Origin of the sequence: Rhizobium sp. R634 (assembly GCF_002211305.1) — a bacterium.
Lineage (GTDB): Bacteria > Pseudomonadota > Alphaproteobacteria > Rhizobiales > Rhizobiaceae > Rhizobium.
Genome location: NZ_LOKW01000027.1, coordinates 343,859 through 394,860, shown reverse-complemented (window position 1 = coordinate 394,860; position 51,002 = coordinate 343,859). Strand labels below are relative to the sequence as shown.

Genomic DNA, 51,002 nt, shown 5'->3' with positions numbered 1-51,002 from the left:
CGTCGCCGGCGTCGAGTTCCAGCATAATGGCGTGGCCAAACGCGCCTATGCTGCCCGGGAAACCGTCCTGTCCGCCGGTGCGATCGGTTCGCCGCACATCCTTGAGCTCTCAGGCATCGGCAAAGGCGAGGTGCTGCGGCAGGCGGGTGTCGATGTCGTCACGGAGGTGAAGGGCGTCGGCGAGAACCTGCAGGATCACCTACAGCTGCGTCTGGCCTACAAGGTGACGGGCGTTCCGACGCTGAACGAGAAGGCGACGAAGCTGATCGGCAAGGCGGCGATCGGGCTCGAATATCTCGTTCGCCGCTCCGGGCCGATGGCGATGGCGCCGAGCCAGCTCGGCATTTTCACCCGCTCCGGTCCGGACCGGGAAACACCTGATCTGCAATATCACGTGCAGCCCGTGTCGCTGGAGAAGTTCGGCGATCCCGTCCATCCTTTCCCGGCGATCACCGCGAGCGTGTGCAATCTGAGGCCGGAGAGCCGGGGTTCGGTGCACTTGTCGAGCCCGGATTTTGCCGCGCAGCCGACGATCAGCCCGAAATACCTCTCGACGCAGCGCGATCGTGACATAGCTGTCCGTTCCATAAGGTTGACGCGCAAGATCGTCGCGCAGCCTTCCTTCGCAAGGTTCCGGCCGGAGGAATTCAAGCCCGGCCCCGACTATCAGACCGAGGCCGATCTGGCGCGGGCGGCGGGCGATATCGGCACGACGATCTTCCATCCCGTCGGTACCTGCCGCATGGGCGCCGATCGGGAGAGCGTCGTCGATCCCCGGCTGAGACTCAGGGCGCTCGGCAAGCTCAGGATCGCCGATGCCTCGGTGATGCCGTCGATCACCTCGGGCAACACCAATTCGCCGACGATCATGATCGCCGAAAAGGCGGCGGCGATGATCCTCGAAGACAACCGATAGGAGAAGACCATGGCAAGGATCGCATTCATCGGGCTTGGCAACATGGGTGGGCCGATGGCGGCCAACCTCGTCAAGGCGGGTCACGAGGTGCTCGGCTTCGATCTCGCGGCCTCGGTGCTGAAGGCGGCCGAAGAGAGCGGCGTCAAGCCGGCAAGCCATGTCAGCCAGGCGGTCAAGGATGCGGAGATCGTCATATCGATGCTGCCGCAGGGCAAACACGTGCTGACGGCATGGACCGATATCCTGCAGACTGCGGCGCAGGGCACGCTTGTGATCGATTGCTCGACCATCGATGTCGAGAGCAGCCGCAAGGCGCATGAGATGGCCAGGGCCGCAGGCTGCCTGTCGCTCGACGCGCCCGTCTCCGGCGGCACGGGCGGGGCTGCCGCCGGCACGCTCACTTTCATGGCGGGCGGCTCGGACGAAGCTTTCGCCAGGGCAAAACCGATCCTCGAAGGCATGGGCAAGAAGATCGTCCATTGCGGCGAGGCGGGCGCCGGCCAGGCGGCGAAGATCTGCAACAACATGATATTAGGCATATCGATGGTTGGCGTCTGCGAAGCTTTCGTGCTCGCCGAAAAACTCGGCCTCTCGCATCAGGCGCTGTTCGACGTCGCCTCCACCTCGTCAGGCCAGTGCTGGTCGATCAACACCTATTGCCCGGTGCCCGGGCCGGTACCGACCTCGCCCGCGAATAATGACTACAAACCGGGTTTTGCCGCCGCACTGATGCTGAAGGATCTCAGGCTTTCGCAGGAGGCGGCGCTGGCGAGCGGCGCCTCAACGCCGATGGGCGCGGAAGCGGCCCAGCTTTTTGGGCTCTTCGAAAAGCAGGGCAATGGCGGACGGGATTTCTCCGCCATCATCGAGATGTTCCGCGAAAGGAAGTAGACGATGCTCGCTACTCTCGCCCGCTCGAACGCGACAGCAGCCAGATGAGATAGGGGCCGCCGATCAGCGCGGCGAAGAGGCCGACCGGCACCTGGTAGGGATAGATGACGACCCGCGCCAGCCAGTCCGCCGCCGTCAGCACGCCGGCGCCGAAGATGAGGCTGGCCGCAAGCTGGTGGCCCGGGCTGCGGAAACCGGCGAGACGCGCAAGATGCGGTGCGATAAGGCCGGTGAGACTGAGCGGTCCGACGAGGAACGAGGCGATCGCCGTCATCAGCGCAGCGAGGATGGCGAGGACAAGACGGCTTGAACCGACGCGAAGACCGAGGGCGCGGCTGGAGACAGCGCCAAGCGGCAGCATCGTCAGCCAGCGGCTGAGGAAAGGCAGAGGCGCGGTCAGCACGACGAGCGAGATCACCGCCGTCCAGGCTTCGAAGGCGCCGGCGCGGTTGGTCGAACCGGACAGCCAGGTGAGCAGGATATAGCCGCGCATATCGCCCTGGGCGAGCACCATGGTGACGATCGCCATGGCGAAGGCGCCGATGCCGACGCCGGCCAGCAGCATGCGCTCCGGCGAAAATTGCGCACGGGCGGAAACGGCGATCATCGCGAGGAAAGCCGCCAACGCGCCGATCGCCATGGCCAGCAGCATGATGACGGGCGAGGGGAAACCGAAGAGGAAGAGCGCAATCGTGAGGCCCGCTCCCGCGCCGCCGCTGACGCCAAGCACCTCGGGGCTGGCGATGGGATTGCCGGTCATGCGCTGCATGATGAAGCCAGCGGCCGCCAGCATGGCGCCGGCGCCGGCTGCTACGATCGTCCGCGGCAGGCGGAAGGGCAGAAGGTCGGTCAAGAGCGCGCCGGTCGCGACATGCCAGCCGTCATCGGCCAGGCCGAGGGTCAGAACCACGGCGAAAAGCAGGGCGAGTGCCACGAAAAGCACTGCAAGGGCTTGGAGCGGCTTCGTGAGCCTTTTCAAGGCCACGGTAGACTGGGCGGCAATGGTCGAAACGGAATGCACGCGCGGCAGCAGCAAGAGCAGCAGCGGCCCGCCGAAGAGGGCGGTGGCGGCTCCGGTCGGGGCGAGATCGGTAAAGCCCGGGCCGAGCATCTGGGTCAGGCAATCGGTCAGGAAGAGCAGGCCGGCGCCGGTCAGCGGCGCCATGATCATCAGCCTTTCCGTGCTGCGCGCGCCGGCAAATCTTGCGATCGCGGGGGCGGCGAGGCCGAGAAAGCCGATGATGCCGACCTCCGATGTCACCGAGGCGGCAAGCCAGACGGCAAGGGCGACGATCGCCAAGCGGGTCGAATGCAGGGCAAGGCCGAGGCTTCTCGCGCCGCTATCGTCGAGCGCGAGGATCCGCAACGGCCGCACCAGCAGCAAAGCGGCTGCAAAGCCGAGGACAAGCCGCGGGCCAAGCGAGAGCACGCTGTTCCAATCCTGCTGGCTGAGCGAGCCTGCGCCCCAGATATAGATCGACATGGCATATTCGCCGCGTGCCAGGATGAGCGTGACGCTGAGCGCCGAGGCGATCAGGCTGACGATCATGCCGGAAAGCGCGACGGTCACCGGATCGAGCCCGCGCCGCCAGCTCAAAGCCAGCACGAGGGCGACAGCCGCAAGACCTCCGCCAAAAGCGGTCATCTCGCGCGACAATCCCATGAGCAGGGGCGAGAAGCTCATGGCCGTCGTCATCGCCAGTTCGGCGCCGGAGGCAATGCCGAGCGTGGAGGCATCGGCAATCGGGTTGCGCAGCACGCGTTGCAGCAATGCGCCGGAAAGGCCGAGCGCGGCCCCGGCGATGAGGGCGAGCGCGGCGCGAGGCATGATGCCGCTCCAGAGCAGCGCGCCGTTCAGCACGGCTGCGTCGGCATCCGCGTGTGGCAGTTGCGGGCGCGTCACGATCAGGAGCACAAAGGCAGCGGTGCAGAGCATGACGAGTATCATGCCCGGCATGTTGACGCTTGGTGCCGGCCGGACGCGGCTAACCATTCCATGCATGGGCAAGCCCCTCCGCCAGGAGATCGGCAAAGCGGCCGGCGGCCGGCAGCGCGCCATAGGGATTGACCGCGCCAAGCGTCAGCACCCGTTTTTCGCGCACGGCCGGCAAGGCATTCCAGAAGCTGCTCGCCGAAAGGGTGACGACCGCATCAGCCGGATGCGGGGCGATCATGACGATCCAGGCATCGGGCATCGACGCCAATGCCTCGATGCCGACGGGCGCTGCTGCCGAATAGCTGGTCGCACCCTGCCAGGCATTGGTGAGGCCGACGCGCCTCAGCACCTCGCCGAACATGCTGTCGGAGCCGAAGACACGGAAGTGCCTGGCATCGCCGAGGTTGATCGGGATCACCGGACGGCCGTCACCGGCGGCAAAAATAGACCGGTAACGGTCGAGCCGGGCTGAAAGCTGCTCGGTCAGCCGTTTGGCAGCGGGAAGCTGCAGGCGCTCGCCGATCGCCAGCGTGACCTGTTCGGCCAGCGCGAAGGGACTCTCGCCTGACTTGTAGATCGCGTGGCTTTCGACCGGCGCGATCGGACGCATGCGATCGTCCGCCCAGGCATAAAAGTTCGAATTGAAGATCAGGTCCGGCCGCGCAAGCCGCAGCACCTCGAAATTCGGCGTGCCGCGAAGGCCGAGATCGGCAGTTGTCGCCGGCACTGCAGGCGTAACGGCCACTTCGCGGAATTGCCGCAGCTCGGTTGCCGCCACGACGTTGGCGCCGATTGCCAGCAGGGTTTCCAGCAGCGCCCAGTCCAGCGTTGCGACGCGCAGGCTCTCCGCCGCCCGCAATGGCGCAGGGGCGGAGAGCAAGCCCGCCGCACCGGCCAGAAACTGCCTGCGGGAGAGAAAAGCCATGACCTACAACAGATAGCTGACCGGCTCGTTTCGAACCGGATGCGGGAAGACGCCCATCCCGACGCCGAAAATCGATCGCAGCTTGTCGGCCTGCATGATCTCGGTGGGCGTGCCCTCGGCAGTGATCCGGCCGCGGTTGAGCGCGACGATCGCGTCGCAGTAGCGCGCGGCGAGGTTGATGTCGTGCAGCACGATGACGACGGTCAGCCCGCGTTCGTGGCTGAGTTCCTGCACCAGCGAGAGGACGCTTGCCTGGTGGGCGAGGTCGAGCGCCGATGTCGGCTCGTCGAGCAGCAGGCAGCGGGCGTCCTGGGCAAGCATCATGGCGATCCAGGCACGCTGGCGCTCGCCGCCGGACATGTTGGCCGCGAGACGATCGGCGAAATCCTCGAGTTCGGTGCGGGTGATCGCCTCCTCGACCATCTTGCGATCCGTCGCCGTGAAGCGGCCGAGCGTGCCATGCCAAGGGAAACGTCCGAGGGCGATAAGCTCCCGTACCGTCATCCCGTCCGTCGCCGGCGTGAATTGCGGCATATAGGCGACGTGCCGGGCGAATTCCCGGGCGCCCCAGTCGGCCGCCGGCTTGCCGCCGAAGGCGATGGCCCCGGATTTGGGGGCGATCTGCCGGGCGATGATCTTCAGCAGCGTGCTCTTGCCGGAACCGTTCGGACCGACCAGCCCGTAGATGCGGCCGCGCTCGAGCGTCAGGTCGATGCCGGACAGAATGGTTTTCGGCCCGATGGCATAGTCGATTCCCGACAGGGCAAGGAAAGGCGAAGGCATGGTCTGCTCCAGATTCGGCGCTGCAAATGGGTTCGGGAGGGCAAGCCCTCCCTTTCTCCGCAGGTTCCTGCAAAACTAAACTCAGATTGTCAACTTACCACTTTCTGCTGAGCTTGAAGGTGACGGTGCGGGCATCGCCGTAACCGCAGACGGTCAAGCCGCCGCAACCCTTGACATATTCCTTGTCGAAGAGGTTGGTGACATTGAGCGAGGCGCCCCAGTCCTCCCTGTCATAGCGGATCGCGGCATCGACGAGGGTCGCGGCCGGCACTTTCTCGGTATTGGCCTCATCGGCCCAAGACCAGCCCTGATGGCGCACGCCGGCGCCGAAGCTCATGCCTTCGAAGGCGCCCGTCGTCAGCGTGTAGTCGACCCAGAGGGAGGCGGTCACCTTCGGCACGATATAGGGTGAATTGCCGACGAGGGCCGGGTTGGCCTCGTTCTCGGTCACTTCCATGTCCGTGTAGGCAAGCGAAGCGAGAACCTTCCAGTTCTCGTTGATGTTGACCTTGCCTTCCAGTTCGGCGCCGCGCGAGACGACTTCGCCGAGCTGGCTCTGGGCGAAGGTCGCTGGATTGGTGACCGTGTTGTTGCGCTTGGTGATGTGGAAAACCGACGCGGTCAGCGAGCCGTCGATGGAGCTCGGCTCATATTTGATGCCGCCTTCGAACTGTTCGCCTTCCTCGGGCTTCAGAGCGCCGGATACACCGGTGCCGATCAGCGGATTGAAGAAAGTCGCGGCGCTGACATAGGGCGTCAGGCCGTTGTCGAATTCATAGGCAAGGCCGATGCGTCCGCTGACGGCGCTGTCGTTGGTGCTGTAGGTCGTGCCGATCACAGCATCCTGATTGATGTCGACATAATCGTAGCGGCCGTTCAGCGTCAGCAGCCAGCCGTCACCGAAATGGATGCGGTCCTGGGCATAGACGCCGATCTGGTTCTTGGTGATGACATTGTCGGCATAGACGAAATTGGCGCCCTGCGTCGTGCCGTAGACGGGATCGGTGGCGCTGATCGGATTGGAGCCGCAGCAGGCCTGCCAATTGTCGAGACGGTAATAGGTGTAATCGAGGCCGACGAGAAGATTGTGTGTGGCGCCGCCGATGTCGGTTTCGCCTTCGAGCCGGTTGTCGATCGAAAAAGTGTCGACGCCCGAGCGGCTCTCGAAACCGATGCGCGCCAGCTGATAGTCCGGGCCTGTGGGAACGCCGCCGACCCAGCCGTTCAGGTAGGGACCGATTTCATGCTTGTCGAGCCGGCCGTAGCGGAGATTCTGGGAAAACTTGATGCCGTTGTCGAATTCATGCTCGAATTCGTAACCGATCATCTTCTGCACATAGCTGCCATCGTCGAGGTCGGGTTCGCCATAAAAGGCGTCGCGGTCGATCTTGCCGAACGGGGCATCCTCGACGGTGCCGACATAGGGGAAGAAGCCGTTGCCGGTATGCACCTGATCGAGGCCGGCGAGGCTGCCCCAGACCGTGAGACTTGTGGCGTCATCCGGTGAAATCGTCAGCTGCGGCATGATGAAGCCGCGGAAATCCTTAGAAAAATCAGAGTAGTTGTCGCCGCCCGCAACCTTGCCGGTGATGCGGTAGCTCATCGCTCCGCTGGAGCCGATCTTGTCGGAGACGTCGAAGCCGGTGAAGGCGTTGCCGTTGCTGTTGATGCCGATCTCCGTGTAGAAGAGCGGCTCGTCGAGCGGGCGTTTGCGGACGAGATTGACGATGCCGCCTGGATTGGCGCCGCCATAAAGCACGGAAGCGGGACCCTTCAGCACCTCGACGCGTTCCAGCATGAAAGGATCGAGCTGGAAGCCGCCGAAGCCGTAACTGAAAAGCGTCAGATTGTCGAAGAAGACGCCGGTCTGGCCGGCGTCGAAGCCGCGGATATAGAACCAGTCGGTGTCGGCGTCATTGCCAAAGGGCTGCGAGGTGACACCTGGCGTATAGAGCAGCGCCTCGTCGATCTTGTTGGTGATGCCGCGATCGTCCATTTCCTCGGTGCCGACCACCGAGACGGATTGCGGGATTTCGTTGAGCGGCGTGTCGCTCTTTGAGCCGGTGGAGGAATTCTTTGCAACATAACCTTTGACAGGGCTGGTCGCGGTATCGCCGTTGCCCTGAATGACGATCGGTTCGAGTTCGGTCGATGTCGCGTCCTGTGCCGAGGCGGAACCCGCCATCAGGCCGGCGATAGCAACGCCTGCCAACAACCTTGCCTTGAAAACGGGACCCCTGGTCTGCCCACACATGTCTTATATACCCCACTCGTGCCGCGACGCTGACGCGCGGCGAAACTTTGAATAAGATGAGTGCTTAACTCAGTTTTATCGGGTGGGCTTGTCGCAATCGGGGAAAATTGAACGTTTTTGGGCAATTCTCCGCGTCGGAAATAATTGCCCAGGAGGCGTTGCAATCAGGCAACTTGTGCCTTTTTCCAGCTCGCTGGTGTGGTGCCGACATGCTTGCGGAAAACGCGGGTGAAATGGGCCTGATCGGCAAAGCCGGTTTCGGCGGCGATCGCGGTCAAGGCATATTCGCTCTCGACGAGCAGCCGCTTGGCCCTGCTCAGCCGGGCATTGGTCTGCCATTGATGAGGAGCGACCCCAGTTGAGGCCTTGAAGGCATGGCTGAAATGCGATTGCGACAGGCCGGTCAGGGCGGCAAGTTCTTCGAGGCGGATATTGCGCAGGCAATTCTCCTCGATGAAATCGGTCGCGCGGCGAAGCTGCCAGGAGGCCAGCTTGCTGCGTTTGCGCGGCATGGCCTTGGAAAGCTTGAGAACGTCGATGATCAGCGCCAGCGCGAGGCCGTCGCCATAGAGATCGTGCAGCGGCTCCGGATTGAGGCATTCGCGGGCGACCAGCTGCGCCAGCGCCAGCACCCGGTCATCGGAAAAGAGAAGCTGCGGGCTTTCCAGGCGGCGCGGATCGATATCCTCCATCAGCCTGCGGCTGATGGTGTCGGCATCGAAATGGAGGTCGAGATGGCGCACCGAATGCACGTCGGTCAGATCGGCCCAGACTTCCATGCCGGCCGGTACATAGGAGATCGGCCGCTTTTCCGTGTCCTGAACGGTGCCTTGTGCCTTCGGCGAGAGCTTGATGCGCGAATTGCCCGGTCCCCGCTTGTCGAGCATGATGAAGAGCCGGGGATCGCGCGAGACATAGTAGCCGCCGGCATAAGAGGCGCATTCCACGTCCCAGACATCGGCGACGATGCCGTTCCACACGCGGCGATGCACGCCGCCTATGACCGAAAAGCCCTGGATCTTGTTCTGCATCCGCGGTTGAAACGTCATTTGCATTTCCGCCCCCGGCCATGCGCCGGAAGTAAACTTTCAATTAATACTCAAGTTTATTACAATAGGCGGAAGCGGATGACAATCACCAAATCCGGCGGTGAACCGCCGGTGGATCAGGTCTTCGACACCGAGAAACGCAGTCCGATGTCGCCGAGCAGAATGTCGATTTCGCCGGGCTCGGCCAGCTCGATGGCGCCGCTCAGAGTACCGGTCGTGATCAATGCGCCCATACTGAGCGATGTCTGCGGGCGCAGCCCGTCATTGGCGTAATCGACGAGCCAGGTCAGCACGTCGCCCTTCGGATGCTGTGCCGGGCCATCATAGATGGTGCGGCCGGCATGGGTGATCTTGAGCGGCGTGCCGGCGGCGGTATCGACAAGGCTTTTGTCGACCTGCGGGCCGAGCACATAGCCGCTATTGCCGAGCCGGTCGGCGAGAAACAGCAGGAAGGAAACGCCGCCGCTCTCCTTGACGGCGCTAACCAGCAGTTCGGCGCCGAGATAGACCGCGGAAATCGCCTCCACCACTTCGGCACGGCTGTAGGGGACGCCTTGCCGGATCGGCAGGTCCTTGCCGAGGCGAACGGCGATCTCCGTCTCGAATTTCAGGCCCGGATACCAGGCAATGCTAGCGCCCGAGGCGGCTTCGACACAGGGATGCAAAGGGGCGGTGACGGCTTGGCCCTGCGGGGAGACCGTCACCTTCCAGGCATTGCTGGAAATACCGTCCGCCGCTGCCAGAAAGTTCTGCGCTTCCATCGCCTGGTGCAGATCGGCCGGCAGCGCGAAGGTGCCCGTTTCCTCCTGCCGGCCGGCCTGGTGCAGGCTGTGAAGCCTGGATGCGAGGCCGCGCGGATCGAATGTCTCTGTCATGATAGCTCCTCGAATGATTTTCGAGGTGCACACTAACCGCAAGGCCGGGACGGACAAGCCCGATCTTGGCCCGATCTTGGAAAGACTCCTATTCCATCGCCGCGTACCAGCGATCGCGATAGGCGGAGAGACCCGGGATATCGGCCGGCGGAAAATGCGTCTCGGCGCCCGCCACCGGCCGGATGCCGGTAAGTAGGGCGGCACCCTGGCTGGTGCCGGTGGTCCCGGGAAGGGCGATGATCTCGCGGCCGGCAAGCGCGGCCAGCAGCGTGAGGTAGGTTTCGTTCAGAGCGAAGGGACCTTCGACGATGACAGCACCTTTAGCCCCGATCAGTCCGAGGCAGGCATCGGTCATCAGCGCAAGGTAGAGGCAGGCGGCAGCATGACGCTCTTCGCGGCTGGCCGCTTCAGCACCGATCCAGCGGCTTGTCTTACCCGGAAAGGGGCCGGAGCCGGGAGCGATGTTCGGCAGCAGCATGATGCCCTTATCGATCACCGGACCGATCGCCGCCTGAGCCGATTTTTCGTCGACAGGGCCGATTTCCGCCGAAAGGATTTCGAATTCCCGCCCGCCCATGAAGCGCGAGGAGGGAACGGCACGTCCATAGGCATCGACATTGGCGAGCGCATCGCGTTTCGGATCGAGATGATCGAGATTGCCGCCGACACCGAAATTGATGACCCATGTGCCGGTGGAGACGACGGCGAATGGAGCTTCCCGATGGATGAGGTGCGGCAGCAGCGAAGCGTTGGAATCGTGAATGCCGCAATAGACCGGCACCGGTGCGGCAAGGCCGAGTTCAGCGGCGATTTCGGGAAGAACCGGGCCGATCGCATCGAAGGCGGAACGGATCGGCGCCATCAGATCGCGGATGCCAAGTGTGTCGACCAGCGAAGAATAGCTGCCGGTCCTTGGGTTCCAGAGGTCGGTGTGGCAGCCGAGCGAGGTCAGCTCGTTGGCGGCAACGCCGGTCAGTCGCGCCGTCCAGTATTGCGCATAGGTGAGGATATCAGTGACCTTGGCGAATTCCTCGGGGAAGGCGCTCTTCTGATAGTGCAACTGCGCCCCGACATTGAGGCCCATTGCGAGGCGCGGCGAGAAGGTTTCGCCGAAGGAGGGGCGGAGCGCCGTATAGGCGTCGCGGATCGCCTCGGGATATTCATGCTCATAATCGATCACAGGCATGGCGAGCGCCCCATCGCGGCCGAGCAGAGCGGCGGCGGCGCCATGGGTGGTGATCGAGATGGCATCGAAGCCGGGATCCCGGGCCAGGCTCTTCAGCGCATCGAGCGCGAAGGACCAGAGAGCCTCTATGTCGTAATGCGGGTAGGGGCCGGTTTTGATCGTAACGTTCGGCCGCTTCAGCACGGCGATCTCGGCGCCCGTCTCGCTGTCGAGCACGACGACCTTGGCGTTGGTCTTGCCGATGTCGAGAACGGCGATGCGGCGATAGGAGCTGGCGGTCATGGCATATGGAAGAGGGTGACGAGGTCGCTCTGGACGGGCGAATTATCCGGATTGGTCGCCATGATATCGGCCATGTGCGCCCACCATTTCTTCATGACGGGATGTTCCGGCAGGCTCGCCATCGTGTGGTCCTTCGGCCGCGTCAGCACGCCGAACAGCGTATTGGTCTCGCGGTCGAGATGGATGGAATAGTCGCTGGCGCCGGACTGGTGCAGGAGATCGACCAGTTCCGGCCAGATCTCGTCATGGCGCTTGCGGTATTCTGCTTCCATGCCGGGATTGAGCTGCATCTTGAAGGCGTGTTTTTCTGATGTCATCGGGAGCTCATGATCTTGATGCGGCGGGCGATGATCGGGATGGCGATGGTAATGATGAGGAGAAGGCCGATGAAGATCGACATGACGATGCCGGGCACGTTCAACAGGCCGAGGCCGAAGGTGACGAGGCCCATGACGAAGGCGGCGATGACGACGCCGCCGATCCTGCCCGAGCCGCCGAGGATCGAAATGCCGCCGAGCACGACCATGGTGACGACCTCGAGTTCCCAGCCCTGGGCGATCGACGGCCGGGTCGAGCCGAGGCGCGAGGTCAGGCAGACGGCGGCGACACCGCTCATGATGCCGGTCAGCAGGAAGAGGATGAATTTGACGCGCTCGACCGGGATGCCGGAGAAGCGGGCGGCAAAGTCGTTATTGCCGATCGCATAGACTTGCCGGCCGAAATTCGTCGCATGCAGCAGGATGGCGAAGAGGATCGCCACGACGATGAAGAGCACGAACTCGAAGGAAAAGACCCAGAAGACGTAACCCTGGCCGAAATAGGCGAAATCGGCCGGGTATTTGCCATAGGCCTGGTCGCCGAGCACGATATAGGAAATGCCGCGAAAAAGGCTCATCGTGCCGATGGTGACGACGATCGACGGCAGTTTCAGCACCGAGACGAGCACGCCGTTGAAGATGCCGCAGGCAAGGCCGGTGCCGATGCCGATCAGCACAAGGCCGGGCGTGCCGATGCCGAGCTGCGCTGCCGCCCCCATCGCCGTCGAGGCGAGCGCGATGATCGCGGCGACCGAGAGGTCGATCTCGCCCGAGATGACGAGCAGCGCCATCGCAAAGGCGATCATCGCCTTTTCGGTGAAGTTGAAGGTGGCGTCCGAGAGGTTCCAGGCATCGAGGAAATAGGGCGAAGCCAGGGAATTGAAAATGAAGATCAGGACGGCGACGGCAAAGAGCAACACTTCCCAGCTTGCGATGATGCGTCGGAAAGGCGTGCCGAGGCGGTCGGGAATGGTGCGCTTTTCGGGCTGTGCTGAAACGGCGCTCATGCTGCGGCCTCCGTTCTGGTGTCGGCTGCGGCGCGGTCGCGCAGGATGATGCGGCCGCGGTTGCGCTCGCGCCGGGCGTTGAAGGCGACGGCGAGAATGATGACGGTGCCTGATATCGCCATCTGCGTGAAGGGTGAGATGCCGATGACCGGCAGCGCATTCTTGATGACGCCGAGGAAGAGCGCGCCGAGCACCGTGCCGGCGACGGAGCCGACGCCGCCGGCAATCGAAATGCCGCCGATGACGCAGGCCGCGACGCTGTCGAGTTCGAAGCCGTTGGCGATATCGACATAGGCGACGGCGTAACGCGACACCCAGAGATAGCTCGCGAGACCCGCCAAGGCGCCCGACAAGACGAAGGCCAGGAATTTCGTCCGGCCCGTATCGATGCCGGCATAGACGGCTGCGGTCGGATTGCCGCCGGTCGCATAGGCCGAGCGGCCGAACTGGCTGTAGCGCAGCAGCATGTACATCAGCGCTACGATGATGATCGCGACCCAGCTCAGCACCGGCAGACCGAGGATCGGCGTGCGGGGAACGGCGAGGAAGGTCGAGGTCATCTGGTGCGCGTTGACCCAGGCGCCGCCCGAGAGCACGAAGGCCATGCCGCGATAGATGGTGAGCGTGCCGAGCGTGACGACGATCGGCGGGATTTCGAGGCGCCAGACGAGGAGGCCGTTGATCGTGCCGAGCGCGGCGCCGATGACGATCGCCGTAAGGATGAGCACGACGAGCGGCAGGCCGGGATAGGCGGCATTCATCATCGCGATCGCCATGCCGGTGAAGGCGAGATTGGCGGCGACGGAAAGGTCGATCGATTTCGTCAGGATGACCGTCATCTGGGCGAGCGCCAGGATGATCAGGATGGAGGTATCGTTGAAGATGCCGGCGAGATTGCCGGGCGTGGCGAAATCCGCAGCGCGGGTCGAAAAGACCGCGATCATCACGACGATGATGAGGAACAGCAGGGTTTCGCGTTTTCTGATCAGTCTTGCCATGCTCTTAACCTCATGCGTTGCCGGTGGCGGCGCGCACCAGCGCTTCCGGCGACAGTTCGGCGCGTTCGAAAATCCCGGCCGACAGGCCTTCCTTCATGACGAGGACGCGGTCCGACATGCCGATGATCTCCGGCAACTCCGAGGAGACCATGATGATCGACAGGCCCTCGGCCGCGAGTTCGCTGATGAAGCCGTGCACGGCGGCCTTCGAGCCGATGTCGATGCCCTTTGTGGGTTCGTCGAGAATGATCACCTTCGGCGCCGTCGCCAGCCATTTGCCGATAACGACCTTCTGCTGATTGCCGCCCGACAGCGTGCCGACCGGTACGGACAGGGCGGCAGCGCGCAGATCCAGCCGTTCGGCATATTTGCGCGCCAGCGCGAATTCGTTCGCGGCCCGGAGGAAGCCTCGGCGCGAGGTGCGGGCGAGCGAAGGCAGCGTCATATTTTGGAAGATCGGCATCGGCAGCGCCAGGCCATGGCGGCCGCGCTCTTCCGGCACGTAGACGATGCCGGCGCGGATCGCATCCTGCGGCGAATGGATGGTGACATCCTGGCCTTCGAGCACCATCCTGCCGGAGAGCGGTTTGGTGATGCCGAAGAGCGATTGCGAGAGTTCCGAGCGGCCGGCGCCGATCAGGCCGTAAATGCCGAGAATCTCGCCCTTGCGCAGCGTGAAGGAAATGTCGCGGAATTCGGTGCGGTGGCTGTAGTTGCGGATCTCCAGAACGGGGCCGCCGATGGCGACATCGATCTTCGGAAAGACGTTCTCGACGTCGCGGCCGACCATCATGCGGACGATCTCGTCCTGCGGCGTTTCCTTGAGCCGGCCCTGGCCGACAGCGCGGCCGTCGCGGAAGACGACGAAATCGTCGGCGATCTCGTAAAGCTCGTCGAACTTGTGGCTGATGAAGAGAATCGCCTTGCCCTGTTCCTTCAGGCCCCGGACGATGCGGAAGAGGTCGTCGATTTCCTTGCGGGAGAGGGCGGCCGTCGGCTCGTCCATGATGACGATGCGGGCTTCGATCGACAAAGCGCGCGCGATTGCCACCAGATGGCGCTGCGCGATGGAGAGGTCCTTCAGGCGGATCGTCGGGTCGATATTGCTTTCGAGCGCGGTCAGCAGCGCCTTCGAGCGGCTGTTCATCGCCGCCCAGTCGATGGTGCGGAAGCGTGTGCGCGGCGCATGGCCGAGGAAGATGTTTTCGGCGACCGTCAGTTCGTCGAAAAGCACGGTCTCCTGATGAATGGCGGTGACGCCGGCATCGATGGCGGCCTGGGCGCTGGCGAAGGTCACCGGCTGGCCATCGACCAGAATCTCACCTTCGTTCGGCCTGTAAATGCCGGTGAGGATCTTGACGAGCGTCGATTTTCCGGCACCGTTTTCGCCGATCAGCGCCGTCACCGTGCCGGGATGGAGCGCGATGCTGACATTGTCCAGCGCTTTCACGCCGGGAAAGATCTGTGAGATGCCGCGCATTTCCAGAATGGCGGGCGCATCGCCGGTTTTGCTGTCCGTGGCGGGTTGTTGAAAGGCGGCGTTCATCAGCTTCTACCAATGTCGAATGGGAAATCCCGGCGGCCGCAAAGCCGCCGGGCTCTTATGTGTGTGCTTCCGATCAGAAGACCTTGGAGAACTGGTCGATGTTCGAAGCATTGTAGACGAAGGGATCGGCCATGGCGGCTTCGCCGTTGTCGCCGACCTTGATCTTGCCCATGCGGCCGGCCGCGATTTCGCTGCCCGGCTTGCCATCGGTCTCGCCCTTGACGAGGCGATAGGCGATCTGGGTTGCGGAATAGCCGAGGTCGATCGGGTTCCAGATGGCGAATTCCTTCGTGGCGCCCGACTTGATCGCGCCGGCCATTTCAGACGGCAGGCCGAGGCCGGTGACGTAGACCTTGCCGACAAGGCCCTTGTCTTCGACCACCTTGGAAGCGGCGAGAACGCCGACCGTCGTCGGAGCGACGATGACCTTGACGTTCGGGTTCGACTTCAAGAGGCCTTCGGCTTCACGATAGGACTTGTCCGAGAGGTCGTCGCCGTAAACCGTGGTGACGAGATTGAGGCCCGGGAAATCCTTGAGCTGCTTCTTCATCTGGTCGATCCAGATGTTCTGGTTGGTCGAGGTGGTCGTCGCCGACAGGATGGCGAAGTCGCCCTTGCCGCCATCGAGATGGTCCTTGGCGAGCGTCAGGCACATCTTGCCGATCAGCTCGTTGGACGACGGATTGAGCTGCAGGATGCGGCCCTCGGGTGCCACGCCGGAATCCCAGGAGATGACCTTGATGCCGCGCTGGGTCGCCTTCTTCAGAGCCGGAACGAGCGCGTCCGGATCGTTGGCCGAAACGGCGATGGCGTCGACGCCCTGCGCGATCAGCGAGTTGATGACTTCGATCTGGCCTTCGGCCGTCGTCGTCGTCGGACCGGTGTAGATGACCTCGACGCCGCCGAGTTCCTTGGCGGCTTCCTGGGCACCCTTGTTGGCGGCGTCGAAGAAGCCGTTGCCGAGCGACTTCACGACGAGGCCGATCTTGATGTCCTTGGCGCTTGCGGTGCCGGCCATCATGGCGACGGCGAGCGCTACGCCGAGCGCGAGTGTCTTTGCGAGTTTCATGTCACTTTCCTCCCATTAAGATTAGACTGCCACACCTCGGCGGCGCTTCATGCGACCGACGAGGAATCCTCCTTCACAAGCTGGGCCACCGGGCTTGCGACGACGAGCCGGACGCCGGCATTCTCGACCATGCGAGCTGCCTCGTCCGAGATTGCGTCATCGGTGATGACCGCAGAAACACGGTCGAGCGCGCAGAGAATGAGGCTCGACCGGCGATTGAATTTGCTTGAATCGACCATGACCACGAGTTCATCGGCCTGGTGCATCAGCTTCTGCTCGCTCTGGATGATGAGGGCATCCGCCTCCATGATGCCGAGCGGGCCGACGCCCTGGGCGCCGATGAACATGCGCCGCGCATAAAAATTGCGGATCGCGTCATTGTCGAAAGGCGACAGGATGAGGCTCTGCTCGCGATAGATCGCGCCGCCCGGCACCGTCACCGTGTTCTTGGAATGCTTCACCAGATGTTCGGCGATGGCGAAAGAATTGGTCATGACCTGCATGCGGTGGCCAGCCATGTAATGCACCATCTGGAAGGTCGTCGTGCCGCCATTGATGATGATGGCGTCGCCCGCCTCGCAGAGATCGACGGCTGCGCGCGCAATTGCGCGTTTTTTATCGATGTTGACTGATTCTGAAACCCGGAACGGCCGGCCGGCGAGGTTGCCGAGCTGCGGCGGGTGCACCGCTTCGGCGCCGCCGCGCACACGGCGGATCTTGCCCTGGACGTGAAGAGCCGCAATGTCGCGCCGAATTGTCGCTTCGGAAGCTTCCGTCAGCTCGGAAATGTCCTGGATCGTGACCACGGACTTTTCCTGAACGGCGCTTAGAATGATGCGATGACGTTCGCGTTCGTGCATTGGGCTCCTCCTCTTGTCGTATTTATTTCTTATCCGTTAAAAGCTGTCAATCACAAACGATCATAAATTTTCATATTGCGCTGCACAATAATCGAATTTGATCGTTTTCGATTGACAAACTCTATTTTGATGAGCGATACCGTCAGCGAAAAGGGCGCGAACTCTCGCGTCCCGATGATGATTTCATATGGGAGGATGACATGGCGGCGAACGTCCGGCTTCTGGAAAACCGGTGGGATGAGGCTTACGCAGCAAGCCTCGACGAGCCCGGCAAGCTTCTTTATCGCTCCAATCTGCTCGGCGCCGACAAGCGCATCACCAACTACGGCGGCGGCAACACCTCGGCGAAGGTGATGGAAACCGATCCGCTGACCGGTGACAAGGTCAAGGTCCTCTGGGTCAAGGGCTCGGGCGGCGATGTCGGCACCATCAAGCTCGACGGTTTCGCCACCCTCTATCAGGAGAAGCTGGAAGCGCTGAAGGGCATCTATAAGGGTGTCGAGGATGAAGACCGCATGGTCGGCTTCCTGCCGCATTGCACGTTCAACCTGAATGCCCGCGCCGCCTCGATCGATACGCCGTTGCACGGTTTCGTGCCTTTCACCCATGTCGATCACATGCATCCCGACGCGATCATCGCGATCGCTGCTTCGAAGAATTCCAAGGAGCTGACCAAGCTGATCTTCGGTGACGAGATCGGCTGGCTTCCATGGCGCCGCCCGGGCTTCCAGCTCGGTCTCGATCTCGAAGCCTTCGTCAAGGCGAACCCGAACGCCAAGGGTGTCGTGCTCGAAAGCCATGGTCTCTTCACCTGGGCTGATGACGCCAAGGCCTGCTACGAGCTGACGCTCGATATCATCAACAAGGCGATCGAATGGTTCGCCGGCCAGACCGAAGGCAAGACGATCTTCGGCGGCGCCGTCGTCCAGAGCCTTCCCGTTGCCGAACGCCGCGCCATCGCCGCCCGTCTGATGCCGGAGATTCGCGGCCGCATCGGCAAGCAGGAGCGTAAGCTCGGCCATTTCGATGATCAGGATGCGGTTCTGGAATTCGTCAATTCGAAGAACCTGCGTCCGCTCGGCGCGCTCGGCACCAGCTGCCCGGACCATTTCCTGCGCACCAAGATCCGTCCGCTGATCGTCGAATTCGACCCTGCCAAGCCGAATGTCGATGCGATCGTCGCCGGTCTCGACAAGGCGTTGGAAGATTACCGCGCCGACTACGCCCGCTATTACAACGACTGCAAGCATGACAATTCGCCCGCCATGCGCGACGCCAATCCGGTCATCTTCCTCGTTCCCGGCGTCGGCATGTTCTCCTTCGCCCGCGACAAGGCAACGGCCCGCATCGCCAGCGAGTTCTACGTCAACGCCATCAACGTCATGCGCGGCGCCTCGACGGTCTCGGAATATCAGGGCCTGCCGGAGCAGGAGGCTTTCGATATCGAATACTGGCTGCTCGAAGAGGCGAAGCTGCAGCGCATGCCGAAGCCGAAGAGCCTTGCCGGCAAGGTCGCCTTTGTCACCGGCGGCGCCGGCGGCATTGGCCGCGCCACGGCCGCACGCCTCGTCGGCGAGGGCGCCTGCGTGGTGCTCGCCGATATCGACCAGGCAGCGCTTGAATCGACCGAAGCCGATTTCGTGAAGAAATACGGCGCGGATGCCGTGCGCACCGTAAAGCTCGACGTTACCAAGGAAGATGCCGTTATCGCTTCCTTCGCCGAGTCCTGCGTCGAATTCGGCGGCATCGACATCCTCATTTCGAACGCCGGTATCGCCTCCTCGGCGCCGATCGAAACGACCGAGCTGTCGACGTGGAACCGCAACATCGACATTCTGGCGACCGGTTACTTCCTCGTCTCGCGAGAGGCCTTCCGGCTGTTCCGGCGGCAGGCACTCGGCGGCAACGTCGTCTTCATCGCATCGAAGAACGGGCTTGCCGCTTCGCCGAACGCGTCAGCCTATTGCACGGCGAAGGCCGCCGAAATCCATCTCGCCCGTTGCCTGGCGCTGGAAGGCGCGGATGCCGGCATCCGCGTCAACACCGTCAATCCGGATGCCGTCCTGCGCGGCTCCAAGATCTGGAGCGGCGAGTGGCGCGAACAGCGTGCGGCCTCCTCGAAGATCGAGGTGGACGACCTGGAGGAGCATTACCGCAAGCGTTCCATGCTGAAGCTCAACGTGTTCCCCGAAGACATCGCCGAGGCGGTCTACTTCCTCGCGTCCGATCTCTCGGCCAAATCGACCGGCAACATCATCAACGTCGATGCCGGCAACGTGCAGAGTTTTACGCGCTAGAGCAGAAGTGTGCAGCGTTTTGCGTCCGGTTGCACCAAGCAAAACGGACAGAGCTATTTCCGGAGGATCACCCAGATTGCGTGGATGATCCCCGGCACATAGCCGCAAAGCGTCAGCAATATGTTGAGCCAGAAATGCAGGCCGATCCCGACCTGCAGGAATACGCCAAGGGGCGGCAGGATGATCGCAAGAAGAATGCGGACGATGTCCATCGTAGCTCCTGAGTTTTGAAGACATACAAGCGTTAGAACGCAAACCACGGTTCTGTGGTTCGCGACGTGGGAGGAAACAATGGCTGAATTCAGGATTGCGCCGGATCTGGTCGCGGCGGAAAATGAAAAACGGGCGGTGGCGCTGAAAGCCGATTACGACGCATTGGGTGCGACGCTTGATCGGCGCGGCGTCGATATCGAGGCGGTGACACGCAAGGTCAGCGAATTTTTCGTCGCCGTTCCGTCCTGGGGTGTTGGCACCGGCGGCACGCGCTTTGCCCGTTTTCCCGGCACCGGCGAGCCGCGCGGCATCTTCGACAAGCTCGACGATTGCGCAGTCATCAACCAGCTGACGCGGGCCACACCGAATGTCTCGCTGCATATTCCCTGGGACAAGGCGGATGCACGGGAATTGAAAGCCAAGGGCGATGCCCTCGGCCTCGGTTTCGACGCGATGAATTCGAACACCTTTTCCGATGCGCCGGGCCAGGCCCATTCCTACAAGTACGGCTCGCTCAGCCATACGGATGCGGCAACGCGCGCGCAGGCGGTCGAGCACAATCTCGAATGCATCGAGATCGGAAAGGCGATCGGCTCCAAGGCGCTGACGGTCTGGATCGGTGACGGCTCGAACTTCCCAGGCCAGAGCAACTTTACGAGGGCATTCGAGCGCTACCTCGCTTCGATGGCCGATATTTACAAGGCGCTGCCGGATGATTGGAAGCTCTTCACCGAGCACAAGATGTATGAGCCGGCCTTCTATTCGACGATCGTGCAGGATTGGGGCACCAACTACCTGATCGCCCAGACGCTCGGCCTCAAGGCCCACTGCCTCGTCGACCTCGGCCACCATGCGCCGAACACCAATATCGAGATGATCGTCGCCCGGCTGATCCAGTTCGGCAAACTCGGCGGCTTCCACTTCAACGATTCGAAATATGGCGATGACGATCTCGACGCAGGCGCGATCGATCCCTACCGGTTGTTCCTCGTCTTCAACGAGCTGGTCGATGCCGAGCAGCGCGGCGTCAACGACTTCAATCCGGCCCATATGATCGACCAGTCGCACAATATCACCGACCCGATCGAGAGCCTGATCAACAGCGCCAACGAAATCCGCCGCGCCTATGCGCAGGCGCTGATCGTCGACCGCAAGGCGCTCGATGGCTACCAGCAGGACAATGACGCGCTGATGGCATCGGAAACGCTGAAGCGCGCCTATCGCGCCGATGTCGAGCCGATCCTCGCCGAGGCCCGCCGCAGAGCTGGCGGCGCGATCGATCCCGTTGCCGCCTATCGCGCCAGCGGCTACCGCAAAAAGGTGGCCGCCGAGCGCCCGGCTTCCGCTGCCGGCGGCGGCGGTATCATCTGAGCTTGAGTTGCCGGCGGCGCAGGGGTGACGCGCTGCCGGCAATCATCGTTTACGGCTTCCAGGCGCCGGCGATCTGCCGGGTCGCGATGTTCAGCCGGTTCCAGACATTGATATTGGCGATGGCGATGACGAGGGCCGCGAGGCTCTTGCCGTCGTAATGCCGGGTCGCTTCGTCCCAGATCTCATCCGGCACCGGATCGGCGCGGTCGCTCACGCGGGTCACCGCCTCGGTCAGCGCCAGCGCCGCTCGCTCGGCGTCGCTGAAATAGGGCGTGTCGCGCCAGGCGCTGACGGCAAACAGCCTTTCATCCGTTTCTCCGAGCTTCTTTGCGATGCGCGGATGGCCGTCGATGCAGACGCTGCAGCCGTTGATCTGGCTGGCGCGGAGATTGACGAGTTCGATGAGCTGCGGCGAAAGGCCGGTCTCGGTCGGAACTTTGCCGAGAGCATTCAGCGCCTGCATGGCGCCGGGAAGGACGAGGGCGGGATTTCCCATTCTTTCGTGCATGATATGTTTCCTTGATGCGTTTACGGTTCGACGATCCGCCGGCGCTGTCACATCGGCCGGTTTCTGTTCGTCATAGCCTTGACGGAACGCAGCAAAGGAATGTGACGGATGAACGAGAAAAAATGGCTGGCCGATGAATTCGAGGCGAACAGGGCGCATCTCAGCGCCGCCGCCTATCGCATGCTCGGCTCGCGCAGCGAGGCTGATGATGCCGTTCAGGAGGCCTGGCTGCGATTGAACCGCGCCGATACGCGCGATGTCGGCAATCTCGGCGGCTGGCTGACGACTGTTGTGGCGCGCATCTGCCTCGACATGCTGCGGGCGCGCAAGACCCGGCGCGAGGAGCCGCTGGATATGCCCGCGCATGCCGGAATTGCCGATCGGGCCAAGGATCCGGAGCGCGAAGCAGCCTTCGCCGATTCCGTGGGGCTGGCGCTGCTTGTGGTATTGCAGACGCTGGCGCCCGCCGAGCGTGTCGCCTTCGTGCTGCACGACATGTTCGACCTGCCCTTCGACGAGATCGCGCCGATCATCGGCCGCTCCTCCGCCGCCACCCGCCAGCTCGCAAGCCGCGCCCGCCGCAGGGTGCAGGGCGTGGACGAGGCGCCTGATGTCGATTTTACCCGGAAGCGGGCGATCGCCGAGGCCTTTCTGGCAGCTTCCCGCAACAGCGATCTGGAGGCGCTGCTTGCGGTGCTCGCCCCCGACGTCGTCTTTCGGCCCGATACGACGGCAGCGCAGTACGGCATCGGCGCAATGCGCGGCGCGGCTGGTGTGGCAGAGGCCTTCAAGGGTCGGGCGCAGGCCGCGGAGCTTGCCATCGTGGGCGGCGAACTTGGATTTGTCGTGGATATTGGCGGCCAGATTCGCGTGGCGGTGACGCTGACGATCGACGATGGCAGGATCGTCGCGATCGACGCCGTCGCCAATCCGGAGCATCTGCAAGGGATAAACTATTCGATTCTGCGGGATTGAAAATGTGTGGATTTCGCGCGCTTCCGCAGGAAACGCGCGCGCTTGCGCGGTGGCCAAGCCGGCGTCATATCCCTTGACAGGGAGGCTTGCGTCTTTATTCTATTATAAAGCCTCATATGTCATAGTTATGTAATCGCGTCGGAGATGAGGCCCCCATCTTCAGGTTCCCCATCACTCTCCATAGCGACCGCAGACGGATGATCGGGAGCGATTCCGTTCCGAGACTTCGAAAGGAAAGCATATCATGCCCGGCGACCAGGCGAAGAAGCCCCTTCTCCTCACCAATGTCAAACCGATAGCTTTCGGGGCCGGCGCAGGCGAGGGCGCTCTGGACATTCTCGTCAATGCCGATGGCAGGATCGCCGAGATCGGTCCGTCGCTCGCGGTCTCTGAGGACGTCACGCGCATCGACGGCAAGGGCGCCTTCATTTCGCCGGGCTGGATCGATCTGCATGTACATATCTGGCACGGCGGCACCGATATTTCGATCCGCCCTTCCGAATGCGGCGTCGAGCGCGGCGTCACCACGCTGGTCGATGCCGGTTCGGCCGGCGAGGCGAATTTCCACGGCTTTCGGGAATATATCATCGAGCCCTCGCGCGAGCGCATCAAGGCCTTCCTCAATCTCGGTTCGATCGGTCTCGTCGCCTGCAACCGTGTGGCCGAACTCAGGGATATAAGAGATATCGATCTCGACCGTATCCTTGAGGTCTATGCCGCAAACAGCGAGCACATCGTCGGTCTCAAGGTGCGTGCCAGCCATGTCATCACCGGCTCCTGGGGCGTCACCCCGGTCAAGCTCGGCAAGAAAATCGCCAAGATCCTGAAAGTGCCGATGATGGTGCATGTCGGCGAGCCGCCGGCGCTTTATGATGAAGTGCTGGAGATTCTCGGCCCGGGCGATGTCGTCACTCACTGCTTCAACGGCAAGGCCGGTTCGAGCATCATGGAGGATGAGGATCTTTTCTATCTCGCCGAGCGCTGCGCTTCCGAGGGCATCCGCCTCGACATCGGCCATGGCGGCGCCTCCTTCTCCTTCAAGGTGGCGGAAGCGGCGATCGCGCGCGGGCTGCTGCCGTTCTCGATCTCGACTGATCTGCACGGCCATTCGATGAACTTCCCGGTCTGGGATCTGGCGACGACGATGTCGAAGCTGCTCAGCGTCGGCATGCCCTTCGACAAGGTGGTGGAGGCCGTCACCCATGCGCCAGCATCCGTCATCAAGCTGCCGATGCAGAACCGGCTTTCCGTCGGCGCAAAAGCCGAATTCACCATCTTCGATCTCGTCGATTCCGAACTCGAAGCGACGGATTCCAACGGTGACGTGTCGATCCTCAACAACCTGTTCGAGCCGCGCCACGCGGTGATCGGCGCCGAGGCCTTCGCTGCCAGCCGCTACGTGCCGCGGGCGCGCAAGCTCGTGCGCCACAGCCACGGTTATTCCTACCGGTAGGATCTACCGACGCAAGACGCTCAGCGGTTTCGCCAGCCCATCAGCTTTTCGATCCGCTCTGCCGAATTGCGCACATGCGCGGTGTAGTGGTTCTCGTCGGAAAAGGCCTTCTGCTCCGGCAGCACGATGGAAATGGTGGCGACGCACTGGCCGTCGCGGTCGCAGATCGGCGAGGCGATGCAGGCCACCGCATAATCCGATTCCCCTGCCTGGATCGACAGGCGCGCCTCGAAGGCCTTGCCGGCGACTTCCGACAGCGTGCCGGGATCGATCTCGGCGCGGCCGGTCGGCGACGAGCGTGCGCAGCGCTTGAAGAGTTCGATGCGCTCCTCCTCCGGCAGATGGCCGACGAGCAGTCGGCCCGACGCCGTCCAGTTCAGCGGCACCCGAGTGCCGACGCGCGACGCCACCTGGAAGTGGCTCGGGCCGTCGGCCATGGCAAGCACCAGCATATAATCCCCGTCGCGGCCGCAGACCTGCACGGTTTCGCCGGCCTGGCGGCAGAGATCGTGCATTTCGTGGGTGGCGATGCTCATGAAATCCAGCGACCGCGCATAAGCGAGGCCGTAATGATAGAGCCGCGCGCCGAGCCAGATCGAACCATCCGCCTGGCGCGTCAGCATGTTCTTCTCGACCAGATCGTCGACGATGACGTAGACGGTGGACAGCGGCGCCTTCACCGCCTTGGCAATGGCGTAGACGCCGGCCGGCGAACCGGTCTCATAGAGATGATCGATCACCTGAAGCGCCCGGTCGATGCCGCTGACACGGGCGCGGCGCGCACCCTTGCCCCCGGCCTCGCTCGCAAGGACCTCATCTTCGGAATAAACTGCGGGTGATGTCTTTCCGTCCAATTCCACGCACCTCATGAACACTGCGATCATGTTACATTACTATGGCATAGAGGTCGCTGTGGCAAATCGCAACATTTTGTAGATTGATCGCGGCAACGGATCGCCTACGGCGCCGTTCGCCTGCTTGGAAAAACGCTACGACAAAACGTGGAACAACAAGCGTCAGCCTGAGTTTGAGCGTGAACCCAGGAGGTCATCATGACAAACTACCCGACACCGCCTTTCCCGTCCCAGAAGCAGCCGATGCCGGGTTTTACCGCGCAGATGGATCCCATTCCCGATCATGGTGAGGAGAGCTATCGCGGCTCCGACCGCTTGAAAGGCAAGCGGGCGATCATTACCGGCGGCGATAGCGGCATCGGCCGGGCGGTGGCGATCGCCTATGCCCGGGAAGGCGCCGATCTCGTCATTTCCTATCTCGACGAGGATGAAGATGCCGACGAGACGAAGCGGCTGGTCGAGCAGGCCGGCCGCAAGGCCGTGCTGATCAGCGGCGACATTCAGGATCCGAACCATTGCAGGCAGATCGTCGAGACAGCGGTCAAGGAGCTTGGCGGCATCGACATTCTCGTCAACAACGCCGCGCATCAGGCGAGCTTCAAGAGCATCGACGAGATCAGCGACGAGGAATGGGAACTGACCTTCAAGGTCAATATCCACGCGATGTTCTACCTGACCAAGGCGGCGGTGCCCCATATGAAACCCGGCAGCGCCATCATCAACACGGCTTCGATCAATTCCGACAATCCGAACCCGACGCTGCTTGCCTATGCGACGACCAAGGGCGCGATCCAGAATTTTACCGCCGGCCTCGCCCAGCTTCTGGCCGAGAAGGGCATTCGCGCCAATGCCGTGGCGCCGGGGCCGATCTGGACGCCGCTCATCCCTTCGACGCTGCCCGAGGACAGCGTCAGCAATTTCGGCAAGCAGGTGCCGATGAAGCGGCCCGGCCAGCCGGCCGAACTTGCGACAGCCTATGTGATGCTGGCCGATCCTTTGTCGAGCTATGTCTCCGGCACGACAATCGCGGTCACCGGCGGCAAGCCGATCCTTTGATGCAGGTCGCCCGGGATTGGCGGTTCCGGGGCAAAAACATGCATGACACAAGGAACTGAAGCGTATCTTTAAGATCTGATGCGATGCGCTTCAATGTGGCTTGCCGTAGCCGCCGCCGGTCGGCGTCGTGACGATCACGGCGTCGCCGGCGGCGAGCATTGCCTGGTCGCAGCCTTCCAGCCGTTCCACGTTGCCGTCCGCGCGGCGAATCTCGGTTTTCCCCAATTGCCCATCCTCCCCGCCGAAGAGGCCGAAGGGCCGGATCGTGCGATGCGAGGAGAGAATGCTGCAATCCATCGTCTCCAGGAAACGGATGGTGCGCTCGGTTCCGCCGCCGGAGCTGTATTGCCCCCTGCCGCCGGAGCCGCGGCGGATGTGGAAATCCTCAAGCACGACAGGGAAGCGGAATTCCAGCACTTCCGGATCGGTCAGGCGCGAATTGGTCATGTGCGTGTGCACGCCGTCGGCACCGCCGAAGCCGCTGCCGTCGTTGAGAAGGCCGGCAGGCCCGCCGGCGCAGATCGTCTCGTAATATTGATAGGCGGCATTGCCGAAGGTCAGGTTGTTCATCGAGCCCTGGGCCGCCGCCAGCGTCCCGAGCGCGCCGAACAGCGCATTCGTCACGTGCTGGCTGGTCTCGACATTGCCGGCGACGACGGCGGCCGGATAGGCCGGGCGCAGCATGGAGCCCTCCGGCACGATGATCCGGATCGGCCTCAGGCAGCCGGCATTCATCGGGATCGGCTGCTCGACCATGACGCGGAAGACATAGAGCACGGCGGCGCGCGTCACCGGTTCCGGCGCATTGAAATTGGTCGGCTGCTGCGCGCTCGTGCCGGTGAAATCGACCGTCGCCTCGCGCGCCTGCCTGTCCACGGTGATCTTCACCTTGATGACGGCGCCCTGATCGGTGGGATAGGTGAACTCGCTGTCGCTCAAGCGGGCGATCACCCGGCGGACACTCTCCTCGGCATTGTCCTGCACATGGCCCATATAGGCCTCGACGACATTGAGCCCGAAATGGGCGACCATCTTGCGCAGTTCGTGCACGCCCTTTTCGTTGGCGGCGATCTGCGCCTTGACGTCGGCAAGATTCTGGGCCGGATTGCGGGCGGGATAAGGATGATCCGTCAGCATGGCCGCGAATTCGGCCTCGCGGAAACGGCCTTCGTCGACCAATAGAAAGTTGTCGATCAGCACGCCCTCCTCGTCGACCTTCGTCGCCCGCGGTGTCATAGAGCCCGGCGCCTTGCCGCCGATATCGGCGTGATGGCCGCGCGAGGCGACGTAAAACAGGATGGTCTTTCCCGCGTCGTCGAAGACCGGGGTGACGACGGTGATGTCGGGCAGATGCGTGCCGCCATTGTAAGGCGCGTTCAGCGCGAAGACGTCGCCTGGGCGGATGCGGCCTTCGTTCAAGCGGATGATGGTTTCGACGGAGCGGTCCATGGAGCCGAGATGCACCGGCATATGCGGCGCATTGGCGACGAGCGCGCCGGTGCGGTCGAAGACGGCGCAGGAGAAATCGAGCCGCTCCTTGATATTGACCGAATGGGCGGTGTTCTGCAGCGTCACGCCCATCTGCTCGGCGATCGCCATGAAGAGGTTGTTGAAGACCTCGAGCATGACGGGATCGGCATTCGTGCCGATCGCGGCATTGCGGGCAAGCGCGATTTCGCGGGTGAGGACGATATGATCGAGGCCGGTGAGCCTTGCCTGCCAGCCGGGCTCGACGACGATCGTCTGATGCGGCTCGATGATGAGGGCCGGGCCTTTCAGGACCGCGCCGGGCTTCAGCGCATCGCGCTTGAAGATGCCGGCCTCATGCCATGCGCCGCCGGAAAAGAAGCGGGTCGTGCGGAGCGCTTGCGGTGCGAAGGCTTCTGCCTGTGTCTCTGCTTCCTCGATATCGGCGCCGCCGCCGATGCCCTCGACTTCGATGGAGTCGACGACAACAGGACGGTCTTCGAAGATAAAGCCGAACTGCTTCTTGTGAGCGATGGCGAAGGCTTGCACCATCTCCTCCTGTGGTCCGAAGGCGACGGGCAGGGCCGTGTCGGTGCCCTTATATTGCAGGTGAAGCCGGGTGACGATCTCCATATCGGCGGCCTCGACGCCTTGCAGCGCCAGTTCCTCGCGGACATCTTTCTCCAGTTCGCTCCTGGTGCCGCCGATCGTCGCCAGCGCCTCGGCGATCTCCGTCAGCACCGCGCGCTGGCGGGTGGCGCGGATATCGGCAAGCCCCATGCCATAGGCCGAGAGAATGCCGGAGAAGGGGTGGATCAGCACGGTCTTCATGCCGAGGCTGTCGGCGACGAGGCAGGCATGCTGGCCGCCGGCGCCGCCGAAGCAGGTGAGCGCATAACCGGAAACATCATAGCCGCGCTGGACGGAGATCTTCTTGATGGCGTTCGCCATATTCTCGACGGCGATGGCGAGGAAGCCGTCGGCAACATCCTCAGCCGTCCGTCCGCCGCCGATCGTCTCTGCCATCTCGGCAAAGGCGGCGCGCACCGCATCGGCATCGAGCGGCTGATCCTGCTCCGGCCCGAAGATCGCGGGGAAGAATTCCGGCAGCAGCTTGCCGGTCATGATATTGGCGTCGGTAACGGCAAGCGGCCCGTTGCGGCGATAGGATTTCGGGCCGGGTGTCGCGCCGGCCGATTCCGGGCCGACGCGGAAGCGCGAGCCGTCGTAGCTCAGGATCGAGCCGCCGCCGGCAGCCACCGTGTGGATCTTCATCATCGGCGCACGCATGCGCACACCGGCAACTTCGGTCTCGAAGGCGCGTTCCAGTTCCCCATCGTAGTGCGAAACGTCGGTCGATGTCCCGCCCATGTCGAAGCCGATCATCCTGTTGAAACCGGCGATGCGCGAGACCTCGACCGCGCCGACCACGCCGCCGGCAGGGCCGGAAAGGATCGCGTCCTTGCCCTGGAAGAGATGTGCGTCCGTCAGCCCGCCGGAGGACTGCATGAACATCAGCTTCGGGCCTTCTCCTTCGGTCGCGCCGAGTTCGCCGGCAACCTGGTCGACATAGCGCCGGAGAACCGGAGACAGATAGGCATCGACGACGGCGGTGTCGCCGCGTCCGACAAGCTTGATGAGCGGTGAAACGACGTGCGAGGGCGAGATCTGTGTAAAGCCGACCGCGCGCGCGATGTCGGCAGCCCGTTCTTCGTGCTCGGGATAGCGATAGGCGTGCATGAAGACGATGGCGACGGCGCGCAGGCCCCCGGCATAGGCGGACTCGAGCGCCTGGCGCAAATTATCCTCGTCGAGCGGGCGTTCCACCGTGCCGTCCGCCAGCACCCGCTCGTCCGCCTCGATGACATCGGCATAGAGCAGCTCAGGCTTGACGATCTTCTTGGCGAAGATATCGGCGCGGGCCTGGTAGCCGATCTCCAGCGCATCGCGGAAACCCTTCGTCGTCACCAGCAGGGTCGGATCACCCTTGCGTTCCAGCAGCGCATTGGTGGCGACCGTCGTGCCCATCTTCACCGCGCCGATGCGCTCGGAGGGGATCGGATCGCCGGCTTTGAGGCCGAGCAATTCGCGGATGCCGTGAACGGCCGGGTCGCGATAGGCCTCCGGATTTTCCGAAAGCAGCTTGTGGGCGACGAGCGAACCATCGGGACGCCTCGCGACGATATCGGTGAAGGTGCCGCCGCGATCGATCCAGAAATCCCACTGACTGCCCATCGTCCGACCTCCTGTTGAACTGAAAATTTATTGACGATTTATCGATAAAATGTCAACGTTTCCTCCAGGATATTGGAGAACTGGGCATGGCGGATCAGCACGCGCGACAGGACATCGGGCCGATCGTCTCTTCCGCACATCTGGCGGACGGCGCGCTTCCCGCTCTTTCGGAGCTGGAATTCGGCCTCATCCTCGCGAGCAATGCCTTCGACCGCTGGATGATACGCTGCATGACGGCAGCGGGCGAGCCCGGATGCGCGGCGATCGACGTGCTGGTGCTGCATTCGGTGGCTCACCGGCAGCGGCCGAAACGGCTCGGTGATCTCTGCAGCGTGCTCGGTGTCGAGGACACGCATCTGGTGATTTATGCGATCAAGAAGCTGGAAAAGCGCGGTCTCGTGAAAAGCGCGCGGACGGGCAAGGAGAAGCTGATCGCCGCCACCGGCAAGGGCCTTGAAACCTGCCTGAAATACCGGGCGGTGCGCGAAGCGCTGCTGGTGGATTCGGTCAAGGGGCTTGGGCTCGATCCGGCGGCGACATCGGCGGTAGCGGCGACACTCAGGGCGCTTTCCGGCCACTATGATCAAGCAGCAAGGGCCGCCGCCTCTTTATGACGACAGCCCTTGTCGGGGGCAGGGAGAGATCCCCCGGTGTTCAGGCGGTTTTTTCAGCCGAAGCAGGGCATGGCCGGCAGATTGGCGCGGCTTGCGAGCGCTCCGATCATCTTGCCCACCGGGGTCGGGCGCGACTCGCCCTTGCCGGCGGCCGTCTCAAGGAGTTGCTTGAAATCTTCAAGCTTCACGCCGTCGGCGCGCAATACCATGGCGATCAGGGGGTCGCGAAGGGCTTCGGATATGGTCAGGTCGTCTCTGGTCTTTCTCATGGCTTGTCCTCCTTTCGTGGGCGGTCGCCCGTGTTCCACATTCCCTAGCCATGCCCTCGGCATTGACTTTCGCGGCACGTGGTGTTACCGGTAAGTAACAATACAGTTGTTACCGATCGGTCACATTGATGTCAAGGACTTCGTCCGCAAAAAAATCCGAAACTTCGAATGAAATTGCCGCAGCCGTTCCCGAAGATCGCATCCCGCCACGGGAGCGCATCGTCTCGACGGCTCAGGAGCTTTTCCGCGAGCGCGGCATCCGCGGCATCGGCGTTGACGCCATCGCCGATGCGGCGCTGACCAACAAGATGACGCTCTACCGGCATTTCGGCTCGAAGGACGAACTCGTCTGCGAGACGCTGCGCCGCGCTTCCGAAAAGGCTGGTGCCATCTGGCGCGAGCTGGAGGCGGCCCATCCCGGCGATCCGCGCACCCAGCTCGACGCCTGGGTGGAGATGCGGGCGCAATGTCTGAGCGGCGAGCCCGCCGGTTGCGATCTCGCCAACGCCGCGATTGAATTGAAGGGTGAGGGCCATCCGGCCCACGAAATGATCGAGCGGCACAAGGCCGAACAGCGTGATCGCCTGGCCGCGCTCTGTTCGGCGGCCGGTGCGCGCGAAGCCGAACTGCTTGCCGATACGCTGACGCTGCTGCTCGAAGGCGCGCGCGTCAGCCGCCAGGCGATGGGCGCCGCCGGCTGCTGCGGTCATTTCGCCAAGGCATGTAGGGCTGCGATCGCTTCCTTCGCCTGAGCCGATCTTTTAGGGAACCTTACCTCGTCCCTACCGTTTTCCCATCACCGGACGGCGATGTGGAGACCGGGAGATGAACTACGTCTATCTCAAACGCCTGTATGCCAAACGCGCCGAGCTCGAAGCAAAGCTGGAGCTTCATGATGCGCGCTATTGTTTCGGCGAGGAAGAGGTCGATGACGGCACCGACAGCGATCTGCGTCAGCGGCTGAGCGAAATCGCCGATGAAATAGCGGCGCTGGAGAGCGGCCGGGTGACTAAGGCAAGCTGAATTGAGCTGAAGCGACCTCGCGCAGGCGCAGCCTAATCGCCGGCGCTGAGGATTTCCCGCGTGCGCTCATCGAATTTCCCCTGGTAGAAATGATCGATCACCTGATGAAACGGTGAGCCATGATCGCTGATCGCGGCAAACAAGGTCATCGACGAGCGCAGCTTCAGGTCGTCGGGCGAGCCGAGGATCTCGTGCGCGGACCGGCCGGAAACCAACAGAACGGCCTCGACGCAACGCAGCAGCCGGCTGGAGAGAATGGGATCGGCAAGATAGGCGGCGGCTTCTTCGGCCGAGCGGATCGCATATTTTTCCGCCATCGGCGAGGTGCCGAGACCAGCGATCTGGGGAAAGATGAACCACATCCAGTGGGAGGTCTTGCGCCCGGCCTTCAGCTCCGAAAGCGCCCGTTCATAGACGCCGTTCTGGGCGTCGATGAAACGGTGGAGATTATAATCGACATCGCCGGCCATGGTTCTTTTCCCTTATCCTGCATTTGATGCAGCCTGGGCCAAGGTTTCCATGCCCGGCGAACTGGTTCGGGCGAGCCGCGCTCGCCCTCAGCAAACCCTCTCAGCGTAGGGGCTGCTGTCACGGCAATGGCCGTAGGGCTGATGATGTGGCGTGCTATCGCCTGATGTAGCGGCAATGGCCGATGTCGTCATCGGATCGGTATCGCCGGAAGAATATGCGGCGAAACCGGCGAAGCTCAACACAACCAGCGCCCCGACCACGACGAGACGTTCGAAGCCCGAAAGTTTCTGGGCGCTGACATGTTCCACATAGTCGCGCTCGCCCAGGCCGATGGTTTCATCCTCCTTCGCATGGAGGGTCACCATATCCTGGCGGCGGCTCAAAGTTTCACAATCTGACATTTCAGTGTACTCCTGCAACGCATGCGGAGCCGGTTCTGAAAGAGCAACTTTCACCCTCATGCCGAATCCCACTCCACACGCGAGCAGCATGTGTGTCTTCGATCGTGGCAATTGAAGGGGCAATCTGCAAACTCAGTGTTCAAAAAATCGTCCTAATAAATGCAAAATATCGTGAAGCTCTGGCTCGCCGGAATGATCCGGGGTAGTCGAAAGGATCATGATCTTCTGGACCGTCCCATGAGCAAATCCTTCGGCGCGATGTCCGTCGCCCAGCTTTCCGTCCTCATTCAGGCAGGCGCGGCCGATCCGGTCGACGTGACCGAGGCGGTCTTCCAGTCCATTGCGGATTATGGCGACAAGGCCATCTTCACCGCGCTGACCGAAAGCCGGGCGATGGAGGAGGCGCGTGCCTCCTCCAGGCGTTTGCGGGAGGGCCGTTCGCTCGGATTGCTGGACGGCATTCCGATAGCCTGGAAGGATCTTTTCGATATCGAAGGCATGCCGACGACGGCGGGCTCGGTCGTGCTCGCCGCCGATGCGCCGGCCAAGCGCGATGCAGCCGTTGTCGGCCTCCTCAGGCAGGCGGGCATGATCGCTGTCGGCCGCACCAATATGAGCGAATTCGCCTTTTCCGGTCTCGGCATCAATCCGCATTACGGCACGCCGGTCAATCCGCGAAGCGCCGACCTCCCGCGCATTCCAGGCGGCTCTTCCTCCGGCGCCGGCGTCGCCGTTGCCGCCGGCCTGGTGCCGGTCGCAATGGGCACGGATACCGGCGGCTCGGTGCGCATTCCTGCCGCCCTCAACGGCATTGTCGGCTATAAGGCGACCCGCGGCCGATATGCGATGGATGGCGTTTACCCCCTGTCGAAGAGCCTCGATTCGCTGGGGCCGCTCTGCCGCACCGTCAGCGACGCGGTCTGGATCGATGCGGCGATGCGCGGTCTGACGGCGCCGGACGTTGCCGAGCGCTCGCTGCAAGGACAGGAATTGCTCGTGCCTGAAAATATCGTCTTCGACGGCGCCGAACCAGGCGTGATCGCCGCGTTCGACGCCGCTTTGGAACGCCTTCAAAAGGCCGGCGTGCGTGTCTCGCGCACCACCATCCCCGCCTTCGACGCAATCATCGAGCTGCTGACGAAATATGGTCCGCTGGTGACCGCGGAGGCCTTCGCGCTGCATCAGGAGAGGCTGGCGGGACCAGAGGCAGACCGCATGGATAATCGTGTCGTCATGCGCACACGCTTGGGAGCGAAGACAACGGCGCCTCACTATATGGCGATCCTCGAGGCGCGCAGCCGTCTGATCGCCGATGTCGACCGCTTCATCGGCAACCGCCTGATCGCCTTCCCCACGGTCGCCCATGTCGCCCCGCCGATCGCACCGCTGGAAGCGGATGACGAACTCTTCTTCGCCACGAATAACAAGACGCTGCGCAACACCATGCTCGGCAATTTCCTCGACTGGTGCGGCGTCTCCATCCCCTGCGGCACGGGGGAGGCAGGCATGCCGGTCGGCCTGCTGCTTTCGGCAACCGGCCGCCGCGACGAGGCGCTGCTCGGATTAGGGCTCGCGGCCGAGGCGGTCATCCGCGGTGATTTCGCCTGAATTTGCAATTGAACCGCCGGGCTTTTGTTGCCATTGATGACATGAGGAGATCCAGGAGGACGGCACGTGCAGAGCTTGCAGAACGGACTTTTCGCGGTTTCGACATGGTCGCTGCATCGGCTGCTCGGAGCCGTCCATGCCTACAGTCCCGATCCTGATAAAAGTGCCGCACCGAAGGAGCCCTACGGCCCGGGTGCGGCGGCTCTGATCGACATGCCGGCGGCGCTTGCGGCGCGCGGCATCCACCGGCTGGAGGTCTGCTCCTTCCATCTGCCGAGCCTGGACGCCGCTTACCTCCGTGACCTCCGCGACGCCATGGCGGCGTCGAATGTGCTGTTCCAGACGCTGCTCGTCGAGGACGGCGATCCGAGCCATCCCGAAACGGCCGAACGCGACGTCGAATGGATGGCGGAGTGGATCGGCATCGCCGCCGCCCTCGGGGCGCAGAGGATGCGCGTCATTGCCGGCAAGCAGCAGCCGACCGAGGAAAATCTCAGCCGCGCCGCCCGTCACCTCGGCTGGCTGGCGGAAAAGGCGGAGGGCAGCGGTGTGCGTGTCGTGGTCGAAAACTGGTTCGATCTGCTGCCGTCGCCCGTCGAGATGAACTGGCTTTTGGACCGGCTGGACGGCAGGGCCGGGCTTAACGGCGACCTCGGCAATTGGGCGCCGCCGGCAAAATATGCGGGCCTTGCCGATATCATGCGCCGGGCGGAAATCTGCCACGCCAAGGCCGATTACAGCGCTGCCGGCCTCGATGCCGAAGATTATCGCAAGTGCCTGGAGATGTGCGAGAAGGCTGGTTATGCCGGTCCTTTCACACTGATCTACGACTCGCCTTTCTTCCCCGATGAATGGGACGGCGTCCTGCTGCAAAAGCAGTTCATCGAGGATTTCCTGCGTGACGCGCCGGCGCGCCGGACGGCTTAGAACGGGATGATTTTAGGCCGAGTCGGCCTAAAATCTGAATCCCGTTCTAAACTAAATAGTTAGAGCATGATGTCGTCCGAAAACCGCTCACACTTTTCGGCATCATGCTCTAGCCGGACGATTATTCCTGGCGCGGGAACCTCTGGTTTTCCTCGAGTACGTTCAGATCCATGTGGTTGCGCATATAACGCTCCGACGCTTTCTGCAGCGGCTGATAATCCCATGGATAATAGGCGCCGTTGCGAAGCGCGGCGTAAACGACCCAGCGGCGCGCCTGGCTTTCGCGCACGGCCGCATCGAAATCGGCAAGGTTCCAGCGCCGGCTGGCCTGTTCGGTGAGCCGCGCCAAGGCTTCGGCATGCGAGGGATCGGTCGCCAGATTGTTGCGTTCTTCAGGATCGGCCTCGAGATCGAACAGCATCGGCGGGTCCTTCTCGCAGAGGGAGAGCTTGTATCGGCCGTCCCGGATGCAGACGAGCGGCGCTTCGGAGCCTTCGGCGGCATATTCCATCGGCACCGGGCCGCGGCTGCCGGTGCCCTTGACAAGTGCTGCGAGATCCTCGCCCTCGGTCCACGGCTTCAGCGAGGCAATATCGATCCCGACGAGGCCTGCGAGCGTCGGCGTTACGTCGAGGGTGGAGACCGGCTGGTCGATGCGCTTCGGCTTCCAGCCCGGGGCCGCGATCATCAGCGGAACGCGGGACGATCCTTCGAAGAAGTTCATCTTGAACCAAAGGCCGCGATCGCCAAGCATGTCGCCATGGTCGGAAACGAAGAGGATGATGGTGGTCTCGGCCATGCGGCTGCGTTCCAGGACGTCGAGAATCTCGCCGATCTTCTCGTCGATATAGGAGATATTGGCGAAATAGCCGCGCCTTGCCCGTCTGATCTGCTCGCTGCTGATGTCGAACGCATCGTGCTCACAGGCTTTCATCAAGCGCTGAGAATGAGGATCCTGTTGCTCGAAAGGAATCGGAGCTACGGCCGGGTCGAGGGCCGGGCAATCCTCATAGAGATCCCAGAATTTGCGGCGCGCGACGTAAGGATCGTGCGGATGGGTGAAGCTGACGGTCAGGCACCAGGGACGCTCGTCATGGCCGCGCGAGAGATCGAAGAGCTTGCGGGTGGCGTGGTAGGCGACCTCGTCGTCATATTCCATCTGATTGGTGATCTCGGCAATGCCGGCGCCGGTGACCGAGCCGAGATTATGGTACCACCAGTCGATGCGCTCGCCGGGCTTGGTATAGTCGGGCGTCCAGCCGAAATCGGCGGGGTAGATGTCGGTCGTCAGGCGCTCCTCGAAACCGTGGAGCTGGTCGGGGCCGACGAAATGCATCTTGCCCGATAGCGCCGTCTGGTACCCGGCGGCGCGCAGATGATGCGCATAGGTCGGGATATCGGAGGCGAATTCCGCCGCATTGTCGTAGACCCGCGTTCGGCTCGGCAATTGCCCGGACATGAAGGAAGCTCGCGCCGGCGCGCAGAGCGGGCTTGCCGTATAGGTATTGGCGAAACGCACGGAGCGTTCGGCCAGTGATTTCAGATGCGGCGCGTGAAGAAAGTCGGCGGGGCCATCGGGAAAGAAGGTTCCGTTCAACTGATCCACCATCAGGATGAGGATGTTCGGGCGCGCCATGTCGATTCCCTTTTGCCATTTGATGATTTTATTGAAACGTCTACTATCTCGACTGTAAAGATAGCTTTTTTCGATGGCAGCCTAAAGGAATTTTTATGGTAGAACGCCCGCCCGAGGTTGGTTGGTTGCGTCTCTTCGTCGAGGTTGCCCGGCTCGGGAGCTTTTCGGCGGCTGCAACGCTGCTCGGGCTGACCCAGCCGGCCGTCAGCTACCAGATCCGCCGGCTGGAAGAGCAGTTCGGCGTCAGCCTGCTGCGCCGCCAGCATCGTGGCGTCGAATTGACCGCGGAAGGCGAGCGGCTTCTGGAGGTCGCTGCCAAGGCGGTCGGCGACATCGATGCGCTCGCCCGCAGTTTCCGCGTCGAGGCTCAAAGGCCGGTCGTCAGGCTCAGAACCGACTATGCTTTCTCGGCGCTCTGGCTGATCCCCCGCATGGATGGCTTTCGGCTTCTGCATCCGGAAACGGACATACAGATCGTCGCGACGCAGAGGCTTGCCGCCGGATTTCGTGACGAGGCCGATGTCGCGGTCGTTTTCGGGACGCGGGCGGAGTTCGGCGCCGTCGGTACGCTTCTGCTGCCGGAGAGGGTCGTGCCCGTCTGTACGCGGGGATTCCTGGAGCGCAACGGACCCTTCGGCGATCCAAGGCAACTGGCCGGGGCGAGGCTGATCCATCTCGACGCGCCGCTGCCATCGCCGTGGTTCGACTGGCGCAGCTATTTTGCCGAATTCTCCATCCCGCGCGACGCCCAAGCCGGCCGCGGCGATATCAGCTTCAACACCTATTCTCTGGTCGTTCAGGCCGCGCTGAGCGAGCAGGGCGTGGCGCTCGGCTGGATGGGGCTCGTCGACACGCTCCTTTCGGCAGGCATGCTGATGAAAGCCGGTCCGCCGTTGGAGGCGGGCGACCGCGGCTACTGGCTGGTGCCTCCGCGATCTCCAAACGTCCACAGCGAGAGGCTCAGCACCTGGCTGTCGGATGAGGTGAAGAAGAATGATTAGCGGCGGTTGCATTTCTCCTCAGCAGAAGCCTTGTCATCAGCGATGACGATCGACATTGTGGAGCGAATCCATAGCGAAGGGGCTGAAGCATGCGAACCATCGGATATGTCATCGGACTGCTCATGGTCGTGTTCGGCCTGATCTGGATCGGGCAGGGAAGCGGCTATTTTCCCTATCCGGCGTCGAGTTTCATGATTGCCCAAAAGATCTGGATGCTCTGGGGCGCCATTCTGGCAGCGGCCGGCATCGTCGTGATGGTCACCATCTCGCGGCTTCGCCGCAGAGGATGAATGGCTGCTGCCGTTTGGCGGTAATCCGGCCGCAGGCGGCCTGTCGAAATGAGGAGAATGGCATGAGCGCAGCAGAAATCGATGGTTTTGCCGACCGCATCCGGAGGCATCAGGGCGGCATGATCTCCGCCTGGGTCGGCATCCCCGACGCCATGCTCGTCAACCATTTGGCGCAGGAAGCGTTCGATGCCGTCGTCCTGGATATGCAGCACGGCATGTGGGACATGCAGTCAGCGGCAAATGCCGTTGCTCAGGCACGTCTTGCCGGCAAGCCGGCTATCGCGCGCATTCCAGTCGGCGATTTTGCCTCCGCCTCGCGGCTGCTCGATGCCGGCGCCTCCGGCATCATCGCGCCGATGATAAATTCGGCCGAAGATGCGCGAGCCCTGGTCAGGACCACGAAATATCCGCCCCTCGGCGAGCGCAGTTGGGGGCCGTCTCTGGCGCTGAACCATAGCGGCCTGTCGGCCGACGCCTATCTGAAGACTGCCAACGACCTCACCGTCGCCATCGCCATGGTCGAGACCCGTGCGGCTCTCGATGCGATCGACGGCATTCTCGGCGTGACCGGCATCGACGGCATATTCGTCGGCCCCGCCGACCTTTCGATCGCGCTGTCGAACGGCGATCAGGTGGCGCCGAACGCGGCCGAGATCGACAGCGCCATGCAGCATGCCGTTGCGCGCTGCCGCGCCCACGGCAAATTCGCCTGTGCCTATGCCGGCGATGGCGAGCGGGCCGGCGAGCTGCTGAAGTTCGGATTCGATCTGGTCATCGCCGGCGCCGAGACCATACAGCTGCGCTCCGGCGCCCGCCGCGCCATCAATGCCGCCCGCAGGATCGCTTCGGGCAGCTGATCTTCGTCAGCCGGTCGATTTGACGGCAAGCCAGATCACGTGGCGGGCGCCGCGTTTGCGGCCGGCGCGGGTATTGACGACATCGACGAAAAAGCCGCTATCTCCGAGACGTCGCGTGAAAGCGGGATCTTGGCCGGATGACCAGACGGCGAGCACGCCGCCTCGCCGTAGCGCATCGCGGGCGGCGCGAAGGCCGGCGAAATCATAGAGCCGGTCGTTGGATTCCCGCGTCAGCCCGTCAGGGCCGTTGTCGACATCGAGCAGGATGGCGTCATAGCCGCCCTTGCCGGCACGGATCGCCTCGCCGACGTCGCCTTCATGAATGCCGACGCGCGGATCATCGAGGCAGCCCTTGAAAACCTCGGCCATCGGCCCGCGCGCCCAGGCGACGACGGCAGGCACCAATTCGGCGACAGTCACCGACGCATCACCGGGAAGAACGGCAAGAGCGGCGCGCAGAGTAAAACCCATGCCGAGCCCGCCGATCAGGATCCTCGGCTTTGGATGCGCCTTGATCCGCTCCCAGGAAAGTGTCGCCAGCGCCTCCTCCGAGCCGCTGAGGCGGCTGTTCATCAGCTCGTTGGCGCCGAGCATGATCGAGAACTCGCTGCCGCGCTGCTTCAGCCTGAGCTCGCCGCCTTCGCCGGGAATGGTCGCGGAATCGAGCTGGATCCAGGGCAGCATGATGGTTTCGCCTCACATGAAAGAGCCGTCCCTAGCATAGGGCGATGAGCGGGGCCAGCAAGCCGGCCTCTGGGGCCGCTTGAAAACTGATAGCGGTGTAAGGCGATCCGGACAGGCCTCTGATGTGGACAGAAGCAAATTGAGCTGGAAGCTGTCGGTGCTGAGGTTCCTCAAACGTCCTTTGTGAGACGAGGCGACACCTCGTAGATTGCAACGACACTTTGGAGATTGGAACATGGCGCTCAAGCGGATGGACAATGTCGGCATCGTCGTCGAAGACCTTGGACGGGCGATTGATTTCTTTGGCGAACTCGGCCTCGAACTGGAAGGACGGGCGACGATCGAAGGAGAATGGGCCGGGCGTATCACGGGACTGGGCGACCAGCGGGTCGAGATTGCCATGATGCGCACACCGGATGGACACAGCCGGCTGGAGCTCTCGCGCTTCCTCATGCCGGATGTCGTTGCAGATCACCGGAACGCTCCGGTCAACGCGCTCGGCTATCTCCGTGTCATGTTCACCGTCGATGACATCGACGAAACGCTTGAAAGGCTCCGCAGCCGCGGCGCTGAGCTTGTCGGGGAAGTTGTCCAGTATAAGGACGCGTATCGGCTCTGCTACATCCGTGGACCCGAAGGGCTTCTTCTCGGACTTGCTCAGGAACTCGGCTGAGTGCAATCACACGGACTGTCAGATCACCCGCATGAAATGCTCCGGCTCCACCTCGACGACATCGTCCTGCGGCGCGGCGGAGCGGCGGCGGATATTCTCCACCTCCTCGGGCCGGAGCCGGGCCTTCGGATCCTCGAAACGGACATCCGGATCGGGCACGGCCGAAAGCAGCAGCCTTGTATAAGGATGCAGCGGATTGTCGATCACCTTGGCGACGCTGCCCCATTCGACGATCTGGCCGGCATACATCACGGCGATATCTTCCGCGACGTAACGGGCGGTGGCGATGTCATGGGTGATGTAGAGCAGGCCGAGACTCATCTCCCGCTTCATCTCGTTCAACAGGTTGAGCACGCCGAGCCGCACCGAGACATCGAGCATCGACGTCGGCTCGTCCGCCACGATCACTTCCGGCTTGACGGCAAGCGCGCGGGCGATGTTGACGCGCTGGCGCTGGCCGCCGGAGAGCTCATGCGGATATTTCGGTGCGACGAGATCGGGATCGAGCCTGACGCGCTGCAGCAGTTCGCGGACCGTCGCATCGATCTCGGTCCCCTTGATGTGGGGGCGATGCAGCTTCAGCGGCCGCCTGAGGTGATGGGCGATGGTGTGGGCCGGGTTCAGCGAAGCGAAGGGATCCTGGAAGATCATCTGCACCGAGCGGCGGTAGCGTGCGATCTCGGCGGAATTCGCCGCTTCGACCGGCCGGCCCTTGTAGAGAATGCGGCCCGATGTCGGCAGATATTCGCGCATCGCCATGCGGGCGCAGGTGGTCTTGCCGCTGCCGGATTCGCCGACGAGCGCCAGCGCCCGGCCGCCATGCAGCGAAAACGAGATGGCGCGGGCCGCATGCACCGCCGCGGCCCCATGGCCGAACGTCTTCGTCACCGTGTCGAGCGCGAGAATGGCGTCGCTCATAGCAGCACTCCTCCGTGCAGCGAGGGGAAGGAGGCCCAGAGCTTCTTCGTGTAGTCATGCTCAGGCGTCCGGTAGATCGCCTCGGCGGCGTTCTGCTCCACCAGCCTGCCTGCCAGCATGATACCGATGCGGTCGCAGAACTGCACCATCAGCCCGAGATCATGGGTGATGAAGAGAACCGAGAAGCCGAAGCGGCGGCGCAGCTCGTTGATGCGCTGCAGGATCTCGCGTTGGACGACGACGTCGAGCGCCGTCGTCGGCTCGTCCATGACGACGAGCTTCGGATCGAGCGCCATGCAGATGGCGATGACGATGCGCTGGCGCATGCCGCCGGAAAACTGATGGGGATAGTCGCGCATGCGATCCGGCGCGATGTCGACGAGCGTCAGCATCTCGGCGGTGCGCTCGCGGGCTTGCGCTCGGCTCATATTCTTGTGGGTGCGCAGCACGTCGTAGAACTGCGCCTCGACGCGCAGCACGGGGTTCAGCGAGTTCATGGCGCTCTGGAAGACCATGGCGACCTCGCGCCAGCGGAAGGCGGCGAGCGCCTGCCGGTCGAGGCCGAGCACGTCGCGCCCGTCGAGCAGGATGCGGCTCTCCTTGCGGATCAGTGCCGGCGGCTTGTGCAGGCGGCTGATGGCGAAGGCGATGGTGCTCTTGCCGCAGCCGGATTCGCCGGCAAGACCGAAGACCTCGCCCGGCGCCACGTCGAAGCTGACATCGTCGACGGCGCGGAAATCCTTCTGCTCGCCGATATAATCGATGGTGAGGTTCCTCACAGAAAGCAGCGGCTGGGTCACAGGCGGCCCTCCCCGGAGCGGACGAGCAGCGACCAGCGCTTCAGGTGATTGCCGGTGCGCAGCCGCGGATTGGCGATCTCGTCGACGGCGAAGTTGAGCAGCGACATGCCTATGCCGAGAAAGGCGAGCGCGAAGCAGGGCGTGAGGATATCCCACCATGCGCCGACCGAAAGCGCGGAAGCCTTCTGCGCATTGTAGAGCATCGTGCCCCAGGAGATCGCCTTGGGATCGCCGAGCCCGAGGAATTCCAGCGTCGCTTCGGTGATGATGGCGAAGATGACGCTGCCGATGAAGTTGATGCCGACGATTGAAATCACGTTGGGGAAGATCTCGAATGTCATGATGCGCCATTGCGGCTCGCCCATCATCTCGGCCGATTTGACGAAATCCTTGTGCTTGACGGAGAGCGTTTCGGCGCGGGTGACGCGCGCGCCCCAAGCCCAGGAGGTGGCGCCGAGGATGAGGGCGATGACGACGGGGCTTGCCTGGCCGATGAAGGCAGCGAGCACCAAGAGCAGCGGCAGGTTGGGAACGACGAGCACCATGTTGGTGAAGAAGCTGATGATCTCGTCCGTCCTGCCGCCGCGATAGCCGGAGATGATGCCGAGCGCGGTGCCGACGAGGGTGATCAGCAAGCCGGCGCCGAAGCCGACGGCGAGCGAGGTGCGGGCGCCGTAGAGCAGGCGGGCGAAGACATCCTGGCCGATGCGGGTCGTGCCGAGCAGATGGTCGAGCGACGGCGGCTGATGCGGCCTGCCGGTGTGGGCGGCGGGATCGTAATGCGTCAGCAGCGGGGCTGCGATCGCGACCACAACGATGAAGGCGATGATCAGCAGGCCGGCCAGCGCCTTGCGGTTTTGAAGCAGGCTCTTCATCTCATGCTCCCTTCAGCCTGGGATCGAGCAGGACATAACTAACGTCGACGATGAAATTGGCGATCAGCATGGTGGCGGTCATGATCAGGAGCTGGCCCTGGATGACGGGATAATCGCGGGCGAGGATCGCCTGGTAGAGAATGTTGCCCAGGCCGGGATAGTTGTAGACCACTTCAGTCACCAGCGAGCCGCCAAGGATGGTGCCGATCGCGATCGCAAGGCTGGAGACGGTCGGCAGCAGGGCGTTGCGCGCCGCATACCAGAGCATCACATGCCGGTCGGAAAGGCCCTTGGCGCGGGCCATGACGATATAGTCCTCGCCGAGCAGGTTGATCATGTTGTTGCGCATGGTGACGGTGAAGCCGCCGATCAGCACGGTGCAGAGCGTCACCATCGGCAGGATGCCGTGATAGGCGACGCTGCCGATATATTGCAGGCTGAAGGCCGGATCGAGCGAGGGATCGGCGGCATAGCCGTTCGGAAACCAGCCGAGCGTGAAGCCGAAGATGAAGAGCACGATCAGCGAGGTGACGACGGCCGGCACCGAGGTCGCGAAGATCGCGCCGACGGAGACGACGACATCGAACCTGCTGCCGCGCCGCCAGGCGGCGAGGATGCCGAGGAAGGTGCCGAGCGCGAAGCTCACGATCGTCGCCGTTCCCATCAGGCCGACGGTCCAGACGAGGGCATGGCCGAGCACCGAGGTGACGGGCAGCGGGAAATATTTGATCGAGCGGCCGAGATCGCCGGTGAAGATGCTGCCGAGATAGGTGAGATATTGCTGCCAGAGCGGGCCGTCGACGAAGCCAAAGGTAAGCTTCAGCGCCTGCAGGCTTTCCGGCGGCAATTCGGTGCCGGCGCTCGAAAACATGATCTGCACGGGATCGCCCGGCATCAGGCGGGGCAGGAAGAAGTTGATCGTCGCGGCCGCGATGAAGGCTGCCATGTAGAAGACGAGGCGGCGAAGCAGGAAGGCCATGGGAACTCCGTCGTGACGGGAGCGGCGTTGAAAGCACCGCTCCCGGGATCAATGCCTTTACTTGACCGGCTCGAGCGCGAGCAGGTTCAAGAGGCGTGCCGGGTTCGTTCGCGAAATCGACGGATTGACGAAGGGGTTTTCCTTGGTCGACCAGCCGGTGAAGCGCTTGGTGTTGTACTGATACCAGTTCGGATTGTTGAACACAGGAATCATCGGCATGTTTTCGGCGACGATGCGCTGCGCCTTGTTCATCGCTTCCTTCTGCTTGGCAAGATCGGCGGTATGGGTGAACTCGGTGACGAGCTTCTCGACATCGGGATTAAACCAGCGTTGCGCGGTAAAGCGCGTCTTGCCCTTGTCCGAAGCGCTGAAGGCGCGCTTGTAGGGGTAGTAGGGCGAGGCCGATGCCGGCAGGCTGTTGATCGCCGCATCGAAGCTGCCGTTGATGAGGTTGCCGGTCCACACGGCCTCCTCCGGCGTTTCGATCTTGGCGTCGATGCCGACCGCCTGCATGCCTTCGACGGCGATGTTGACGGTATCGACCCAGTCGGTCCAGGAGTTCGGGACAATGATCGAGAAGGAGATCTTGCTGCCGTCGGGATTGTCGCGGAAGCCGTCACCATCCTTGTCCTTGTAGCCGGCCTCGTCGAGCAGCGCCTTGGCGGCGTCGGCGTCATAGGTCGCAAACTTGCCGAAATCGGCTTTGACGGACGGATCCGCCCAGCTCTTGTAAAGCTCGCCCATCAGGCCGGGATCTTCGTTCAACGTCGGATAACCGTAGCCGGCGACGTCGATCATCGTCTTGCGGTCGAGCGCCATGCCGACGGCACGGCGGAATTTCACATCGTTGAAGGCCTTCTTATTGTTCTCGTTCGCCGTTTCCAGGTTGAACAGGAAGGCGACCATGCTGCTCGGCGAATACCAATAGTGGAAATGCTCCGGATCCTTGGAGACATAGACATTGTCGATATCGGGAATGAAGGAGACACCCCAGTCGAGCGTGCCGTCGGCCGTTGCCGTCAGCATCTGGTTGTTGTCGGCAAGCTGCGGGAAGCGCATGCAATCGACCTTCAGATGCGCGTTGTCCCAATAGTTCGGGTTGCGGCACTGGTCATAGGTCTGGCCGGTGAAGCGCGGCACTTCCGTCAGCGGGCCGCTGCCGACCGGGTTTTCGTTGGCGAAGGTGACGGGATCGGCGACATCCTTCCAGACATGTTCGGGAACGATCGGCAGCTGCGAGATCTGCTCGGCGGCGAGCGAGCTCGGATTGGCGAGCGTGAAGCGCACCGTCTGGCCATCGACGGCTTGGACGTCGGTAACGAAGCTCCAGATGCTGACGAAATCGAGCGCCGGGAATGTCTTCAGATAGTCATAGGTGAATTTGACGTCGGCTGAGGTCAGCGGCTTGCCGTCAGACCATTTCAGGTTCGGGCGCAGCTTGAATTCGATGCTCTTCAGGTCGTCGGAAAGTTTGAAGCTCTCGGCCAGGCGATAGACCGGCTTGTTGCTGTCGAAGCGATTGAAGATGACGAGCGGCTCATAGATGAAGTCGAGCGTCGACTGGCGCGCCGAGGTCTGGTTGAACGGATTAAAGTTGCGCACCCAGGTGGTGGCCGGTTCGATGTTGGCCGTCAGGATCGTCTGCGCCATGGCGGAGCCCGAAAGCAGCGTGAGTGCTGCGGCTGCAAAAAAATATTTTTTCATGTTTATTCCCCTTTTTCTATGCGGTGAGAGATGGCGCGCCGGTCAGGAGACCGAAGCGCTGGCAAACATGTCTTCGACTTCAGCGTGGGCAGCGCGGACATCGATCTTGAGATTGCCGAGGCGAGCCTTGCCGGCGGCGATCCGCTTCAGGGCCGCGTCCGTCAGCGGGCGGGCAGCTTTCGCGGCAGCTTCGCTTTCGGGAATGTCGCCATGGCTGTGGAGCGCGATGTCGAAACCTGCGTCGAGCACCTGGCTGACACGTTCCGGCAGCGTGCCGGAGAGCGACTCCATGAAAATGCAGTCGGAAACCAGCACGCCCTCATAACCAAGATCCTTGCGGATCACGTCGTGCATGACAGGCGAGACGGAGGCTGGAAGTTCTGCGTCATAGGCCGAATAGACGACGTGGGCGACCATCGCCCAGGGCGTGTCCTTCAGTGCGACGAAGGGCTTGAAATCGGTCGTGGTCAGCGTCTCGCGGGAGGCGCTGACGACCGGACGCTCCTTGTGGGAGTCGAGCGTCGCGCGGCCATGGCCGGGAATATGTTTCATGACGGGCATGTTGCCGGTCTCCAGCAGGCCGTCGACCACCTCGCGGCCGAGGGCGGCGATGACATCGGGATCGGGGCCAAAGGAACGGGCGCCGATGACCGCGCTCGTTGTCTCGAAGACGAGGTCGAGAACGGGCGAGCAGCCGCTGGAAAGACCGAGTTCCGTCATCATCGCGCCCATGGCCTGGGAGGAAAGGCGCAATGCTTTTCTGCCGAGATCGAAATCGCGGCGCGCGAGCTCGGCGAACTGGCCGAAGCTGCGGAAGAGCGGCCAGGGGCCGGCGTCGAGATGCTGCACGCGGCCGCCTTCCTGGTCGGTGAAGACAGGCGCATCGTCGCGGCCGACGGCTTCGCGGAAGCGTTCGATCAGGCGTTTCGTCTGCTCCGGCTCGCGCTGATTGCGCCTGCCGACGAAGAGGCCGAGCGGATTGGTCTCGCGGAAGAGGGCGAATTCATCATCCGAAATCGTGGGGTTCGGGAGGCCGACGAAAAGGGCGAGCGGGTTCGAGGACAATTCTGTAACTCCGGTATCAGATGGTCATTTCGGCGCGCTTCTGAGCATGCCTTCGTAAATGCCCTTGTCGGGGGCGGGGATGGCGATCGCGCCTGCGGTCCTGGCGTAGAAATCGACCGGGCCGGCGTCGCCGATGACGGCATAGGCATGGCCGAGCGACTTCATGGTCTGAAGGCAAGCGGAAAACAAAGCGAGCCCGATGCCCTTGCCGCGCGCTTCCGGGGCGACGCCGGTCGGACCGAAGAAGCCGCGTGCGGTGGTGTCGTAGCAGGCAAAACCGAGCAGCTTGCCGTCTTCGACGGCGATCAGGCAGGCAACAGGCTGGCGGGAAAAGGCGACCGAGACCTCGCTTGCCCAGTTCTCACTGAAGTGTTCGCGAGCCCAATTGACGACGAGATGCAGTTCCGGGGGGAGGGCCGGGCGGATGGAGGCGCCGACGATATCGGCCCGTTCTTTCAGTTCGGCGAGCTTGGCGGAATATAAGCTCACAAGCAGGTCTGGCACCTGTCTCTCCTCCAATTATTCCGTTATTACGGAATTTATCCCCTTTTAGTGTTATAGACTTGGCCATCTGGCCGGGCTTGTCAACAGGGATTTTCAAATGGAGCAGTGCGCTCGGCCCCGGCAGCTTCGGTTCAGTGCCGGCCGAGGGTACGAACGAAAACGGCCCGGGGTCCGGGCCGTTTTTCTCTCGCAATCCTGATGCCTGCGCCGCTTTCGGCGAGATCGGTTATTCCCCGTGCTTCCAAAGCGCGTGAAAATGCTGCACCGGGCCGTGGCCGGAGCCGACGGTGAGGCTGTCGGCGGCGGCGACCGCATCGGCGAGATAATTCTTCGCAATGGCGACGGCCTGCTCGGCCGAGGCGCCCTTGGCAAGCTCGGCCGCCAGCGCGCTGGAGAGCGTGCAGCCGGTGCCGTGCGTATTCTTGGTCGGCACGCGCCTCGCCTCGAACCAGTGCAGGCCGCCGACAGTGGCAAGCACATCGGGGCTCTCATCGCTGTCGAGATGGCCGCCTTTGACCAGCACCGCGGCAGGGCCTAGCGCGCGCAGCTGCTCGGCCTGTGCCGCCATCTCTTCGCGACTGCTTGCGACCGGTTGGTGCAGCAGCGCTGCGGCTTCGGGCAGGTTCGGCGTGAGGAGGGTTGCGAGCGGCAGCAGCCGGCGGGTCAGCACGTCGATCGCTTCGGGCGCAAGCAGGGCCGCGCCGCCCTTGGCGATCATGACGGGATCGATGACTATGGGAATGCCGCGCCGGCCCGCGAGGGCTGCTGCGACGGCCTCGGCGATCCCGGCATTGGCGATCATGCCGATCTTGACGGCATCGACGCGCACATCGGCAAAGACGGCATTGATCTGGTCGGCGACGAACTCCGGCGGCACCAGATGCACGCCGCTCACTCCTTGCGTGTTCTGCGCCGTCAGCGCCGTCAAAACCGCCATGCCATAGACGCCGCGGGCGGAAAAGGCCTTGAGGTCGGCCTGGATGCCGGCGCCGCCCGAGGGATCGGAACCGGCGATGGAGAGAACGTTGCGGATCATGGGCGGACCTTTCGGATTTCTGCTTCGATGCGGCGCGTTGCCGCTTCGGGGTCGGGCACGCCGCAGATTGCGGAGACGACAGCAAGCCCCTCGGCTCCTGCGGCAAATACGCCTGCCACATGTTCCGCCTTGAGCCCGCCGATGGCGACCGACGGCACCGGTGAGGACTGTACCAGCCTGGCAAGCCCGTCAAAGCCGATCGGCTGCTTGTGGTCGGCCTTGGTCGGTGTCGCAAACACCGGTCCGACGCCGGTATAATCGACGATATCAGGATCGACGGCGCCGGCGAGCTGCGCGGTTTCCACCGACAAGCCGAGGATCATGCCGGGGCCGATCATCTGCCGCGCGTCACGCGCATCCATGTCGTCCTGACCGATATGCAGGCCGTCGGCACCGATGGCGATCGCCGCCTCGACGTCATCATTGACGATGAGGAGAGTGCTTGTGCCGTGGAGCACCTGTTTCAAGGCCCGGCCGGTTTCGATCATTCTCGCTGTGCCCGCATGTTTGTCACGCAGCTGCACCATCGTCGCGCCGCCGGCAGCGGCGAGGCGCGCCGTCTCGACCATGCCGATCCCGGCGCAGAGATCGGGATCGAGGACGAGATAGAGCGAGAGGTCGAAGCGCTTCATACGACCGATACCCTTGCTCTGGCGTCGAGCGTTTCGGCATCGATGGCAGCCAGCGCATCGAGCAATCGCCAGGAGAAGGAGCCCGGGCCGGCAGCGCCAAGCGCTGCATCTTCGCCTGCTACAGCGAAGGTCGCGAGGGCGGCGACCGTCGCGCCGAAGAGGTCCTCGGGTGCGGTCGCGGCGAAGGCGCCGACAAGGCAGGTCAGCGAGCAGCCGAGCGCGGTGACCTGCGGCATCAGGGCAGAGCCGCCTGCGATCCGCACGGCCCTTTGACCGTCGGTGACGAAATCCACCGCGCCGGTGACGGCGACGATCGACTGCTGCCGCTCCGCGAGCCGCCGCGCCGAATCCTCGGCCTGCTCGACCGGATCACGGCTGTCGACGCCCTGGCCGCGGCTCTCTCCGCCGGCAAGCGCGATGATCTCGGACGCATTGCCGCGAATAATCGTGGGCTTGAGCGCCAGGAGATCGGCGGCCGCATTGCGGCGGAAGGCGGTGGCGTAATGCGCGACCGGATCGAGCACCCAGGGTTTTCCGGCTGCGTTCGCCGCCTTGGCAGCCGCCTGCATGCCTTCGATCCATTTGGGCGAAAGCGTGCCGATATTGATGGTCAATGCGTTTGCAATGGCGGCGAATTCGCCGGCTTCTTCCGCAGCATGCACCATGGCCGGCGAGGCGCCGGCGGCGAGCAGGACGTTTGCCGCAATGTTCATGGCGACGTAATTGGTGATGCACTGAACGAGCGGCGGCTTTTCGCGCATCGCCTTCAGCATTGCTCCCGACGTGGTCTTCATCTGCTGTTGCCCCTTTCAGGCGGGGCAGGGCACGGGGCGGTTCATGCGGGCAAGGCCCAACCCCGAGCGACTCCCTCCGCCGGCATGATCCGGTTCAGGTTCGAAGGGTACTTCTCAGCCCGCCTGCCGGCGGACGCCCCTGTCTCTCATCGGGTTTGTTTTTGCAGAGAACGGGGCGCATGTCACCCGGAAAATGACAATTCGCGAAGCGTGCGGGTGTGGCCAGATCACGAAGACGATCAGCCGACGATCTTTGCCAGCAGCCGGCCGACCTCCTCGTTCGCGACATTGTTGTGGGCATCCGACGCCGCGGTCTTGATGATATATTTGTCCGCCAGGAAGGTGTTCACCTTGCCGGCTTTTGGCGCGAAGACGGCATCCGCATCGTCCTCGACCGCCTGCCCAGCCTGCAGGTGCTGGGGACCGTTCGCCCCCATCGCGCCGAATTCGTCGTTCGCATCGCCGATGCTCTTGGCGATATCGCGCGACAGGCGCGAGGCCAGCGCATAGGCAAGCGTGCAGGCGAGATCGTTATGGGTATGGGTGACGCAGATCGGGCCGGTCGGTTTGCCGACCACATCGGGAAAAGCGCCGGCAAGGCCAGGCTTGATCTCTTTGGCGAACCCATTGTGCGAGAAGGCGCCCTGCAGCAAAGTGAGCGAGAAGAATTCCAGCTTCGGGACCGGGGCGAGCTTGTTCGCCGCCGCCGAGACCAGCCGGGCGCCGAAGCTGTGGCCGACGAGATGCAGCCGGATCGGCTGCTGCAGCACGAGTTTCGACAGGACGTTTTTGGTCAGCGCCTCGCCGACGACGCCGGCACGCTTCTTCATTTCGTAATAGGTGAGCTGGTTCAGGAACCGCGCCACCGCCGCTCTTGGGCCCGAGATCAGGCCCGAGACGACGTCGCCGAGACCCTGCGCCTTGCCGACCGAGCTTTCGAGACTGAAGGTTGGCGGCGAGACGAGACCTTCCATCAGCACCTTCGCGCTATTGGCATCCTCCGTCGCAAGCGCGATCGGTTCGGCATCCGCCTTGAGCTCGGTATCGGATTGGGGAGAGCCGATCGCTGCCTTGCCTTGTCTGACGAGGAAAAGCGACCTCGTTTCATCAAGTGTCTCAGCCGCGGCCCGCGCCTTTTCGGCCGTGCCAGCACCATCCGGACCGAAGAGACCCTCGAAATCGGCCAGCACCTCCTTGAAAGCCGCGTCGTCGAGATCCTCGACCGGTGCCGGTGCGCCGTCGGCTGCCTGGGCGCCGCCGCCTGAGGCCACCAGCGTTTCCGTGTCGAAATCCGTCCGATAGGCCTTGGCCGGCCAGACGATGCCCGCGACGACGGTGCGGCGCCCCTTGTCGGGCGCCAGTTTCTTGCAGGCATTTGCCCAAAGCGTTCCGTAGAGCGTGCGGGCATTGTCCTTGGTGTTCTTCCAGCCGTGCGACATGACTACGAGGTCGGTCATGCCGGGCTGGTTCAGCACGGCGGCGAGCTTTTCCGTCAGCGCGGGATCGATCGCGCCGTCCTTGTCGAATTCGAGCCATAGGAATGGCGAGGGTCCAAGCGTGTCCATGTGTCCTCCTACACAGCTTGCAGCGTTCGCATCAGATCGATGAGGCCGGCGCCCTGAAACTCCGGCCGGCGCTTGAGGTCGGTCGCCGCGCCGACGAAGATTTCCTTGACGCGTTCCGGCTGGCCGAGAAACTCACGCCGGACGGACAGGAAGGCGGCGATCGCGCCGGAAACATGCGGTGTCGCCATGCTCGTGCCGGTATCCTCCCGGAACGGCGCTTCGTTCGGTTTGTCGCGGTCTGGGAGCGCGCAGGAGACGATGCGCTCGCCGGGGGCGACGAGATCCGGCTTCATGCGCCCGTCGGCCGTCGGTCCCTTCGAGGAAAAATAGGAGACGCCATAGGTATGCGGCAT

Annotated in this window: 50 protein-coding genes and 1 riboswitch (1 of these 51 cut by a window edge); of the genes, 16 read left to right on the top strand and 34 right to left on the bottom strand. The window is 63.0% G+C overall.

Annotation, left to right across the window (positions count from 1 at the left end; all coding sequences use genetic code 11):
- Both ATY77_RS29310 and mmsB read left to right on the top strand, forming a co-directional pair.
- Positions 1–916, top strand: a 916-nt coding sequence (locus ATY77_RS29310; protein ID WP_190237713.1) for a GMC oxidoreductase, incomplete at its 5' end; no start/stop codon positions are given.
- A gap of 9 nt (positions 917–925) precedes the next feature.
- Positions 926–1,807: a 3-hydroxyisobutyrate dehydrogenase gene (mmsB, locus tag ATY77_RS29305; RefSeq protein ID WP_088689972.1), complete on the top strand. Its 882-nt coding sequence runs from the start codon at positions 926–928 to the stop codon at positions 1,805–1,807.
- 10 nt (positions 1,808–1,817) lie between these two features.
- On the opposite strand, the gene fhuB is transcribed toward mmsB, so the two are convergent.
- From fhuB to ATY77_RS29240, 13 genes are all read right to left on the bottom strand, one after another.
- Positions 1,818–3,800 carry a Fe(3+)-hydroxamate ABC transporter permease FhuB gene (gene fhuB / locus ATY77_RS29300; protein WP_088689971.1) on the bottom strand — a complete coding sequence of 661 codons (1,983 nt, stop codon included), beginning with the start codon at positions 3,798–3,800 and terminating at the stop codon, positions 1,818–1,820.
- Positions 3,793–4,668, bottom strand: a complete 876-nt coding sequence (locus tag ATY77_RS29295) for an ABC transporter substrate-binding protein (protein WP_088689970.1) — start codon at positions 4,666–4,668, stop codon at positions 3,793–3,795. Before ATY77_RS29295 ends, fhuB begins: the two co-directional genes overlap by 8 nt.
- Positions 4,669–4,671: 3 nt before the next feature.
- Complete coding sequence (locus ATY77_RS29290; RefSeq protein ID WP_088689969.1) at positions 4,672–5,451, bottom strand: ATP-binding cassette domain-containing protein; 780 nt, start codon at positions 5,449–5,451, stop codon at positions 4,672–4,674.
- 94 nt (positions 5,452–5,545) lie between these two features.
- Positions 5,546–7,705, bottom strand: coding sequence for a TonB-dependent siderophore receptor (locus tag ATY77_RS29285; protein ID WP_088689968.1), 2,160 nt, complete (start codon positions 7,703–7,705; stop codon positions 5,546–5,548).
- Between the two features lie 164 nt (positions 7,706–7,869).
- Complete coding sequence (locus tag ATY77_RS29280) at positions 7,870–8,754, bottom strand: AraC family transcriptional regulator (RefSeq protein WP_088689967.1); 885 nt, start codon at positions 8,752–8,754, stop codon at positions 7,870–7,872.
- A 116-nt stretch (positions 8,755–8,870) separates the two neighbouring features.
- Entirely contained in the window at positions 8,871–9,629 is a 759-nt protein-coding gene (locus ATY77_RS29275; RefSeq protein WP_088689966.1) for a fumarylacetoacetate hydrolase family protein, read from the bottom strand.
- Positions 9,630–9,717: 88 nt separating this feature from the next.
- Complete coding sequence (locus tag ATY77_RS29270) at positions 9,718–11,097, bottom strand: FGGY-family carbohydrate kinase (protein ID WP_088689965.1); 1,380 nt, start codon at positions 11,095–11,097, stop codon at positions 9,718–9,720.
- Positions 11,094–11,414 carry an L-rhamnose mutarotase gene (rhaM, locus tag ATY77_RS29265; RefSeq protein WP_012490607.1) on the bottom strand — a complete coding sequence of 107 codons (321 nt, stop codon included), beginning with the start codon at positions 11,412–11,414 and terminating at the stop codon, positions 11,094–11,096. The genes ATY77_RS29270 and rhaM overlap by 4 nt, the downstream gene beginning before the upstream one ends.
- Positions 11,411–12,421 carry an ABC transporter permease gene (locus ATY77_RS29260; RefSeq protein WP_088674626.1) on the bottom strand — a complete coding sequence of 337 codons (1,011 nt, stop codon included), beginning with the start codon at positions 12,419–12,421 and terminating at the stop codon, positions 11,411–11,413. Before ATY77_RS29260 ends, rhaM begins: the two co-directional genes overlap by 4 nt.
- Positions 12,418–13,419 (bottom strand): ABC transporter permease, encoded by a 1,002-nt coding sequence (locus ATY77_RS29255; protein WP_088689964.1) that lies wholly within the window; start codon positions 13,417–13,419, stop codon positions 12,418–12,420. Before ATY77_RS29255 ends, ATY77_RS29260 begins: the two co-directional genes overlap by 4 nt.
- A 10-nt stretch (positions 13,420–13,429) precedes the next feature.
- Positions 13,430–14,965, bottom strand: a complete 1,536-nt coding sequence (locus ATY77_RS29250; protein ID WP_088689963.1) for a sugar ABC transporter ATP-binding protein — start codon at positions 14,963–14,965, stop codon at positions 13,430–13,432.
- Between the two features lie 73 nt (positions 14,966–15,038).
- The gene (gene rhaS / locus ATY77_RS29245) at positions 15,039–16,034 is read right to left on the bottom strand and encodes a rhamnose ABC transporter substrate-binding protein (protein WP_088689962.1); all 996 of its coding nucleotides are present in this window, start codon (positions 16,032–16,034) and stop codon (positions 15,039–15,041) included.
- 47 nt (positions 16,035–16,081) lie between these two features.
- Positions 16,082–16,894, bottom strand: coding sequence for a DeoR/GlpR family DNA-binding transcription regulator (locus tag ATY77_RS29240; RefSeq protein ID WP_088689961.1), 813 nt, complete (start codon positions 16,892–16,894; stop codon positions 16,082–16,084).
- A 200-nt stretch (positions 16,895–17,094) separates the two neighbouring features.
- Here ATY77_RS29240 and ATY77_RS29235 point away from each other — a divergent pair, with 200 nt between their 5' ends.
- On the top strand, positions 17,095–19,191 hold the full coding sequence (locus tag ATY77_RS29235; protein WP_088689960.1) for a bifunctional rhamnulose-1-phosphate aldolase/short-chain dehydrogenase: 2,097 nt from the start codon (positions 17,095–17,097) through the stop codon (positions 19,189–19,191).
- A gap of 53 nt (positions 19,192–19,244) precedes the next feature.
- Here the strand turns inward: ATY77_RS29235 and ATY77_RS29230 are convergent, their stop codons facing one another.
- A complete protein-coding gene (locus ATY77_RS29230) occupies positions 19,245–19,403 on the bottom strand; it encodes a YqaE/Pmp3 family membrane protein (RefSeq protein ID WP_088689959.1) in 159 nt (52 codons plus the stop codon).
- A gap of 79 nt (positions 19,404–19,482) precedes the next feature.
- Between ATY77_RS29230 and rhaI the strand changes: the two genes are divergently transcribed.
- Positions 19,483–20,775, top strand: coding sequence for an L-rhamnose catabolism isomerase (gene rhaI, locus ATY77_RS29225; RefSeq protein ID WP_088689958.1), 1,293 nt, complete (start codon positions 19,483–19,485; stop codon positions 20,773–20,775).
- A gap of 49 nt (positions 20,776–20,824) precedes the next feature.
- Here the strand turns inward: rhaI and ATY77_RS29220 are convergent, their stop codons facing one another.
- On the bottom strand, positions 20,825–21,283 hold the full coding sequence (locus tag ATY77_RS29220; RefSeq protein WP_088689957.1) for a carboxymuconolactone decarboxylase family protein: 459 nt from the start codon (positions 21,281–21,283) through the stop codon (positions 20,825–20,827).
- Positions 21,284–21,391: 108 nt separating this feature from the next.
- Between ATY77_RS29220 and ATY77_RS29215 the strand changes: the two genes are divergently transcribed.
- Both ATY77_RS29215 and ATY77_RS29210 read left to right on the top strand, forming a co-directional pair.
- The gene (locus ATY77_RS29215; protein ID WP_088689956.1) at positions 21,392–22,258 is read left to right on the top strand and encodes a sigma-70 family RNA polymerase sigma factor; all 867 of its coding nucleotides are present in this window, start codon (positions 21,392–21,394) and stop codon (positions 22,256–22,258) included.
- 244 nt (positions 22,259–22,502) lie between these two features.
- The gene (locus tag ATY77_RS29210; RefSeq protein WP_088689955.1) at positions 22,503–23,711 is read left to right on the top strand and encodes an amidohydrolase/deacetylase family metallohydrolase; all 1,209 of its coding nucleotides are present in this window, start codon (positions 22,503–22,505) and stop codon (positions 23,709–23,711) included.
- Positions 23,712–23,731: 20 nt separating this feature from the next.
- Here ATY77_RS29210 and ATY77_RS29205 read toward each other — a convergent pair whose 3' ends face one another.
- Entirely contained in the window at positions 23,732–24,571 is an 840-nt protein-coding gene (locus tag ATY77_RS29205) for an IclR family transcriptional regulator (RefSeq protein ID WP_245314402.1), read from the bottom strand.
- 192 nt (positions 24,572–24,763) lie between these two features.
- On the opposite strand from ATY77_RS29205, the gene ATY77_RS29200 reads away from it, so the two are divergent.
- Positions 24,764–25,621, top strand: coding sequence for an SDR family oxidoreductase (locus ATY77_RS29200; RefSeq protein WP_088689954.1), 858 nt, complete (start codon positions 24,764–24,766; stop codon positions 25,619–25,621).
- A gap of 90 nt (positions 25,622–25,711) precedes the next feature.
- On the opposite strand, the gene ATY77_RS29195 is transcribed toward ATY77_RS29200, so the two are convergent.
- The gene (locus ATY77_RS29195) at positions 25,712–29,323 is read right to left on the bottom strand and encodes a hydantoinase B/oxoprolinase family protein (RefSeq protein WP_088689953.1); all 3,612 of its coding nucleotides are present in this window, start codon (positions 29,321–29,323) and stop codon (positions 25,712–25,714) included.
- An 86-nt stretch (positions 29,324–29,409) separates the two neighbouring features.
- Between ATY77_RS29195 and ATY77_RS29190 the strand changes: the two genes are divergently transcribed.
- Positions 29,410–29,937 (top strand): winged helix DNA-binding protein, encoded by a 528-nt coding sequence (locus ATY77_RS29190; protein WP_088689952.1) that lies wholly within the window; start codon positions 29,410–29,412, stop codon positions 29,935–29,937.
- Positions 29,938–29,990: 53 nt separating this feature from the next.
- On the opposite strand, the gene ATY77_RS29185 is transcribed toward ATY77_RS29190, so the two are convergent.
- On the bottom strand, positions 29,991–30,206 hold the full coding sequence (locus ATY77_RS29185; RefSeq protein ID WP_088689951.1) for a hypothetical protein: 216 nt from the start codon (positions 30,204–30,206) through the stop codon (positions 29,991–29,993).
- A gap of 128 nt (positions 30,207–30,334) precedes the next feature.
- Here ATY77_RS29185 and ATY77_RS29180 point away from each other — a divergent pair, with 128 nt between their 5' ends.
- Together ATY77_RS29180 and ATY77_RS29175 are read left to right on the top strand one after the other, a co-directional pair.
- On the top strand, positions 30,335–30,958 hold the full coding sequence (locus ATY77_RS29180; protein WP_088689950.1) for a TetR/AcrR family transcriptional regulator: 624 nt from the start codon (positions 30,335–30,337) through the stop codon (positions 30,956–30,958).
- A 73-nt stretch (positions 30,959–31,031) separates the two neighbouring features.
- Positions 31,032–31,229 (top strand): hypothetical protein, encoded by a 198-nt coding sequence (locus ATY77_RS29175; RefSeq protein WP_088689949.1) that lies wholly within the window; start codon positions 31,032–31,034, stop codon positions 31,227–31,229.
- Positions 31,230–31,261: 32 nt separating this feature from the next.
- On the opposite strand, the gene ATY77_RS29170 is transcribed toward ATY77_RS29175, so the two are convergent.
- Entirely contained in the window at positions 31,262–31,699 is a 438-nt protein-coding gene (locus ATY77_RS29170) for a DUF1810 domain-containing protein (RefSeq protein ID WP_088674607.1), read from the bottom strand.
- A gap of 87 nt (positions 31,700–31,786) precedes the next feature.
- Entirely contained in the window at positions 31,787–32,065 is a 279-nt protein-coding gene (locus ATY77_RS29165) for a hypothetical protein (RefSeq protein WP_088689948.1), read from the bottom strand.
- Between the two features lie 273 nt (positions 32,066–32,338).
- Here ATY77_RS29165 and ATY77_RS29160 point away from each other — a divergent pair, with 273 nt between their 5' ends.
- On the top strand, positions 32,339–33,709 hold the full coding sequence (locus tag ATY77_RS29160; RefSeq protein ID WP_088689993.1) for an amidase: 1,371 nt from the start codon (positions 32,339–32,341) through the stop codon (positions 33,707–33,709).
- Positions 33,710–33,775: 66 nt separating this feature from the next.
- Positions 33,776–34,636, top strand: coding sequence for a TIM barrel protein (locus ATY77_RS29155; RefSeq protein WP_088689947.1), 861 nt, complete (start codon positions 33,776–33,778; stop codon positions 34,634–34,636).
- A 121-nt stretch (positions 34,637–34,757) separates the two neighbouring features.
- On the opposite strand, the gene betC is transcribed toward ATY77_RS29155, so the two are convergent.
- Positions 34,758–36,272, bottom strand: coding sequence for a choline-sulfatase (betC, locus tag ATY77_RS29150; protein ID WP_088689946.1), 1,515 nt, complete (start codon positions 36,270–36,272; stop codon positions 34,758–34,760).
- Positions 36,273–36,367: 95 nt separating this feature from the next.
- Here betC and ATY77_RS29145 point away from each other — a divergent pair, with 95 nt between their 5' ends.
- The 3 genes from ATY77_RS29145 (at position 36,368) to ATY77_RS29135 (ending at position 38,420) form a co-directional block, all read left to right on the top strand.
- Complete coding sequence (locus ATY77_RS29145; RefSeq protein WP_088689945.1) at positions 36,368–37,273, top strand: LysR family transcriptional regulator; 906 nt, start codon at positions 36,368–36,370, stop codon at positions 37,271–37,273.
- Positions 37,274–37,362: 89 nt separating this feature from the next.
- The gene (locus ATY77_RS29140) at positions 37,363–37,563 is read left to right on the top strand and encodes a hypothetical protein (RefSeq protein WP_088674602.1); all 201 of its coding nucleotides are present in this window, start codon (positions 37,363–37,365) and stop codon (positions 37,561–37,563) included.
- Between the two features lie 62 nt (positions 37,564–37,625).
- Positions 37,626–38,420, top strand: coding sequence for an aldolase/citrate lyase family protein (locus tag ATY77_RS29135; protein ID WP_088689944.1), 795 nt, complete (start codon positions 37,626–37,628; stop codon positions 38,418–38,420).
- Positions 38,421–38,426: 6 nt separating this feature from the next.
- On the opposite strand, the gene ATY77_RS29130 is transcribed toward ATY77_RS29135, so the two are convergent.
- Positions 38,427–39,104, bottom strand: coding sequence for a hypothetical protein (locus ATY77_RS29130; RefSeq protein WP_088689943.1), 678 nt, complete (start codon positions 39,102–39,104; stop codon positions 38,427–38,429).
- A 235-nt stretch (positions 39,105–39,339) separates the two neighbouring features.
- Here ATY77_RS29130 and ATY77_RS29125 point away from each other — a divergent pair, with 235 nt between their 5' ends.
- Positions 39,340–39,777 (top strand): VOC family protein, encoded by a 438-nt coding sequence (locus ATY77_RS29125; RefSeq protein WP_088689942.1) that lies wholly within the window; start codon positions 39,340–39,342, stop codon positions 39,775–39,777.
- Between the two features lie 18 nt (positions 39,778–39,795).
- On the opposite strand, the gene ATY77_RS29120 is transcribed toward ATY77_RS29125, so the two are convergent.
- The 12 genes from ATY77_RS29120 to ATY77_RS29065 all read right to left on the bottom strand — a co-directional run.
- Positions 39,796–40,695, bottom strand: coding sequence for an ATP-binding cassette domain-containing protein (locus tag ATY77_RS29120; protein WP_088689941.1), 900 nt, complete (start codon positions 40,693–40,695; stop codon positions 39,796–39,798).
- Positions 40,692–41,495: an ABC transporter ATP-binding protein gene (locus ATY77_RS29115; RefSeq protein WP_088689940.1), complete on the bottom strand. Its 804-nt coding sequence runs from the start codon at positions 41,493–41,495 to the stop codon at positions 40,692–40,694. Before ATY77_RS29115 ends, ATY77_RS29120 begins: the two co-directional genes overlap by 4 nt.
- Positions 41,492–42,370, bottom strand: a complete 879-nt coding sequence (locus ATY77_RS29110) for an ABC transporter permease (protein ID WP_088689939.1) — start codon at positions 42,368–42,370, stop codon at positions 41,492–41,494. The genes ATY77_RS29115 and ATY77_RS29110 overlap by 4 nt, the downstream gene beginning before the upstream one ends.
- A gap of 1 nt (position 42,371) precedes the next feature.
- The gene (locus ATY77_RS29105) at positions 42,372–43,349 is read right to left on the bottom strand and encodes an ABC transporter permease (RefSeq protein ID WP_088689938.1); all 978 of its coding nucleotides are present in this window, start codon (positions 43,347–43,349) and stop codon (positions 42,372–42,374) included.
- 57 nt (positions 43,350–43,406) lie between these two features.
- A complete protein-coding gene (locus ATY77_RS29100; protein WP_088689937.1) occupies positions 43,407–45,053 on the bottom strand; it encodes an ABC transporter substrate-binding protein in 1,647 nt (548 codons plus the stop codon).
- 42 nt (positions 45,054–45,095) lie between these two features.
- Positions 45,096–46,118 (bottom strand): glycoside hydrolase family 3 N-terminal domain-containing protein, encoded by a 1,023-nt coding sequence (locus ATY77_RS29095; RefSeq protein ID WP_088689936.1) that lies wholly within the window; start codon positions 46,116–46,118, stop codon positions 45,096–45,098.
- Positions 46,119–46,142: 24 nt separating this feature from the next.
- Positions 46,143–46,622, bottom strand: coding sequence for a GNAT family N-acetyltransferase (locus tag ATY77_RS29090; protein ID WP_088689935.1), 480 nt, complete (start codon positions 46,620–46,622; stop codon positions 46,143–46,145).
- 226 nt (positions 46,623–46,848) lie between these two features.
- Positions 46,849–47,658, bottom strand: a complete 810-nt coding sequence (gene thiD / locus ATY77_RS29085) for a bifunctional hydroxymethylpyrimidine kinase/phosphomethylpyrimidine kinase (protein WP_088689934.1) — start codon at positions 47,656–47,658, stop codon at positions 46,849–46,851.
- Positions 47,655–48,290: a thiamine phosphate synthase gene (gene thiE / locus ATY77_RS29080; RefSeq protein ID WP_088689933.1), complete on the bottom strand. Its 636-nt coding sequence runs from the start codon at positions 48,288–48,290 to the stop codon at positions 47,655–47,657. The genes thiD and thiE overlap by 4 nt, the downstream gene beginning before the upstream one ends.
- A complete protein-coding gene (gene thiM / locus ATY77_RS29075; protein WP_190237714.1) occupies positions 48,287–49,063 on the bottom strand; it encodes a hydroxyethylthiazole kinase in 777 nt (258 codons plus the stop codon). Before thiM ends, thiE begins: the two co-directional genes overlap by 4 nt.
- Before the next feature lie 75 nt (positions 49,064–49,138).
- Positions 49,139–49,235: riboswitch (TPP riboswitch) on the bottom strand.
- Between the two features lie 88 nt (positions 49,236–49,323).
- Positions 49,324–50,649, bottom strand: coding sequence for a hypothetical protein (locus tag ATY77_RS29070; RefSeq protein ID WP_088689931.1), 1,326 nt, complete (start codon positions 50,647–50,649; stop codon positions 49,324–49,326).
- Between the two features lie 8 nt (positions 50,650–50,657).
- On the bottom strand, positions 50,658–51,002 hold the 3' end of the coding sequence (locus ATY77_RS29065) for a S8 family peptidase (protein WP_088689930.1). Its footprint extends 1,317 nt past the window's final position; 345 of the gene's 1,662 nt are visible here — the last part of the coding sequence; the start codon falls outside the window, past its right edge; it ends in the stop codon at positions 50,658–50,660.

Coding starts and splice junctions, on each gene's coding strand:
- mmsB (WP_088689972.1), top strand. CDS start 926: ATGGCAAGGATCGCATTCATCGGGCTTGGCAACATGGGTGGGCCGATG.
- fhuB (WP_088689971.1), bottom strand. CDS start 3,800: ATGGTTAGCCGCGTCCGGCCGGCACCAAGCGTCAACATGCCGGGCATG.
- ATY77_RS29295 (WP_088689970.1), bottom strand. CDS start 4,668: ATGGCTTTTCTCTCCCGCAGGCAGTTTCTGGCCGGTGCGGCGGGCTTG.
- ATY77_RS29290 (WP_088689969.1), bottom strand. CDS start 5,451: ATGCCTTCGCCTTTCCTTGCCCTGTCGGGAATCGACTATGCCATCGGG.
- ATY77_RS29285 (WP_088689968.1), bottom strand. CDS start 7,705: ATGTGTGGGCAGACCAGGGGTCCCGTTTTCAAGGCAAGGTTGTTGGCA.
- ATY77_RS29280 (WP_088689967.1), bottom strand. CDS start 8,754: ATGACGTTTCAACCGCGGATGCAGAACAAGATCCAGGGCTTTTCGGTC.
- ATY77_RS29275 (WP_088689966.1), bottom strand. CDS start 9,629: ATGACAGAGACATTCGATCCGCGCGGCCTCGCATCCAGGCTTCACAGC.
- ATY77_RS29270 (WP_088689965.1), bottom strand. CDS start 11,097: ATGACCGCCAGCTCCTATCGCCGCATCGCCGTTCTCGACATCGGCAAG.
- rhaM (WP_012490607.1), bottom strand. CDS start 11,414: ATGACATCAGAAAAACACGCCTTCAAGATGCAGCTCAATCCCGGCATG.
- ATY77_RS29260 (WP_088674626.1), bottom strand. CDS start 12,421: ATGAGCGCCGTTTCAGCACAGCCCGAAAAGCGCACCATTCCCGACCGC.
- ATY77_RS29255 (WP_088689964.1), bottom strand. CDS start 13,419: ATGGCAAGACTGATCAGAAAACGCGAAACCCTGCTGTTCCTCATCATC.
- ATY77_RS29250 (WP_088689963.1), bottom strand. CDS start 14,965: ATGAACGCCGCCTTTCAACAACCCGCCACGGACAGCAAAACCGGCGAT.
- rhaS (WP_088689962.1), bottom strand. CDS start 16,034: ATGAAACTCGCAAAGACACTCGCGCTCGGCGTAGCGCTCGCCGTCGCC.
- ATY77_RS29240 (WP_088689961.1), bottom strand. CDS start 16,894: ATGCACGAACGCGAACGTCATCGCATCATTCTAAGCGCCGTTCAGGAA.
- ATY77_RS29235 (WP_088689960.1), top strand. CDS start 17,095: ATGGCGGCGAACGTCCGGCTTCTGGAAAACCGGTGGGATGAGGCTTAC.
- ATY77_RS29230 (WP_088689959.1), bottom strand. CDS start 19,403: ATGGACATCGTCCGCATTCTTCTTGCGATCATCCTGCCGCCCCTTGGC.
- rhaI (WP_088689958.1), top strand. CDS start 19,483: ATGGCTGAATTCAGGATTGCGCCGGATCTGGTCGCGGCGGAAAATGAA.
- ATY77_RS29220 (WP_088689957.1), bottom strand. CDS start 21,283: ATGCACGAAAGAATGGGAAATCCCGCCCTCGTCCTTCCCGGCGCCATG.
- ATY77_RS29215 (WP_088689956.1), top strand. CDS start 21,392: ATGAACGAGAAAAAATGGCTGGCCGATGAATTCGAGGCGAACAGGGCG.
- ATY77_RS29210 (WP_088689955.1), top strand. CDS start 22,503: ATGCCCGGCGACCAGGCGAAGAAGCCCCTTCTCCTCACCAATGTCAAA.
- ATY77_RS29200 (WP_088689954.1), top strand. CDS start 24,764: ATGACAAACTACCCGACACCGCCTTTCCCGTCCCAGAAGCAGCCGATG.
- ATY77_RS29195 (WP_088689953.1), bottom strand. CDS start 29,323: ATGGGCAGTCAGTGGGATTTCTGGATCGATCGCGGCGGCACCTTCACC.
- ATY77_RS29190 (WP_088689952.1), top strand. CDS start 29,410: ATGGCGGATCAGCACGCGCGACAGGACATCGGGCCGATCGTCTCTTCC.
- ATY77_RS29185 (WP_088689951.1), bottom strand. CDS start 30,206: ATGAGAAAGACCAGAGACGACCTGACCATATCCGAAGCCCTTCGCGAC.
- ATY77_RS29180 (WP_088689950.1), top strand. CDS start 30,335: ATGTCAAGGACTTCGTCCGCAAAAAAATCCGAAACTTCGAATGAAATT.
- ATY77_RS29175 (WP_088689949.1), top strand. CDS start 31,032: ATGAACTACGTCTATCTCAAACGCCTGTATGCCAAACGCGCCGAGCTC.
- ATY77_RS29170 (WP_088674607.1), bottom strand. CDS start 31,699: ATGGCCGGCGATGTCGATTATAATCTCCACCGTTTCATCGACGCCCAG.
- ATY77_RS29165 (WP_088689948.1), bottom strand. CDS start 32,065: ATGGTGACCCTCCATGCGAAGGAGGATGAAACCATCGGCCTGGGCGAG.
- ATY77_RS29160 (WP_088689993.1), top strand. CDS start 32,339: ATGAGCAAATCCTTCGGCGCGATGTCCGTCGCCCAGCTTTCCGTCCTC.
- betC (WP_088689946.1), bottom strand. CDS start 36,272: ATGGCGCGCCCGAACATCCTCATCCTGATGGTGGATCAGTTGAACGGA.
- ATY77_RS29145 (WP_088689945.1), top strand. CDS start 36,368: ATGGTAGAACGCCCGCCCGAGGTTGGTTGGTTGCGTCTCTTCGTCGAG.
- ATY77_RS29140 (WP_088674602.1), top strand. CDS start 37,363: ATGCGAACCATCGGATATGTCATCGGACTGCTCATGGTCGTGTTCGGC.
- ATY77_RS29135 (WP_088689944.1), top strand. CDS start 37,626: ATGAGCGCAGCAGAAATCGATGGTTTTGCCGACCGCATCCGGAGGCAT.
- ATY77_RS29130 (WP_088689943.1), bottom strand. CDS start 39,104: ATGCTGCCCTGGATCCAGCTCGATTCCGCGACCATTCCCGGCGAAGGC.
- ATY77_RS29125 (WP_088689942.1), top strand. CDS start 39,340: ATGGCGCTCAAGCGGATGGACAATGTCGGCATCGTCGTCGAAGACCTT.
- ATY77_RS29120 (WP_088689941.1), bottom strand. CDS start 40,695: ATGAGCGACGCCATTCTCGCGCTCGACACGGTGACGAAGACGTTCGGC.
- ATY77_RS29110 (WP_088689939.1), bottom strand. CDS start 42,370: ATGAAGAGCCTGCTTCAAAACCGCAAGGCGCTGGCCGGCCTGCTGATC.
- ATY77_RS29105 (WP_088689938.1), bottom strand. CDS start 43,349: ATGGCCTTCCTGCTTCGCCGCCTCGTCTTCTACATGGCAGCCTTCATC.
- ATY77_RS29100 (WP_088689937.1), bottom strand. CDS start 45,053: ATGAAAAAATATTTTTTTGCAGCCGCAGCACTCACGCTGCTTTCGGGC.
- thiD (WP_088689934.1), bottom strand. CDS start 47,658: ATGATCCGCAACGTTCTCTCCATCGCCGGTTCCGATCCCTCGGGCGGC.
- thiE (WP_088689933.1), bottom strand. CDS start 48,290: ATGAAGCGCTTCGACCTCTCGCTCTATCTCGTCCTCGATCCCGATCTC.
- thiM (WP_190237714.1), bottom strand. CDS start 49,063: ATGCTGAAGGCGATGCGCGAAAAGCCGCCGCTCGTTCAGTGCATCACC.
- ATY77_RS29070 (WP_088689931.1), bottom strand. CDS start 50,649: ATGGACACGCTTGGACCCTCGCCATTCCTATGGCTCGAATTCGACAAG.